This is a genomic window from Campylobacter sp. LH-2024 (genome assembly GCF_048270605.1).
GTDB lineage: Bacteria > Campylobacterota > Campylobacteria > Campylobacterales > Campylobacteraceae > Campylobacter_D > Campylobacter_D molothri.
In genome coordinates, this window is sequence record NZ_CP168139.1 from 1,324,957 (window position 1) to 1,382,627 (window position 57,671).

At 30.6% G+C, this 57,671-nt stretch carries 53 protein-coding genes, 7 tRNA genes, 3 rRNA genes, 3 pseudogenes and 1 riboswitch (2 of these 67 only partly in view); of the genes and pseudogenes, 19 read left to right on the plus strand and 47 right to left on the minus strand.

What is annotated here, in order from left to right:
- From ACD570_RS06740 to ACD570_RS06775, 8 genes and pseudogenes are all read right to left on the minus strand, one after another.
- Positions 1 to 264, minus strand: the 5' portion of a protein-coding gene (locus ACD570_RS06740; protein ID WP_337196604.1) for an L-rhamnose mutarotase. It extends 54 nt beyond the left edge of the window; the window shows 264 of its 318 coding nt (coding positions 1-264); the start codon lies at positions 262 to 264; its stop codon lies beyond the left edge, outside the window.
- On the minus strand, positions 265 to 1,035 hold the full coding sequence (locus ACD570_RS06745; protein WP_337196606.1) for an amidohydrolase family protein: 771 nt from the start codon (positions 1,033 to 1,035) through the stop codon (positions 265 to 267).
- Between the two features lies 1 nt (position 1,036).
- Positions 1,037 to 2,278 carry an L-fucose:H+ symporter permease gene (fucP, locus tag ACD570_RS06750; RefSeq protein WP_417904256.1) on the minus strand — a complete coding sequence of 414 codons (1,242 nt, stop codon included), beginning with the start codon at positions 2,276 to 2,278 and terminating at the stop codon, positions 1,037 to 1,039.
- Positions 2,279 to 2,294: 16 nt separating this feature from the next.
- Positions 2,295 to 3,084 (minus strand): annotated as a pseudogene (locus ACD570_RS06755) (SDR family oxidoreductase).
- 50 nt (positions 3,085 to 3,134) lie between these two features.
- Entirely contained in the window at positions 3,135 to 4,298 is a 1,164-nt protein-coding gene (locus ACD570_RS06760) for a UxaA family hydrolase (RefSeq protein ID WP_337207431.1), read from the minus strand.
- Between the two features lie 2 nt (positions 4,299 to 4,300).
- The gene (locus ACD570_RS06765; RefSeq protein WP_337207433.1) at positions 4,301 to 4,564 is read right to left on the minus strand and encodes a UxaA family hydrolase; all 264 of its coding nucleotides are present in this window, start codon (positions 4,562 to 4,564) and stop codon (positions 4,301 to 4,303) included.
- Positions 4,565 to 4,813: 249 nt separating this feature from the next.
- Entirely contained in the window at positions 4,814 to 4,972 is a 159-nt protein-coding gene (locus ACD570_RS06770) for a hypothetical protein (RefSeq protein ID WP_417904257.1), read from the minus strand.
- 11 nt (positions 4,973 to 4,983) lie between these two features.
- Positions 4,984 to 5,892 carry a dihydrodipicolinate synthase family protein gene (locus ACD570_RS06775; protein WP_417904258.1) on the minus strand — a complete coding sequence of 303 codons (909 nt, stop codon included), beginning with the start codon at positions 5,890 to 5,892 and terminating at the stop codon, positions 4,984 to 4,986.
- 226 nt (positions 5,893 to 6,118) lie between these two features.
- On the opposite strand from ACD570_RS06775, the gene ACD570_RS06780 reads away from it, so the two are divergent.
- Positions 6,119 to 6,886: an IclR family transcriptional regulator gene (locus ACD570_RS06780; protein WP_239820436.1), complete on the plus strand. Its 768-nt coding sequence runs from the start codon at positions 6,119 to 6,121 to the stop codon at positions 6,884 to 6,886.
- A 20-nt stretch (positions 6,887 to 6,906) separates the two neighbouring features.
- On the opposite strand, the gene rpoC is transcribed toward ACD570_RS06780, so the two are convergent.
- The 19 genes from rpoC to ACD570_RS06875 all read right to left on the minus strand — a co-directional run bounded on the left by rpoC (position 6,907) and on the right by ACD570_RS06875 (position 23,540).
- Entirely contained in the window at positions 6,907 to 11,460 is a 4,554-nt protein-coding gene (gene rpoC / locus ACD570_RS06785; protein WP_337198528.1) for a DNA-directed RNA polymerase subunit beta', read from the minus strand.
- The gene (rpoB, locus tag ACD570_RS06790; protein WP_417904259.1) at positions 11,453 to 15,580 is read right to left on the minus strand and encodes a DNA-directed RNA polymerase subunit beta; all 4,128 of its coding nucleotides are present in this window, start codon (positions 15,578 to 15,580) and stop codon (positions 11,453 to 11,455) included. Before rpoB ends, rpoC begins: the two co-directional genes overlap by 8 nt.
- 122 nt (positions 15,581 to 15,702) lie before the next feature.
- On the minus strand, positions 15,703 to 16,080 hold the full coding sequence (gene rplL, locus ACD570_RS06795) for a 50S ribosomal protein L7/L12 (RefSeq protein WP_239820433.1): 378 nt from the start codon (positions 16,078 to 16,080) through the stop codon (positions 15,703 to 15,705).
- Positions 16,081 to 16,092: 12 nt separating this feature from the next.
- Complete coding sequence (rplJ, locus tag ACD570_RS06800; protein ID WP_239820432.1) at positions 16,093 to 16,572, minus strand: 50S ribosomal protein L10; 480 nt, start codon at positions 16,570 to 16,572, stop codon at positions 16,093 to 16,095.
- A gap of 152 nt (positions 16,573 to 16,724) precedes the next feature.
- Positions 16,725 to 17,426, minus strand: coding sequence for a 50S ribosomal protein L1 (gene rplA, locus ACD570_RS06805; RefSeq protein WP_337207439.1), 702 nt, complete (start codon positions 17,424 to 17,426; stop codon positions 16,725 to 16,727).
- Between the two features lie 58 nt (positions 17,427 to 17,484).
- Positions 17,485 to 17,910, minus strand: coding sequence for a 50S ribosomal protein L11 (gene rplK / locus ACD570_RS06810; protein WP_066777288.1), 426 nt, complete (start codon positions 17,908 to 17,910; stop codon positions 17,485 to 17,487).
- Positions 17,911 to 17,931: 21 nt separating this feature from the next.
- Positions 17,932 to 18,465, minus strand: coding sequence for a transcription termination/antitermination protein NusG (nusG, locus tag ACD570_RS06815; protein WP_337202087.1), 534 nt, complete (start codon positions 18,463 to 18,465; stop codon positions 17,932 to 17,934).
- Positions 18,466 to 18,477: 12 nt separating this feature from the next.
- Positions 18,478 to 18,657: a preprotein translocase subunit SecE gene (gene secE, locus ACD570_RS06820; RefSeq protein WP_200280049.1), complete on the minus strand. Its 180-nt coding sequence runs from the start codon at positions 18,655 to 18,657 to the stop codon at positions 18,478 to 18,480.
- Positions 18,658 to 18,674: 17 nt separating this feature from the next.
- Positions 18,675 to 18,750, minus strand: a tRNA-Trp gene (locus ACD570_RS06825).
- A gap of 6 nt (positions 18,751 to 18,756) precedes the next feature.
- A complete protein-coding gene (rpmG, locus tag ACD570_RS06830) occupies positions 18,757 to 18,915 on the minus strand; it encodes a 50S ribosomal protein L33 (protein WP_137620925.1) in 159 nt (52 codons plus the stop codon).
- Between the two features lie 55 nt (positions 18,916 to 18,970).
- A complete protein-coding gene (gene tuf / locus ACD570_RS06835; protein ID WP_137622495.1) occupies positions 18,971 to 20,170 on the minus strand; it encodes an elongation factor Tu in 1,200 nt (399 codons plus the stop codon).
- A 71-nt stretch (positions 20,171 to 20,241) separates the two neighbouring features.
- Positions 20,242 to 20,316, minus strand: a tRNA-Thr gene (locus tag ACD570_RS06840).
- Between the two features lie 88 nt (positions 20,317 to 20,404).
- A tRNA-Gly gene (locus ACD570_RS06845) sits at positions 20,405 to 20,481 on the minus strand.
- A 6-nt stretch (positions 20,482 to 20,487) separates the two neighbouring features.
- A tRNA-Tyr gene (locus ACD570_RS06850) sits at positions 20,488 to 20,573 on the minus strand.
- 48 nt (positions 20,574 to 20,621) lie between these two features.
- Positions 20,622 to 20,697: transfer RNA gene (locus ACD570_RS06855), tRNA-Thr, on the minus strand.
- A 131-nt stretch (positions 20,698 to 20,828) separates the two neighbouring features.
- Entirely contained in the window at positions 20,829 to 21,566 is a 738-nt protein-coding gene (locus ACD570_RS06860) for an amino acid ABC transporter ATP-binding protein (RefSeq protein ID WP_239820430.1), read from the minus strand.
- Between the two features lies 1 nt (position 21,567).
- Positions 21,568 to 22,224, minus strand: a complete 657-nt coding sequence (locus ACD570_RS06865) for an amino acid ABC transporter permease (RefSeq protein WP_239820429.1) — start codon at positions 22,222 to 22,224, stop codon at positions 21,568 to 21,570.
- On the minus strand, positions 22,217 to 22,918 hold the full coding sequence (locus ACD570_RS06870; RefSeq protein WP_200280026.1) for an amino acid ABC transporter permease: 702 nt from the start codon (positions 22,916 to 22,918) through the stop codon (positions 22,217 to 22,219). Before ACD570_RS06870 ends, ACD570_RS06865 begins: the two co-directional genes overlap by 8 nt.
- 13 nt (positions 22,919 to 22,931) lie before the next feature.
- Positions 22,932 to 23,540 carry a Crp/Fnr family transcriptional regulator gene (locus tag ACD570_RS06875; RefSeq protein ID WP_337202085.1) on the minus strand — a complete coding sequence of 203 codons (609 nt, stop codon included), beginning with the start codon at positions 23,538 to 23,540 and terminating at the stop codon, positions 22,932 to 22,934.
- Positions 23,541 to 23,618: 78 nt separating this feature from the next.
- On the opposite strand from ACD570_RS06875, the gene ACD570_RS06880 reads away from it, so the two are divergent.
- On the plus strand, positions 23,619 to 24,005 hold the full coding sequence (locus ACD570_RS06880; protein ID WP_337202084.1) for a group III truncated hemoglobin: 387 nt from the start codon (positions 23,619 to 23,621) through the stop codon (positions 24,003 to 24,005).
- Here the strand turns inward: ACD570_RS06880 and recG are convergent.
- From recG to ACD570_RS06895, 3 genes are read right to left on the minus strand one after another with little or no spacing between them, the layout of a single operon-like run.
- Complete coding sequence (recG, locus tag ACD570_RS06885; RefSeq protein ID WP_337202083.1) at positions 24,002 to 25,828, minus strand: ATP-dependent DNA helicase RecG; 1,827 nt, start codon at positions 25,826 to 25,828, stop codon at positions 24,002 to 24,004. The two genes, ACD570_RS06880 and recG, sit on opposite strands and share 4 nt — an antisense overlap.
- Positions 25,818 to 27,038: a pitrilysin family protein gene (locus tag ACD570_RS06890; protein WP_337199337.1), complete on the minus strand. Its 1,221-nt coding sequence runs from the start codon at positions 27,036 to 27,038 to the stop codon at positions 25,818 to 25,820. Before ACD570_RS06890 ends, recG begins: the two co-directional genes overlap by 11 nt.
- The gene (locus ACD570_RS06895) at positions 27,038 to 28,084 is read right to left on the minus strand and encodes a dehypoxanthine futalosine cyclase (RefSeq protein ID WP_337207443.1); all 1,047 of its coding nucleotides are present in this window, start codon (positions 28,082 to 28,084) and stop codon (positions 27,038 to 27,040) included. The genes ACD570_RS06890 and ACD570_RS06895 overlap by 1 nt, the downstream gene beginning before the upstream one ends.
- A 76-nt stretch (positions 28,085 to 28,160) precedes the next feature.
- Between ACD570_RS06895 and ACD570_RS06900 the strand changes: the two genes are divergently transcribed.
- Positions 28,161 to 29,348, plus strand: coding sequence for an MFS transporter (locus ACD570_RS06900; protein ID WP_337199338.1), 1,188 nt, complete (start codon positions 28,161 to 28,163; stop codon positions 29,346 to 29,348).
- A 28-nt stretch (positions 29,349 to 29,376) separates the two neighbouring features.
- Here the strand turns inward: ACD570_RS06900 and nusA are convergent, their stop codons facing one another.
- Complete coding sequence (gene nusA / locus ACD570_RS06905) at positions 29,377 to 30,453, minus strand: transcription termination factor NusA (RefSeq protein ID WP_200280004.1); 1,077 nt, start codon at positions 30,451 to 30,453, stop codon at positions 29,377 to 29,379.
- Positions 30,454 to 30,580: 127 nt separating this feature from the next.
- On the opposite strand from nusA, the gene ACD570_RS06910 reads away from it, so the two are divergent.
- From ACD570_RS06910 to ACD570_RS06935, 6 genes are read left to right on the plus strand one after another with little or no spacing between them, the layout of a single operon-like run.
- Complete coding sequence (locus tag ACD570_RS06910; RefSeq protein ID WP_200280001.1) at positions 30,581 to 30,823, plus strand: HP0268 family nuclease; 243 nt, start codon at positions 30,581 to 30,583, stop codon at positions 30,821 to 30,823.
- A complete protein-coding gene (gene miaB / locus ACD570_RS06915) occupies positions 30,820 to 32,121 on the plus strand; it encodes a tRNA (N6-isopentenyl adenosine(37)-C2)-methylthiotransferase MiaB (RefSeq protein ID WP_337199340.1) in 1,302 nt (433 codons plus the stop codon). The genes ACD570_RS06910 and miaB overlap by 4 nt, the downstream gene beginning before the upstream one ends.
- Positions 32,105 to 32,734 (plus strand): lysophospholipid acyltransferase family protein, encoded by a 630-nt coding sequence (locus tag ACD570_RS06920; RefSeq protein WP_200279995.1) that lies wholly within the window; start codon positions 32,105 to 32,107, stop codon positions 32,732 to 32,734. Before miaB ends, ACD570_RS06920 begins: the two co-directional genes overlap by 17 nt.
- A 1-nt stretch (position 32,735) precedes the next feature.
- A complete protein-coding gene (locus ACD570_RS06925; RefSeq protein WP_337207446.1) occupies positions 32,736 to 33,665 on the plus strand; it encodes a clan AA aspartic protease in 930 nt (309 codons plus the stop codon).
- Complete coding sequence (locus ACD570_RS06930) at positions 33,662 to 34,192, plus strand: hypothetical protein (RefSeq protein WP_239820420.1); 531 nt, start codon at positions 33,662 to 33,664, stop codon at positions 34,190 to 34,192. Before ACD570_RS06925 ends, ACD570_RS06930 begins: the two co-directional genes overlap by 4 nt.
- On the plus strand, positions 34,182 to 34,700 hold the full coding sequence (locus ACD570_RS06935; RefSeq protein WP_337202077.1) for a hypothetical protein: 519 nt from the start codon (positions 34,182 to 34,184) through the stop codon (positions 34,698 to 34,700). Before ACD570_RS06930 ends, ACD570_RS06935 begins: the two co-directional genes overlap by 11 nt.
- Here ACD570_RS06935 and thiC read toward each other — a convergent pair.
- From thiC to rpe, 3 genes are all read right to left on the minus strand, one after another.
- On the minus strand, positions 34,692 to 35,984 hold the full coding sequence (gene thiC, locus ACD570_RS06940; protein WP_337199342.1) for a phosphomethylpyrimidine synthase ThiC: 1,293 nt from the start codon (positions 35,982 to 35,984) through the stop codon (positions 34,692 to 34,694). The genes ACD570_RS06935 and thiC overlap by 9 nt on opposite strands.
- Before the next feature lie 56 nt (positions 35,985 to 36,040).
- Positions 36,041 to 36,145: riboswitch (TPP riboswitch) on the minus strand.
- A gap of 4 nt (positions 36,146 to 36,149) precedes the next feature.
- Positions 36,150 to 36,920 carry a 3'-5' exonuclease gene (locus ACD570_RS06945; protein ID WP_200279980.1) on the minus strand — a complete coding sequence of 257 codons (771 nt, stop codon included), beginning with the start codon at positions 36,918 to 36,920 and terminating at the stop codon, positions 36,150 to 36,152.
- Positions 36,917 to 37,564, minus strand: a complete 648-nt coding sequence (rpe, locus tag ACD570_RS06950; RefSeq protein ID WP_417904260.1) for a ribulose-phosphate 3-epimerase — start codon at positions 37,562 to 37,564, stop codon at positions 36,917 to 36,919. Before rpe ends, ACD570_RS06945 begins: the two co-directional genes overlap by 4 nt.
- Positions 37,565 to 37,711: 147 nt before the next feature.
- Here rpe and rpmB point away from each other — a divergent pair, with 147 nt between their 5' ends.
- The 4 genes and pseudogenes from rpmB (at position 37,712) to ACD570_RS06970 (ending at position 39,393) form a co-directional block, all read left to right on the plus strand.
- Entirely contained in the window at positions 37,712 to 37,906 is a 195-nt protein-coding gene (rpmB, locus tag ACD570_RS06955; protein ID WP_200279974.1) for a 50S ribosomal protein L28, read from the plus strand.
- A 157-nt stretch (positions 37,907 to 38,063) separates the two neighbouring features.
- A complete protein-coding gene (locus ACD570_RS06960; protein WP_200279971.1) occupies positions 38,064 to 38,282 on the plus strand; it encodes a YdcH family protein in 219 nt (72 codons plus the stop codon).
- Positions 38,283 to 38,676: 394 nt separating this feature from the next.
- A pseudogene (locus tag ACD570_RS06965) lies at positions 38,677 to 38,973 on the plus strand (methyl-accepting chemotaxis protein); the annotation flags it as partial.
- A 123-nt stretch (positions 38,974 to 39,096) separates the two neighbouring features.
- Positions 39,097 to 39,393, plus strand: coding sequence for a CZB domain-containing protein (locus ACD570_RS06970; protein ID WP_417903769.1), 297 nt, complete (start codon positions 39,097 to 39,099; stop codon positions 39,391 to 39,393).
- Between the two features lie 17 nt (positions 39,394 to 39,410).
- Here the strand turns inward: ACD570_RS06970 and ACD570_RS06975 are convergent, their stop codons facing one another.
- The 4 genes from ACD570_RS06975 to acpP all read right to left on the minus strand — a co-directional run bounded on the left by ACD570_RS06975 (position 39,411) and on the right by acpP (position 42,492).
- Positions 39,411 to 39,998, minus strand: a complete 588-nt coding sequence (locus tag ACD570_RS06975; RefSeq protein WP_200279965.1) for an NUDIX hydrolase — start codon at positions 39,996 to 39,998, stop codon at positions 39,411 to 39,413.
- A 75-nt stretch (positions 39,999 to 40,073) separates the two neighbouring features.
- Positions 40,074 to 41,012: an acetyl-CoA carboxylase carboxyl transferase subunit alpha gene (gene accA / locus ACD570_RS06980; protein ID WP_200279962.1), complete on the minus strand. Its 939-nt coding sequence runs from the start codon at positions 41,010 to 41,012 to the stop codon at positions 40,074 to 40,076.
- Position 41,013: 1 nt separating this feature from the next.
- Complete coding sequence (locus tag ACD570_RS06985; protein ID WP_417904261.1) at positions 41,014 to 42,228, minus strand: beta-ketoacyl-ACP synthase II; 1,215 nt, start codon at positions 42,226 to 42,228, stop codon at positions 41,014 to 41,016.
- Positions 42,229 to 42,258: 30 nt separating this feature from the next.
- Complete coding sequence (acpP, locus tag ACD570_RS06990) at positions 42,259 to 42,492, minus strand: acyl carrier protein (protein WP_137620899.1); 234 nt, start codon at positions 42,490 to 42,492, stop codon at positions 42,259 to 42,261.
- A gap of 119 nt (positions 42,493 to 42,611) precedes the next feature.
- Here acpP and ACD570_RS06995 point away from each other — a divergent pair, with 119 nt between their 5' ends.
- The gene (locus ACD570_RS06995) at positions 42,612 to 43,277 is read left to right on the plus strand and encodes a TenA family protein (protein ID WP_337207454.1); all 666 of its coding nucleotides are present in this window, start codon (positions 42,612 to 42,614) and stop codon (positions 43,275 to 43,277) included.
- Positions 43,278 to 43,295: 18 nt separating this feature from the next.
- Here ACD570_RS06995 and ACD570_RS07000 read toward each other — a convergent pair whose 3' ends face one another.
- From ACD570_RS07000 to gpmI, 3 genes are all read right to left on the minus strand, one after another.
- Positions 43,296 to 43,703: a pyridoxamine 5'-phosphate oxidase family protein gene (locus ACD570_RS07000; RefSeq protein WP_200279953.1), complete on the minus strand. Its 408-nt coding sequence runs from the start codon at positions 43,701 to 43,703 to the stop codon at positions 43,296 to 43,298.
- A gap of 11 nt (positions 43,704 to 43,714) precedes the next feature.
- Positions 43,715 to 44,458, minus strand: a complete 744-nt coding sequence (gene fabG / locus ACD570_RS07005; protein WP_200279950.1) for a 3-oxoacyl-ACP reductase FabG — start codon at positions 44,456 to 44,458, stop codon at positions 43,715 to 43,717.
- Positions 44,459 to 44,546: 88 nt separating this feature from the next.
- The gene (gene gpmI, locus ACD570_RS07010) at positions 44,547 to 46,025 is read right to left on the minus strand and encodes a 2,3-bisphosphoglycerate-independent phosphoglycerate mutase (RefSeq protein ID WP_337204895.1); all 1,479 of its coding nucleotides are present in this window, start codon (positions 46,023 to 46,025) and stop codon (positions 44,547 to 44,549) included.
- Positions 46,026 to 46,102: 77 nt separating this feature from the next.
- Between gpmI and mraY the strand changes: the two genes are divergently transcribed.
- From mraY to ACD570_RS07030, 4 genes are all read left to right on the plus strand, one after another.
- Complete coding sequence (mraY, locus tag ACD570_RS07015; RefSeq protein ID WP_337199908.1) at positions 46,103 to 47,164, plus strand: phospho-N-acetylmuramoyl-pentapeptide-transferase; 1,062 nt, start codon at positions 46,103 to 46,105, stop codon at positions 47,162 to 47,164.
- Positions 47,164 to 48,372, plus strand: coding sequence for a UDP-N-acetylmuramoyl-L-alanine--D-glutamate ligase (gene murD, locus ACD570_RS07020; RefSeq protein WP_417904262.1), 1,209 nt, complete (start codon positions 47,164 to 47,166; stop codon positions 48,370 to 48,372). Before mraY ends, murD begins: the two co-directional genes overlap by 1 nt.
- 334 nt (positions 48,373 to 48,706) lie before the next feature.
- Positions 48,707 to 49,117 carry a hypothetical protein gene (locus ACD570_RS07025; RefSeq protein WP_417904263.1) on the plus strand — a complete coding sequence of 137 codons (411 nt, stop codon included), beginning with the start codon at positions 48,707 to 48,709 and terminating at the stop codon, positions 49,115 to 49,117.
- 110 nt (positions 49,118 to 49,227) lie between these two features.
- Positions 49,228 to 50,490 carry a Cj0814 family flagellar-dependent secreted protein gene (locus ACD570_RS07030; protein ID WP_417904264.1) on the plus strand — a complete coding sequence of 421 codons (1,263 nt, stop codon included), beginning with the start codon at positions 49,228 to 49,230 and terminating at the stop codon, positions 50,488 to 50,490.
- Between the two features lie 565 nt (positions 50,491 to 51,055).
- Here ACD570_RS07030 and rrf read toward each other — a convergent pair.
- The 5 genes from rrf to ACD570_RS07055 all read right to left on the minus strand — a co-directional run bounded on the left by rrf (position 51,056) and on the right by ACD570_RS07055 (position 56,429).
- Positions 51,056 to 51,171: ribosomal RNA gene (gene rrf / locus ACD570_RS07035) — 5S ribosomal RNA — on the minus strand.
- Positions 51,172 to 51,287: 116 nt separating this feature from the next.
- Positions 51,288 to 54,195 (minus strand): 23S ribosomal RNA (locus tag ACD570_RS07040).
- A 468-nt stretch (positions 54,196 to 54,663) separates the two neighbouring features.
- Positions 54,664 to 54,740: transfer RNA gene (locus tag ACD570_RS07045), tRNA-Ile, on the minus strand.
- Positions 54,741 to 54,746: 6 nt separating this feature from the next.
- Positions 54,747 to 54,822, minus strand: a tRNA-Ala gene (locus ACD570_RS07050).
- Positions 54,823 to 54,916: 94 nt separating this feature from the next.
- A 16S ribosomal RNA gene (locus ACD570_RS07055) occupies positions 54,917 to 56,429 on the minus strand.
- The 16S, 23S and 5S rRNA genes sit together here with 2 tRNA genes alongside, the layout of an rRNA operon.
- 567 nt (positions 56,430 to 56,996) lie before the next feature.
- Here ACD570_RS07055 and ACD570_RS07060 point away from each other — a divergent pair.
- Positions 56,997 to 57,272: pseudogene (locus ACD570_RS07060) on the plus strand (cysteine peptidase family C39 domain-containing protein); the annotation flags it as partial.
- Between the two features lie 17 nt (positions 57,273 to 57,289).
- Here ACD570_RS07060 and ACD570_RS07065 read toward each other — a convergent pair.
- A protein-coding gene (locus tag ACD570_RS07065) for a Cj0814 family flagellar-dependent secreted protein (RefSeq protein WP_417904265.1) crosses the window boundary here: on the minus strand, positions 57,290 to 57,671 show its end. 908 nt of this gene lie beyond the right edge of the window; the window shows 382 of its 1,290 coding nt (coding positions 909-1,290); its start codon lies off the right edge, out of view — the gene reads right to left on this strand; the stop codon is at positions 57,290 to 57,292.

Below are 57,671 nucleotides of genomic sequence, written 5' to 3' on the forward strand. Positions count from 1 at the left end.
TAAAGATATTTGACAAGGATCTGTTACTTTCCACCATTTTTGTGTATTTTCATCCTTTGCCATTTTAGCCATATCTGCCTCAAAATCAGTTCCTAAATATTCAAAATACGCAAACAAATATTCTCCAAAAAAATAAATAGAATAATTTTTTATATTACACTCTTTAATCATTTCACAAACCCCTTTATAGGGATTTTTATGAAGATCTTTATATTCTTGGATTTTCTCCTTTTTAACTTTTATAATTTGACCATATCTTTGCATTTAACCTCCTTTGTAAAGTTCTAAAGCATTTTTATAGAAAATTGCATCTAAATACTTAAAAGTCTCACTCTTTAAAATCAAATTTACCCATTCATTTGGATTTAATTTTGATACTGGATAATTACTTCCAAATAAAAATTTATCTTCGCTAAAATTTTCTTTCAAAAATAAAAAAAGCTCAAAAATAAATTCTTGAGAAGTTTGTATTGAAAAACTATCTGGTGATGAAAGTTTAATATAGAGATTTGGAAATTTTTTCAATCTTTTTAAATCTTTTTTATAATCACAAAAACAACTAATTTCAGGATTACCCATATGATCTAAAACCACTTTCAAATTTAAATTTTCTTCTAAAAATTTCTCCAAAAATCCTAATTCTCTATTTTTTAAACAAATTTCAAGAACTATTTGTGCTTTTTCTAAAATTTTCACAATTTCTTTAAAATCGGATTCAAATAGCCTTTTAGCACCTTTTTGACTTATATGCATAACCTCTCGAAAAGCACAAATTTCTTCTTTGTATTTTAAATCTGCTAAACAAAGTTTAAGCCCATAAAGCTTTTTTAATTTTAAAGCAAACAAATTTTCTTTATCTTTATTATCGCTATTTGTTTCAACATACATAGCACCAAGAAGCTTAAAGTCTTTATATTCTTTTCTTGCTTTATTAAAGTCAAAATTTTGATTTAATTCTTTATATGAATTAACCCAAGAAATAGGAAATTCTTGCAAATTCCAAAGATGTAAATGAGCATCAAATATCTTTTGCATTTTAAGCCTTTATTCTAGAACCAAAAAATCCATACCAAGCAACATATAAAAATAAAGGTGCCATTGCTAAATATCCCATACTTGTACCATAATGATCATTGATCAAACCAACAACACTAGGCATAATAGCTCCTCCAACTACACTCATTACAAGTAAAGATCCTCCTAATTTAACTTGATTAAAAGGCAAATTTTTCGTTGCTATAGCAAAAATTGTTGGAAAAGAAATAGACATGAAGAAAAATACAGCTATAAGTAAAATTATGCTTAAAAAACCATAAGCAAAATAAAGCCCTATACATAAAATTGCATTTATTAAAGAATATATACCTAAAATATTTTCTCCTTTAATTTTTTTCATTAAAGGTGTAGAAATAATACGTCCTATCATAAATGCTATTAAAGCTATTGAAAAATAATAAGCACCTTGTTCATCTTTTAAATTTCTATTATGCTCAACTATATAATTAATAAAAAATGCCCCAGCAGCAACTTGATTTGCTATATATAAAAATTGTGCTAAAAGTCCTAAATTAAAATGTCTATGACTAAAAACTTTTATAGGTTTTGAATTATCTTTTTGTTCATAATGATTATCCAAAGACAAATCTTCTGGAATTTTATTTAAAGCAAAAGCAATTAAAATCAAAATCACAATAATAGCAATACCCACATATACAAGCTGAACATTACCCATATTTTCGACCAATGCAGCTTCAACTTGTTCTTTACTTGCACCTTTTCCTTGTTTGGTAATAGATAAAAACAAAGCTCCACCTATAATAGGCCCTAAAAACTGCCCAAAACCATTAAAACTTTGAGCAGCATTGATTCTAAAACTTGCATTTTTTTCATCACCAAGTTTTACCATATAAGGATTTGCACTCGCCTCTAAAGATCCTATGCCACAAGCTAAAATAAAAAATGCAAACAAAAATAAATAAAAAGAAGTTAAATTTGTAGCTGGTATAATCATCAATGATCCTATGGCATATAATGCCAATCCAAACATAATACCTACTTTATAAGAATATTTATTGGCTATATAACCTGCAGGCAAAGCAATTATAAAATAAGCACCAAAATAAGCCAGTTGTAAAAATCCGCTTTCATGCTGAGTGATATGAAGATGATTTTGGAAATTTTTATTCATTACGTCTATAAGTCCATAGCTTACACCCCATAAAAAGAAAAGTGAAGTTACTAAAATTATTGCAATTTTAATATTTTTTGAGTCAGTCATTTTATATCCTTATCTATTAGTCTTCGTTCCAATTTAAGGCTCTATCTAAATGAACATAACCTCCATCTGGAATTAAAATTTGTCCTGTAGTATGTGAAGCTAAAGGACTTAAAGTAAAAACAGCAGTATTTGCAATTTCTTCTACGGTAGTAAAGCGATGTCCCAAAGGAATAGCTTTTGCAATTTTTTTATATTGTTCTTCAGGATTGGGAAAATTTTGTAACCATTTTTTATAAAGTGGAGTCATTACTTCAGCTGGAGCAATAGCATTTACTCTAACATTATCTTTAGCAAAAGCACAAGCCCACTCTCTCGTAAATCCAATTTGAGCAGCTTTAGCTGATGCATAAGCACTGGTCTTGCCTTGACCTGTAATACCTGTTTTTACTCACTATATTTAAAATACTTCCTTGCTCCTTTTTGATATAAGGTAAACACTCTTTAGTCATTGCATAATAGTGAAAAAGATTGTTTTCATAAGATTTGATCAAATCTTGAACACTTGTATTTTCAATATGTAAATTATCATTTGATCCCGCATTATTAACAAGAGCATAAATGTTATCGTATTTATTTATAACTTCATTAACTAGTTGAGTTATTTGTTCATAGTTTTTTAAATCAATTTCATAAAAAGCATAATTTGGACATAATCTTCTTAACTCGCTATCATGTTCTTTTGGCATACTTCTTGAAAAAATTACAGCAATTCCACCCTCTTGAGCCCATAATTTAGCTATTGCATAGCCAATGCCTTTGGCGCCCCCTGTTATAATACAAACTTTATTTTTAATTTTTAAATCCATTTTTTCTCCTTTTTGTTAATCAAAAAATCATGCCAAAAAATAATATTTTATTAGCAAGTTGTAGCGAGCCTCCAAACAGAAAAATCATTTTGTTCATTAATTTCTGCTTTTACCAATTCTCCATTAGAAATTCGTATAATTAAATTTATTAATTCATCCCGCACCTCTTCTTTAGTTCTTGTGCCATCTATAATATCCCCTGCATTAACATCAATAGCATCATTCATATTGTTATAGCAAAAAGTATTTGAACTCATTTTAATTGTAGGAGTAATCGCAGATCCTGTAGGTGTTCCACGACCCGTAGTAAAGACACAAATATTTGCCCCTCCTGCTACCATAGCACTTAATTGCTCAATATCATTCCCTGGAGTATTCATAAAAGTAAGTCCTTTGGAAACTACAGGTTTTGCATAATCAATCACATCCATTAAAGTTCGAGTTCCTGCTTTATAAACACAACCTAAAGATTTTTCCTCTATAGTGCTTAATCCACCTGCTATATTTCCCGGACTTGGATTTGCCCCTCTGATATCAGAATGAAAAGACTTAACTAAATTTTCATAACCTAATATTTTCTCATATACTTTTTTTGCTATTTCATTATTTTTAGCTCTTTTTGCAAGTATAGCTTCACATCCTATCAGCTCAGTTGTCTCAGCTAAAATTACAGCACCACCTTGATCAATAATAAAGTCACTTAAACTACCTAAAGCAGGATTAGCACTAAGTCCGCTATAACTATCACTTCCTCCACATTCTGTTCCTAAAATTAAGTCGCTAAAATCACCTTCACTTTTTTGCAATTTTAAAGAAGCACTAAGCATATCATTAACTATTTTTACACCTTTATCTATCGTATTTTTACTACCGCCACATTCTTGTATTACCAAATATTCAACTTTTTTATAAGGCGTTGCTTCTTTAATTTTTTCAGCTACTATTTTAGCTTGTATTACTTCACAACCAAGTCCAACAATTAAAACTCCAAAAACATTAGCATTTGTACCATGACCTATTAAAACATCTCTAGTTTGCAAAGCATCAAATTCAAGTTGAGAACAACCATGCTGATGATTAATATAAACCGATCCTTGGCATTGTTTAGCTATATTTTCACACACTTTATTGGCACAATGCACGCTAGGTATAACAATAACTTTATTTCTCAATCCTAATCTACCGTCTTCTCTTCTATAACCCATAATTTTCATTTTTACTCCTTATCACCACGTCCTCGAATGCCAGATATATTATGAACATGCACCCATTCTCCAGTTTTAATATCACAATTTGCACTCGCAATAACCTCTGCATATTTAATAATTGCTTCATTGGCTTTAATATCTTTAAGTGCAAATTTATGTCCACTAGCAATATCATTTTTCAGCCTTATATTTGCTACTTCTTCTCCTTTTTTAAAACTACGCAAAGCAGTAGCCACATTATCTTTCTCACTCACTATAATAAAACTTTTCATAAATTTATCTCCTTATATGTATTTTAGATCATTTTATTTGCTTTTTAAATTGCATCATTAATATAAGAATAATTATTATGGGACAATTTTATTTCTCTTAAAAAAATATATCTGATAAGTTCAGAAAAAATTCTGTAAAAATAACAATAAAAAAAGCTAAAATAATTCTAAACTCATAAATAGAATGAAAATTGATAGCATTTCTCGAAGAAAAATTAGAAAAAATAGTCATAAACTCATTCATGTTACTTAAATTAAAGCTATATATAACTCTGTATTTATTACAGTTGCCACAATAACCAAAATACTAAAACTCACAAACAAGTATTCTTTTTTATATCTTGTCAAGTTAATATCAGTAAGCATTATTTCACCTAATATACCTTCAAAAAAACTTTTTATATTCATTCTATCTCTTTTTATAATTTTACATTTACTTCTTGCTCTATGGTTTTAATTAATTCTTTTGCCTTATCAAAGCATTTATCTAATTTCTCTTTAGTAAGAGACGATAAGGGATGTATAGTTGTATTCGCAAATTCAAAACCTCTAGCTTTTAATAATAAGGCAAAACCCATAGGAAAAGAGATACTCATTCCAAATCTTATAGCCTTTAAAAGACTTTTTTGTATTAATAACGCTCTTTCATATTTTTTTTCATTCATTGCATGATAAATTTCACTCATAAGTTCTGGAAAAATACCTCCTATACTTGTCATAGAACCCTTAGCTCCTAAAAATAAAGCTTCTGTATAAATTTCTTCTCTTCCTACAAAAACATCAAAATTTCGAGGTGCTATATCTAAAATATGATTTAAAAGCAAGGCATCTCCGCTACTGTCTTTAATACCTGCTATATTCTTGAATTTTGAAATTTTTTCTATAAAATTTAAATTTAAAGCAGGAGCAAAAAGCGGTATATTATAAATATACAAAGGAAGTTTAACTTTTAAAGCTAAATTTTTCACATATTCTAAAAGTGTTTCTTCATCAAATTTATAATAATAAGGCATAGCAACTAAAAGCGCATCAAGACCTATTTTATAAGCCTCATCTGCTAAAATCATTGTATCTTGATAAATATTTGAAGTAATGCCTGTGATAATAGGTACCCTACCCTTAGACGCATCCTTACTAAGTTTCATTAGTCTAATCTGATCTTTAATATTTAAAGCTTGAGAATCTCCTGCGCTACCATTACAAAATAATCCATCTAAACCTTTATTAATTCCAAATTCACAATAACGAATAAATTCTCTTTTATTAATCATTCCGTCGTTGGAATAAGGTGTAAGTAAAGCTGGCAATGTTCCCTTTAAAATTCCCATTTTATCTCCTTATATTTTTTGTATATACAAAAATTTATTTATATGCAAAAAATATAACAAATTATCTTTAAAAAATCAAGAATTAAAAAATATAATTTTTTATGCCAACTTTTTCAAATAAGCTTTTTTCATAAAATTCGAGTATAAAAAAATGTTTCGTGTTACCAAAAGTAAAAAATATGATAAAATTTTATAAATAAAATGCAATCATTAAAAGGATAATTTTATGCATCAACCTACCCTTAGAGTTATAAAAACTTTGGAATTAATTGCCAACTCAAAAGAACAACTCACATTAAGTCTAATAGCTAAAAAAATAAATATTCCAGTAGGAACACTCTCGCCTATTTTGCAAACTTTGCAAAAACAAAAATATATAAAATGCAATCCTATTAATAAAAGTTATTCTCTAGATTTTAAAATTTTAGAGTTAAGCTATAATATGAAATATAAAAATAGCATCTTTGAACTCATTAAAAAACATATGAAAAATATTAGAGATTTAACAAATTTAACTTGTCAAATGGGTATTTTAAAAGAAAATAATGTCCTTTATTTAGAAAAATTAGATGCTAATGACCATATACAACTAAAATCTTTTATAGGTACTTCATATCCAGCCTATGCAACTTCTTTAGGCAAAGCTTTATTATCAAATAAAACAAAAAATGAATTAATAATGCTTTATCCTAAAAACTTTGAAAAAATAACTCAAAATACCTTAAAAAATATAGATGAATTATACGAACAAATAAAAGAAATTAAAAAAGAAAAAATAGCTTTAGAAAGCGGAGAAATGAATTCTCAAATTGAATGTATGGCTATAAATATAGAACATAATCAGAAAATAATTGCTGCAATAAGTATATCTTATCCTATTTTTTATTCAAATAAAGAATTTAGAGAAAAAAATAAAAAAATATTAATCGAAGAAAAAGGTAAAATAGAAAAAGCAATTAATTTATTTTTTGCAGATTTAGAAAATATCTATTAAAATAGCCAAAAAAGGCTATTTTAATTATTTTCTTTTAACTTAAATTTTTCCTCGCTGTAAAGACCAGTTCCTACAGGAATCATTCTACCTAAAATAACATTTTCTTTTAAATCTTCTAAATAATCAAATTTACCTGCTATACTAGCCTCAGTTAAGACTTTAGTTGTTTCTTGGAAAGATGCTGCAGAAATCACACTATCACTTCCAATTGCAGCTCTTGTAACACCTAAAAGAACAGGTTCAGCAATAGCTGGCTCTCCACCCATTCTCATAATTCTTTCATTTTCTTCTCTAAATTTACGTCTAGATATCAAATCACCTTCTATAAATTTAGTATGTCCACTATCAACAACCTTTACTTGTCTTAACATTTGAGAAACAATAACTTCAATATGTTTATCTGAAATCACAACCCCTTGTCCTCTATAAACTTGCTGAATTTCAGAAATTAAATAATAATGTAAAGCCTTTTCACCTAAAATTTTAAGTATATCATGACTTGAAACCACGCCATCGGTTAATTTTTCTCCAGCATGTATAAATTCACCATCTCTCACTTGTATATGTTTTGATTTGTCAATTAAATATTCAACACTTGTGCCATCTTCTGCTTGAATTACTATTCTTTCTTTTGATCGCAATGGCTTATCAAAACGAACTACACCATCAATTTCAGCAATAACGGCAGCATTTTTTGGCTTTCTTGCTTCAAATAACTCAGAAACTCTTGGAAGACCGCCAGTAATATCTTTAGATTTTGCGGCAGCCTTTGGAATTTTAGCTAAAATATCAGCTTGAGAAACTTTATCACCATCATGCACAAAAATAACTGTTTTTGGTTCTAATTGATAGCGCACTGCCTTATTACCTTTTCCAGCAATCACTAAAGTTGGTCTGACACCACTTGGTAGATATTCATTAATCACTAAAGAACGTTTGCCGGTCGCCTCATCAATTTGTTCATCAGCACTATAACCTGCTTCAATATCTTCAAAACTTATAGTTCCATCAATTTCAGCAATAACAGTATTATTATAAGCATCCCATTCTGCAACAACAAGACTTTCTTTTTTTGGAGCACTTGCTATAATAATGTTAGAGTCTTCAATAAGGGCACCATCATTGAATTCAATTTTTGATTCTCTTGGGATATAGTGTCTTTTTGCCTCTCTTCCATTTTCATCAGCAATTACAACAAAGAAGCCTTTTTCTTTGACTATATCGCCTTTTTTAACATTTTTAACCCTATCAAGACCATCACCCTTAAGAATATAAAATTTTAAAGTGCCTTTCTCGCCTGCTTTTATATTTTGTACAACTGGATCACCATCTTTGACTAAAATTTCACTTGCAAACGGAATACGATTAGGAATATTCCATCCTTCTTTAATAACCTCAACAATGCTTTCATTTTCATCGACTTCAGCACCATTTTGATAAGGAAGGTATAATTTACCATCTATATTTCCACTAACTCCTGCTAATTCATTTGCTTTTGCAAGATCATATTTTCTAAGCGTATACTTAATTTCTTGCTTTTTATCTTTAATAGAAACAATTACATCTTCATGGATGTTTTCTATACTGATTACACCTTTAAATGGAGCTTTTATTCTTGGCTCTACTAGTAAAATAGCTGCATTTCTACGATTTGCAACTATCATTTTTCCTTCTTTATTTTTATAAGTTTTTAAATTATAAAATCTTATAAAACCTTCTTTTTGAGCACTTACTTGTCTATCTTGTAAATCTGTACTTGCAGTTCCACCACTATGGAAAGTTCTTAACGTAAGCTGAGTTCCAGGCTCTCCAATAGATTGAGCCGAAATAATACCAACAGCTTCACCTGGTTTAACAAGTTTTCCTTCGCCAAGATTTACACCGTAACATTTAGCACAAATTCCTTTTTTAGCCTTACAAGTAATTGGAGTTCGAATATTTACACTTTTAATACCATTTTCACTAAATATTTTTGCTTTTTCTTCATCGATTAAAGTGCCTTCTGTAAAAAGTACAGAATTTGTAATAGGATCAATTACATCTTCTGCTAAAACTCTTCCTAAAACTCTTTCTTCCAATGTTTCTATTATAGAACTATCTGCAGTAATTTCATTGATTTCAACTCCTTCGTGCGTACCACAATCCTCCATGGTAATTTTCACATTTTGTGCTACATCAATTAGTTTTCTTGTTAAATAACCAGCATTTGCTGTTTTAAGGGCTGTATCTGCAAGACCTTTTCTAGCACCATGGGTAGATATAAAATACTCAAGTACGTTTAAACCTTCGCGGAAATTTGAAATAATAGGAGTTTCAATAATAGAACCATCTGGCTTAGTCATAAGTCCTCTCATTGCAGCAAGTTGAGAAATTTGTGCTGCACTACCTCTAGCACCAGAATCAGCCATCATATAAATAGAATTGAAACCATCCTTATCTTTTTCAACTAACTTCATCATTTCTTTTGAAAGGAGATTATTTGTACTTTTCCAAATATCAATAATTTTATTATACCTTTCTCCAGAAGTTATCAAGCCAAGATTGTAAGAATTTTGAATTTCTCTAACTTGCTTTTTAGCTAAATCAATAGCTTTTTGTTTATCATCAGGAACAATAATATCTGCTATAGAAATAGAAACACCGGCTTTTGTGGCATATTCAAAACCTAAATTTTTAAGTCTATCTAAAAAGTTAGCCGTGATTTCCAATCCTCCTTGTTTATATACATAATCAACAAGTGCAGCTATATCTTTTTTCTTTAAAACTTTATTCCAATTAGCTTCAGGGACAAAATCAGGCAAAATAGATTTTATAATAAGTCTTCCAGCCGTTGTTGTAATTTTTCTACCATCAACAACAGTTTGTATGCTTGCATGAATATCCAAACATTTGCTTTCAAGCGCCATCATCACTTCATCGATACCTGTGCAAATTTTATGAGAACCTTTTGCCTCTGCTTTTTCTAAAGAAAGATAGTATATTCCCAAAACCATATCCTGCGAAGGAACAGTTACTGATTTACCACTTGCTGGCAAAAGAATATTCATTGAAGAAAGCATAAGTACTTTACATTCTGCAATTGCTTCTTGAGAAAGTGGAACATGAACTGCCATTTGATCCCCATCAAAGTCTGCATTAAAAGCAGCGCACACTAAAGGATGCAATTGTATTGCTTTACCTTCAACCAAAACAGGGTGAAAAGCCTGAATAGAAAGTTTATGTAAAGTAGGTGCACGGTTTAACATAACAGGATGACCTTTTACAACTTCTTCTAAACATTCCCAAACTTCATTGGTTTTGTTTTCTATCATTTTTTTTGCTTGTTTAACCGTTGTTGCATAACCTTTTTCTTCAAGTTTAGCCAACAAATGTGGTTTAAAAAGTTCTAAAGCCATTTTCTTAGGTAAACCACATTGATCCATTCTTAATTTTGGACCAACAACAATAACACTACGCCCTGAAAAATCAACTCTTTTTCCAAGTAAATTTTGTCTAAAACGCCCTTGTTTACCTTTAATAATTTCACTTAAAGATTTCAAAGGACGCTTATTAGCTCCTTTCACTGCATTAGCACGACGACCGTTATCAAATAAGGCATCCACAGCTTCTTGAAGCATTCTTTTTTCATTTCTTATGATTATTTCTGGCGCATCAAGTTCCATAAGCTTTTTAAGGCGAGTATTTCTATTGATAACACGACGATATAAATCATTTACATCAGAAACTGCAAATTTTCCTCCATCTAAAGCAACCAAAGGACGTAAATCCGGTGGTAATACTGGTAAATTAGTTATCATCATCCATTCTGGACGATTTGGAACTGCATTTTCGCTATCAACATCAGTATTAGAATTCGAATTTAGAAAATTTTCAACCACTTTTAAACGTTTAATAATAGTTTTTTTCTTTGCTTCTGAATTGGTTGCAGCCATCTCTTCTTTTAATTGATTTAAAAGAGCTACAAGATCTAAATTAGCCAATAGGTCTCGAACAACTTCTCCACCCATTCTCGCTTTAAAACCACTACTTTCATAACGTTGCATTAAATTTTGATATTGCTCTTCATTTAAAACATCACAATATTCAACTTTTTTAGTATTTTCATTATCATAATATGCATCGCCAGCATTTTCAACAATGTAAGCTTCATAATAAAGCACACGCTCAAGATCTTTCATTTTTACACCCAAAAGTGTGCCTATACGACTTGGTAAAGAATTTACATACCAAATATGCGCTACTGGAGTTACAAGTTCAATATGTCCCATTCTTGAACGACGAACTTTGGAATTAGCTACCTCAACTCCACATTTTTCACATTTTACACCTTTAAAGCGCATTTTTTTATATTTGCCACAAAGACACTCATAGTCACGGATAGGACCAAAAATTTTAGCACAAAAAAGACCATCTCTTTCAGGTTTTAAAGTTCTATAATTAATCGTTTCTGGCTTTTTTACTTCTCCATAAGACCAAGATTTTATTTTTTCAGGACTAGCAAGCCTTAGTTGAAAAGCTTCAAAATCTCTAGGTCTAGCATCTTCTTTTACTTCTATGACTTTAAATTTACTCATTGTCCTCATCCTTATCAAAAATCTCAACATCTAATGCAAGTGATTTAAGTTCATTAGTTAAAACAAAAAATGTTTCAGGTATTCCCGTTGCTGGAACATTTTCTCCTTTAGTTATTGCTTTATAAGCATTAAATCTACCTTCTACATCATCTGACTTAATAGTTAGCATTTCTCTTAAAGTATGCGCTGCTCCATAAGCTTCAAGTGCCCAAACTTCCATTTCTCCAAATCTTTGACCCCCAAAAAGCGCTTTACCACCAACTGGCTGCTGGGTTACAAGACTATAAGGACCTGTGCTTCTTGCATGAACTTTTTCATCAACTAAATGGTGAAGTTTTAGCATATACATACATCCTACATGGACACGCTCTGCAATCTTTTCACCAGTTCTTCCATCATAAAGCTCTGTCTTTCCATCCATATCAATTTTTGCTAATTCAAATAATTTTTTAAATTCCTCTATGCTAACACCTTCAAAAACTGGGGTTGCAAATTTAACCCCTTTACTCCAATCTCTAGCGTAATTTAAAAGCTCTTCATCACTTAATTTTTTAATAAATTCTTTTTCATTCGCGAGTCTTGGAATAGAACAAATTTCAAGCATTTTTACTCTTAACTCTTTAATAAAATCTTTTTGTTTTCTATCAAAAATTTCTTGAATTTGCTCTCCAAGTCTTAAGCCAACAAGTCCCAAATGGCTTTCTAAAATTTGACCTATATTCATACGACTTGGAACCCCTAAAGGATTGAGTGCAATATCTACACTTTTTCCATTTGCAAGATAAGGCATATCAACCTCTGGAATTATAGTAGAAACAATACCCTTATTTCCGTGGCGTCCTGCCATTTTATCACCTACTTTTAACTTTCGTTTTGTAGCAATATAAACTTTTACAAGCTTAACCACCCCGCTTGGTAAAATATCATCTTTTTCTAAAATTTCAAGCTTTTCATCATGTTCAGCTTTTAGTTTTTTCTTTTCATTTTGGAAATGATTTTTCAAATCTTCATATTGTTTTTGAACTTCCTTTGAATAAGCTTTAATAATAGTAGTAAGAGTAAAACGATTAATTTTTTCTAAATCACTTAGGTCAGCTTTTTCGCCTTTTTTATAATTTTTATCACCAATTTTTTGACTGCTAGTCAAAGTTGATTTAGATAACAAAGCGCAAACTCTAAGCATTTCTTCTCTGTCCATCATCAAAAGTCTATCATGATGTTCTTTTTCCAAAGACATTTTTTCTTTATCATATGCTTTCAGAGCTCTTTCATCTTTTTCATAGCCTTTTTTTGTAAATATTTTCACATCTACAACCACACCTTCTAAAGAAGCGGTAGCATATAAAGATTTATTGACAACATGACCTGCTTTTTCACCAAAAATAGCTCTTAAAAGTCTCTCTTCTGGAGTTGGTTTAACTTCACCTTTTGGAGAAACTTTTCCAACTAAAATCATACCAGGTTTAATATGGGTTCCTATTTTTGCAATTCCACTTTCATCCAAATGTGCAACATCTTCTTCTTTAACATTTGGTATATCTTTGGTAATTTCTTCTATACCATCTTTTAACTCTCTAGCCTCGATTTCTTTTTCATAGATATGGACACTTGTAAATGTATCTTCACGAATGATTCTTTCACTAACTACAATAGCATCTTCATAGTTGTAACCATTCCAAGGCATAAAAGCAATTAGTGCATTTTTTCCAATAGCCAATTCTCCTTGATCCATTGAAGGGCCATCGGCAATAATTTGTCCTGCTTTAACCGCTTCTCCTTTTTTAACAATAGGATGCTGAATATAATTTGTATTTTGGTTGGTACGTAAATTTTTCTCCATAATATAGTGATCAATAAAAGGACCTTTTTCATCTTCGCCCAAGATAAAAATACTTTTATTATCTACTTTTTCTACTATACCTCCTCGTTTAGCCTTAACAGCTTCCCAAGCATCACGCGCAATCGTACTCTCCATTCCCGTACCTACAATAGGAGCATTTGAAGTTAAGAGAGGAACTGCTTGACGTTGCATATTAGAACCCATTAAGGCTCTATTAGCATCATCATGCTCTAAGAAAGGAATTAAAGAAGCTGCAACACCAACAACCATACCTGAGCAAAGATCGATAAGTTGAACTTCTTCTCTTTTGGCAAGTATAGTTTCTCCATCTTGTCTCGCCTCAACAAATTCCTCAATAATATTACCCTTAGCATCCACTTTAGTTGATGCAGGTGCAATAAACAAACCCTCCTCTTGCGTAGCAGTTAAATAAACAATTTCATCTGTAACTTTTCCATTAACAACTTTTTTATAAGGAGCTTCAACAAAACCAAGCTCATTCACTTTAGCATAAGTTGAAAGAGTATTGATCAGACCAATATTTTGTCCTTCCGGAGTTTCTACGGGACAAATTCTACCATAATGAGTTGCATGGACATCACGAACTTCAAAACCCGCTCTTTCTTTTACAAGCCCTCCTTCTCCAAGTGCAGATAAACGACGTTTATGAGTGATTTCGCTCAGTGGATTTGTTTGATCCATAAATTGAGAAAGTTGTCCACCTGTAAAAAACTCGATAATCGTTGTAGTAATCATCTTAGGATTAATTAAATCATAAGGCATAACTTTATCTATATCAGAATTTAAAGAAGTAAATTTATCTCGGATAGCTTTTTGCATTTTTGCCAATCCTAAATGAAGTTCATTAGCTAAAAGCTCGCCTATAGATCTAATACGGCGATTTCCTAAATGATCTCTATCATCAATATGACCTTTGCCATTTTTAACCTTAATCAAATATTTTGCAGTTTTAATAATATCTTCATTAGTTAAAACAGTCACATACTCAGGAACATCAAGACCTAATTTATGATTCATTTTCATACGACCAACTTTAGTTAAATCATATCTTTCTGGATTAAAAAATAAATCATTGACAAAAGTCTTTGCTGCATCTTTAACCACTGGTTCACCTGGTCTCATAACCTTATAAATTCTTATTGCAGCTAGATCATTTTCATCTTCAATATTTTCAGTTTGTTTTAATAATTTTAAAGTTTCATTATCTTGTATAAATGAATTAATAATAGCAGTATCTACTCCATTTGCTAAATCATTTGCGATTTCAAAACTTTTTTGTTCTTTTATTTTTGTAAGCTTACTTTCATCAATAAGCGTCAAAGAATCAAAAAGCATTTCGCCACTATTTTTATCAAAAATAGGATTCGCTAAATAACGATTTAATAAAACTTCTATTGGATATTCTATCCATTTTAATCCGTCTTTAATCAATTGTTCAGCTTTCTTCTTTGTTAATCTTTTTCCTGCTTGATGAACAATCTTACCTTTTTCATCCTTGATATCATATTCTATTCTATCCATAAAATCATTAGGATTAAATTCTGTCAAAAATCTATCTTTTTTAACATGAATTGTTTGAATAGGGTAAAATAGTTTTATAATATCTTGTTTTTTATATCCTAGGGCTCTAAAAAGCATAGTTATAGGTACTTTTCTTCTTTTATTAATTCTTACGTAAAGTACATCTTTAGCATCATATTCAAAATATAACCAAGAACCACGATCTGGAATAATTTGCGCTGTATAAACAAGTTTATTAGCTACTGTTGAACTTTCTTCCTCTTTAAAAATAACACCAGGACTTCTATGAAGTTGATTAACAACGACTCTTTCCACCCCATTAATGATAAAAGATACACGATCTGTCATTAATGGAATTTCTCTGATATAAATTTCTTGCTCTTTAATGTCTTTTATACCGACTTTCTCACCTATTTTTTCATCTCTCTCATGTAAAGTAAGACGGATTTTCATTTTTAAATTTACAGAGTAAGTTAAACCTCTTTCCATACATTCACGAATAGTATATTTTGGTTTACCTATTTCGCTATTTACATATTCTAAACTTAATCTATTTTGCGGATCATGTATTGGAAAAATTGATTTAAAAACTTTTTCTATACCACTTTCACCGTTATTAAAATTTAAAAAATAATCAAAACTTGCTTTTTGCAATTGTAAAAGATTTGGAATTTCTATTTGTTTTAAAATATTGGAGAAATCTACTCTTAAACGATTTCTTAATTTATTATCTAACATTTGCATATACCTCATGGTAAATTTTGTAAATTTAAAAAAGAAGACCTAAAACTAGGTAAAAACAAAAAAAGAAGACTTGTTAAAAACAAATCTTCTTAAACTAAATCCAATTAAAAAAATAATTATTTAAGCTCTACTTTAGCACCAGCTTCTTCAAGTTGTTTTTTGGCTTCTTCTGCTTCAGCTTTAGCTACACCTTCTTTCAAAGTTGAAGGAGTTTGCTCTACAGCATCCTTAGCTTCTTTAAGCCCAAGACCTGTTAAAGCTCTAACAATTTTAATTACTTCAATCTTTTTAGCACCACCATCAGTTAAAACGATATCAAATTCTGTTTTTTCCTCAGCGGCTGAAGTACTACCACCTGCTACCGCTCCTCCAGCTACCATTACCGGAGCAGCTGATACACCAAATTTTTCTTCAAATTCTTTCACAAGCTCAGAAAGCTCAAGAACACTTAAATTTGAAATATATTCTAATACATCTTCTTTTGAAATTGCCATTTTAAATCCTTTTTATTCAGTTTCTTTTTTATTTTTTAGCGCATTTAAACCAATAGTAAAGTTGGCAATTGGCGCTTTCCAAACTTGCAAAAGCATAGCAAGCAACTCATTACGTGAAGGCATTTTAGCTAAAGCTTTAACTTTAGCAACATCTGCAACTTCGCCATCAACAAAAGCAGTTTTAATTTGAAATTTATCATTATTTTCTTCAAATTTAGCAGCTACTTTTGAAACACTAAGTTGATCTTCTCCCCAAAGATAAATATTTGTATCTTTAAGAACTAGACCTGTTTTTCCGGAATTATTAAGAGCAATGTTAGCCAAAGTATTTTTAATAATTTGAACTTTTACATTATTTTCTCTTGCATTATTTCTAAGTTCTTCCAATTTCTTAGTAGATAAACCCTTATAATCACAAACTATAATGGCTTCACTAACTTTGAAATTTTCTTCAAGCTTAGCAATAACTTCAACTTTTTCACTTCTAGTCACATTTTCTCCTTTCCGATTGAGATTTCAAGTAGAGAGGAAATTTTTCCAATTAAGCTTACGCCTCGACTATCTTCAATCTAAAATAAACATTTCAAAAAATATTAAATTTTCTCAAATGTTTATTTCTTAAGAATAAAGAGTTTTTTAACTCTTTATTTCATATCAAGTAATTCTTGAATTTCAAGTTTTACTGATGGACTCATAGTTAAAGATAAAGTGGCATTTTTAATATATCTACCTTTTGCTGCAGCTGGTTTATGCTTATTAATAGCTTTTATAAAAGTTGAGATATTATCCCATAATTGCTCTTTAGAAAAACTTACTTTTCCAAGTCCTGCGTGGATATTTCCCTGCTTATCAACTCTAAAATTTACTTGTCCACTTTTAGCATTATTTACAGCTTGTGCAACATCCATTGTTACTGTTCCAGTTTTTGGATTTGGCATCAAACCTTTAGGGCCTAAAATTCTACCTACTTTACCCACTAAGCCCATTAAATTTGGAGTTGCAATTAATACGTCAAAATTCATATTTCCTTTTTGAATTTCTTCAACCAAATCATCACTTCCAACAATATCTGCTCCAGCATTTTTAGCTTCATCTGCCTTGGCATCTTTTGCAATGACAGCTACACGAACTTTTTTACCTGTACCAGCAGGAAGTACAACAGATCCTCTTACCATTTGATCAGCATGTCTTGGATCAACATTTAATTTTAAAGCGATTTCAACAGTTTCATCAAATTTTGCTGATTTTAATTCCTTAACTGTTTCTATTGCTTCCTTAAGACTGTAAATTTTATTTGAATCAATTTTTTCTAATAAATCTTTTAATCTTTTTACCATTTTAGCCATTTTTATACTCTCCGCATTTTAAAGTGCTACCGCTTTTTACTTTAAGCGGTCAAAAGAATTAATCAACGATTTCAACACCCATAGAACGAGCTGAACCGGCAATAATTTTTGCTGCTTGCTCTCTATCTTTAGTATTCAAATCTGCAATTTTTTTATCAACAATTTCCAAAACTTGAGCACGAGTTAATTTTCCAACTTTATTTTTTAAAGGATTATCTGTGCCCTTAGAAATACCAGCTGCTTTTTTGATTAAATCTGTAGCTGGTGGTTGCTTTGTAATAAAAGTAAAACTTTTATCTGCATAAACTGTGATAACAACAGGAATGTTAAAACCTGCCATATCCTTTGTTCTTTCATTAAAAGCTTTACAAAATTCCATAATATTAACGCCTTGCTGACCTAAAGCAGGACCGACTGGTGGCGACGGATTTGCTTTAGTGGCAGCAATTTGTAATTTAATTTCGCCTACAACTTTTTTAGCCATAACAATTCTCCTTAAATAAATTTAAATTATTTTTTCAACTTGAGAATACAAGATCTCTACCGGAGTTGAACGTCCAAAAATAGAAACATTTAATTTCAGCAAACCTCTAACCATATCATATTCTTCTACAATAGCAGTAAAATTCGCAAACGGGCCTTCGGTAATTCTTACATTTTCTCCTTCTTCAAAAGAAATTTTTGGTTTAGGAGCTGCACGATTATGAACTTTTTCTAAAATTAAATTAATATCTTTTTCTGTCAAAGGGGTTGGTTTCTTAGACTCCCCAATAAAACGTCCAACTTTAGGAAGAGACTGAATTTTATGCCAAAGTTCCGTATTAAGATCAAGATGTGCAAATACATATCCTGAATACAAACTTCTTTCACTAATCTTTTCTTTTCCATTTTTAAATTCGATAACATCCTCTGTTGGAACAACTATTTCTTTTAATCTATCTTCAATGCCATTATCTTTAACCAAATTTTCAATAGCTCTTTTTACAGCCATTTCACTACCAGCATAAGTTTGAATTGCATACCATTTATAAGTACTCATCACTATCTCCTATTATATAACTAAAGAAACAATAGATGACATAATCCAATCTACTAATGCCAAAAATACTGAAATAACCGCAACTACTATAAAAACAGTAATATAAGCATTTCGAACTTGTTCTTTTAAAGGAAAAATTACTTTCCTTAGTTCAGCCTTTGATAATTTAAAATAAGTTATTAATTTTTCCATTTATATAAACCTTAATATGGCAGGGCAAGAGGGATTCGAACCCCCAACCTGCGGATTTGGAATCCGACGCTCTACCTTTAGAGCTATTGCCCTAAGAGCTTAACTTTTTAATTTTACTTCTTTGTGAAGTGTATGTTTTTTCAATCTTGGACAATATTTTTTTAATTCTAACTTTTCAGTTGTATTTTTACTATTTTTATAAGTGCTGTAATTAATATCACCACATTCTTCACATTTTAAACCAATTTTAATTCTCATTTTTTTCCCTTAAAAAACAAAAGTCAAGTATCAAAACTTGACTTTTTAGAATATTTTATTTAATTATTTTAGAAACAACACCAGAACCAACTGTTTTACCGCCTTCACGGATAGCAAAGCGCGTTCCTTCTTCAAGAGCTACTGGAGCTATTAGGCTTACTGTAATTCTTACGTTTTCACCTGGCATAACCATTTCAACGCCATCTGCTAATTTAATAGAACCTGTAACATCCGTTGTTCTTACATAAAATTGAGGTCTATAATTATTAAAGAATGGAGTATGTCTACCACCTTCGTCTTTATTTAAAATATAAACTTCAGCTTCAAAATCAGTATGAGGAGTAATTGATTTTGGTTTTGCAAGAACCATTCCACGAATAACTTCTTCTTTTTTAGTACCACGAAGAAGAACACCTACGTTATCTCCAGCTTCACCTTGATCCATTTCTTTTCTAAACATTTCAACACCAGTAACAGTCGTAGTTTGTGTATCTTTAATACCAACAATTTCAATAGTATCACCTACTTTAACTACACCTTTTTCAATTCTTCCAGTAACAACTGTACCACGACCAGAAATTGAGAAAACATCTTCAATTGGCATCAAGAAATCTTTTTCAGTATCACGAGTTGGAGTTGGAATATAGCTATCAACTGCTGCCATTAGATCTAGCACTTTTTTAGACCACTCACCATCTTGACCAGCTTTAGCTTCTTCAAGGGCTTTTAATGCAGAACCAGAAATAATTGGAGTATCATCTCCTGGGAAATCATAAGAGCTTAATAATTCTCTAATTTCCATTTCGACTAATTCTAAAAGTTCAGCATCATCAACCATATCTGCTTTATTCATAAAAACAACTATATATGGAACACCTACTTGACGAGAAAGTAGAATATGCTCTCTAGTTTGAGGCATTGGGCCATCTGCTGCAGAAACAACAAGAATTGCACCATCCATTTGCGCAGCACCTGTAATCATATTTTTAACATAGTCAGCGTGTCCTGGGCAATCAACGTGTGCATAATGTCGATTTTCTGTTTCATATTCAATATGAGAAGTAGCAATAGTAATACCACGTTCTTTTTCTTCAGGAGCATTATCAATATTGTCATAATCTTTAAGCTCTGCCAAACCTCTTCTTGAAAGAACAGCAGAAATAGCGGCTGTCAAAGTAGTTTTACCATGGTCAACGTGACCAATAGTACCTATATTTACGTGTGGCTTATTACGTGAAAATTTTTCTTTAGCCATTTTTTTCCTCCAATATAAAAATAAATGTAAGCAAAACCGAGTCTATATTTATAATCTTTTCAATAAAATAATGGAGCTCATAGCGGGAATTGAACCCGCGACCTCTCCCTTACCAAGGGAGTGCTCTACCTCTGAGCCATACGAGCGCTCAGAAAACCAATATAATACAGACAACTGAAAAAAATATGGGAATATACTGTAGTTATAGTTAAAATACAGCTCCCAGTTAAACATTGGAGCGGGAAACGGGACTCGAACCCGCGACCCTCAGCTTGGAAGGCTGATGCTCTAGCCAACTGAGCTACTCCCGCAAAGCATGGTGGTGAGTCGTGGATTCGAACCACGGAAGGCGAAAGCCAGCAGATTTACAGTCTGCCCTCGTTGGCCACTTGAGTAACTCACCATTATCACCATATAAAATATCTGGTCAAACACTGTCACAAAAATAAAATGGAGCTGGTTAAGGGACTTGAACCCCCGACCTGCTGCTTACAAGGCAGCTGCTCTACCAACTGAGCTAAACCAGCAAGTTTCGGTTTTAAAAATTCTCAAAATCAAATTTTTAAAAAAACGAAATTATATATTAAAAAAAATATTTTGTCAAGAAAATATTTATAATTTAACCAAATATTTATTAGTGGAAAATGTTATCATAAAATTATTTATGATAATCAAACAAATTTAAAAATTTTTTTGCCCTTTCGCTTTTAGGGTTTTCAAAAAAATTATGTGGATTATTTTCCTCAATTATTTCACCATTATCCATAAAAACTATCTTATCGGCAACAGCTTTAGCAAAACCCATCTCATGTGTAACAATCAACATTGTCATACCATCTTTAGCTAAATTTAACATAACCTCTAATACTTCGCGAACAATTTCAGGATCAAGCGCTGCTGTTACTTCGTCAAAAAGCATAAGTTCTGGATTCATGCAAAGACTTCTTACAATAGCAATTCTTTGTTTTTGCCCTCCACTTAATTCTCTGGGAAAAGCATCTATCTTATGAATTAGTCCTACTTTTTCAAGCCATATCTTAGCTTCTTTTAAAACTTCTTCTTTAGATCTTTTTTGCACCTTTAAAGGTCCTAAAAGTATATTATCTTTAACGCTTAAATGTTCAAATAGTTCATAGGATTGAAATACCATACCTACTTTTTGACGTACCCTTGTCCAATCTTTAAAATTTTTGTCAATAACATCATGACCAATTTGTATTACTCCATCTGCAATCTCTTCTAAACCATTGATACATCTTAAAAAAGTTGATTTTCCGCACCCACTCGGACCTAAAATCACAACAACTTCTTTTTGTTTTACCTCTAAATTAATATTTTTTAAAACATGATGGGTTCCATAATATTTTTGCAAATTTTTTACTTTTAAAATACTCATTTTAACTCCATTTTTTTTCTAATTTTCTAGAATATAAAGTGATAGGGTAACAAATTATAAAAAAAATAAAAAAAATAAAACCATAAATAATAAAAGGAGCCAAATCATTTTTATTGTTAAATTCAATAATTTGCTGTCCTACCTTTACAAGTTCTACACTACCGATTAAATAAGCAAAAGTTGTGCTTTTAATCATACGTGTAAGCAAATTCATACTCACAGGAGTAAGGCGACGAAAAGCTTGTGGAATAATGATATAAAAATACGCTTGAAATTTATTTAAACCTAAACTTTTAGCACTTTCATATTGGTGCTTGGGAATACTTTGCAATGAAGATCTAACCAAATCCATCATTTCAAAACTTCCCCAAATACTAAATACAATAATAGCTGAAACCGTACTACTTAAATTAACTCCTAGCCATCTTGAAAAACCAAAATATACAATAAAAAGCCAAACTAAAAGGGGCATAATTCTCACAAATTCTAAAATAAAGCGGCACAAAATATAGATATAACGATTTTTAAAACTCATCAAAATACCTAGAATAAGCCCAAAAAAAGAGGTAATTATAATGCTAATAATAGAAATTTCAAGTGTAATAAATAAGCCTTGCCAAAGACGACTTAAAGTATCTAAATTTAATAAACTAAGCATTTGAAAGCCTTTTTTCTACAAAAAATAATATCAAAGAGATTGGCAGGATAATGCATAAATACCCCATAAACAAAAGAAACAAAAGCTCATCTGTTTTATAGGTTAAAGAATTTAGGTCTTTCATAGCTGTAACCAAATCAGGCAAGGCTATAATGCTTACCACTGAGGTTTCTTTGATAAGAAAAATAATATTTGCACTAATACTCGATATGGAAATAGCAAGTATTTGAGGCAAAATAACATAACGGAAATTTCCTAATTTTGTAAAACCTAAAGAAAGCCCTGCTTCAAATTGCTGCTTTCTAATAGCTTCAAATCCGGATCTAAAACTCTCAGCCATATAAGATCCTCCTAAAAAACTAAGACCAAAAATTGCACAAGCAAAAGCTGGACGCAAAGTTTCATCAACACTTAAACAAATTAAATTTAAAGGAGGAATTTGTTCTAAATGAATATCAAATTTAGGTAAAGCATAGTAAAGAAAAAAAAGTTGTATCAATAAAGGTGTATTGCGAGATAATTCTATATAAATTTTACAAATTTGTTCTATAAATTTGATCCTAAAATAACTCATTAAGATGCAAAATAATCCTATGATTATAGAAAACACAATACCAAAAAAACTTAATTTTAAGGTAAGCCAAGCAGCTGCTATAAATACATTTAAATGATTAATTATAAAATTTAAATCCATATCCTTATTATCCTTAATTTTGCCAAACTTCATCTAAGAGTATTTTTTTATTTATAATTTCAATTTTACCTTTTTTTATGTCAATTAATTTAGCCAACTTTAACTCTTTTAATACCCTAGATAAAGATTGTACTCTTACATTTAAATCTATTGCAATTTGTTTTTGGAGAATTGTATCTAATTTTTTTTCATTTTCCAAAATATATTTTAGTAATTTTGTTTTCAAATCTAAAGAATTTTGCAATATTTTTTTCTCTAAAATTTTTATTTTATTTAATAGAGAGCTAATTAATATTAAGTTAAATTCATTGTTTTTATTGCATAAATTTTCAAACTCAATAAAATTAATTTCTAATACTTTACCCTCTTCTTCACAAATAGCACTTGCTGGGTAATTGATTTTTTTAAAAGCTGGCATTTCTGCAATAAAATCAAAGGGTTTAAAATAATGCAAAGTAATTTCTTTATTCATCTTGGCATGCTTATAAACTCGTATTTTTCCTTGTAATAAAATAAAAAAATGTTTTGCCTCCTCTCCCTCGTAAAATAAAATATTATTTTTTCTTATTTTTCTTATTCTTCCTATTTTATATAAATATTTTAAAAAATTTTCATCCTTCATTTTTAACCTATGTTAAATAAAATTTTGCTATTTTTTGTTATATTAACCTTATAAGATTAATATCGGAGAAGATTATTTATGAAATCAAACACCATCACTCAAGAAAATATAAAAATGCTTATGGAAATATTTTATGAAAAAATAAGAAGGGATGAAAAATTAGGGCCTATTTTTAATAATGCCATAGGAACAAGCAATCAACAATGGGAAGAGCATAAAATAAAAATAGGAAATTTTTGGTCAGGCATTCTTTTAGGTCAAGGCAGTTACAATGGACAACCTTTAAAAAAACATCTTGATTTACCTCATTTTCCTGAAGAATTTTTCGAAATTTGGTTAAAACTTTTTGAGGAAAGTTTAAGCAAAATCTATAATGAAGAAATAAAAAGTATAATTTTACAACGTGCGCAAATGATAGCTTCTCATTTTAAAAACATACTTTATCGAAATAAGGAATCTCGTTAATCGATGATATTCTTATTTTTTAAATCCTCTTTTGCCTGTTTTAAAATCTCTTCATCTTTTGAAAAATCAAAAAAAATAAACTCATTTCCATGCTGAAACAAACCATCTAGCAAATCTCCGCTTAAGCGATTTTTAAGATCAAGTTCTGCGATTTTAAAACCATCTAAAGTATTTGCAAATTCTTTCAAGCGCGTAGGAATTTCCTTAAGTTTTGTATAAAGATAACACGTACTTTTAATTCCAATTCTTCCAACTCTTCCTCGAAGTTGATGCAAAGTAGCTAGTCCTAAACGTTCTGCTCCAACTATTATAATAGTACTTAATCTTGGCAAAGAAATTCCAACCTCTACAACAGTAGTACTTAGTAAAATATTTCCTTCATCTCGAAAACGCTTTAAAATTTCATCCTTTTGTTTATCTTTTCCATGAGTTATAAAAACTTTTTCATAATGGCTTTGCCAATATTCACTAGCTTGCTCCAAAGAAAGATAAGGAATTTTATCACTTGGATTAACCAAAGGATAAATGATGATAATTTGATGATTTTGCGCAATCTCTTCTTTTATCTTTTCATTTAATCGTGAAAAATCTTCATTTTGTATGCAAAAAGTAGAAATATCTTTTTTAAAAGGCATTTGCTTAACAAAACTAAATTGTAAAAATTCTGATTGTATCATGCTTAAAGTTCTTGGAATAGGTGTTGCTGAAAATTGTATAAAGTGTGGTGCAAAATCTTTTTTATTTAAAGTATAAATTTTTTGCCTTTGGGCTGAACCGAAACGATGTTGCTCATCAATCATCACTAAAACAGCTTCATGATTTTCCAAATGTATTAAAGCGTGAGTGCCTATAATCAAATTAGCTCTTTGTAATTTTTGAGCTAAATCTTTTTCCTTTTTACCCCCTTTAATAAATAAAATATTAACAAAATCGGGCAAAAGTTTCTTTGCCTCTTCATAAAGCTGATTTGCAAGTATACTAGTTGGCGCCATCAAAATTGCTTGTTTTGGATAAACCATTAGAGCAGCCCCTAATAAAATCAAGGTTTTTCCGCATCCAACATCACCCATGATAACCCGTCTTTTAGCTTCGCTTGAATTTAAGTCTTGCTCTATATCCTTTAAAGCTTTAAGTTGATCTTGAGTAGGTAAAAAAGGGAGCTGATTGAGCCAATTATTGATATTGAAAATATCAATTTTATAAGATTTATAATGAGTTTTTTTTGCCTTTAATCGTCTTAGAAAATTAAAAATTTCAATATATTTTAAATCATTTAAAAAAAGATTTAAATTTTGAAACATAGCAAAACTTCTTTCATCATAAGCGTGTAAATTTAAAATAAAATTTATATATTTATCATCTATTCCACTTTCTTTTAAATTTTCAAAAGTAAGATATTTTTTCATAAATTCTTGAATTTTTGAATCTCTAATACCTTGAATTTGATATTTTGGAACAAAATTTTCAAAAGAATTTAAAATTTTAGGATTATTAAATTGCCAAAAATGATTAAAAAAGGTCAGTTTAGCATTAAAAATAATTTCTTTACCTATTTTTAAAACTTTATGATGCCAGGGTCTTGGATGAAAAAAAACAAAAGAAATGTTTTTATTCCATTCTTTGCAAAATCCTGTGCCAAAAAGTTGATTTTTATTATAATTTATACTTTTTAAAACAATTTTTTGAGTACAAATTTCATTTTCTCTAGGAAATTTACTTGGATTTAAATTTTCAATCTTTTTGGGCAAAATAAGTGCTAAATCAATAGCACTTTTTATTCTTAACTTTTTAAAAAGTTCAAAATCATTTTCTTTAATTTTCATTTTGAATACTAGCAAAACTGATATTTAATATCTCTTTATGCTTCTTAATATAAGCATTAATTTCATCAAGTTTTACTTCTTGTATCAAATTTAATTCTTTTTTATAATACCCTTGCTCTAATCCTTGATAATACTCATTAAAGGCTATAGCTAAGCGTTTAGAAAGACTTTCATAACGCAAAGGAGAGGAACCTATAAGAAAATTTTTAGCTTGAATAAGTTCATTTTCATTAATGCCATATTGCAAAAAATTATCAAAGAGCTCTTTAATAATTTTTTTTGCCTCGGTAGCGCTTTCATTCTTAGTTTGCAAATATCCAAAAATTCTCGAAAAAGATAATCTTATATCTAGCATAGCATAAGCTGAATAAGCCAATCCTCTTTTTACGCGAATTTCCTCCATAATTCTTGATCCAAATCCACCTTGCCCCAAAACAAATAAAGCGATTTTAGCTAGATGAATATCTTTATCATTAAAACTCAAATGCAACGGAGTAGCAAAATAAATATAAGCTTGTTCACTTTCTTTTCGAACTAAAACTTTATCTTTATTTTTTTTACAAAACTCATATTTTTTATTTTTATTTACTTCTCCTTTATGAAGCTTTTCAAGTAGACTATTTAAAAAATCTTTCGCTTCTTTTTCTTCAATATTTCCACCTATAACACACACTAAATTATTTAAATGAATATTTTTTTTATAGTAATGATGTAATGATTCTAAAGTAATACTTTCTATGCTTTTTTCATCTCCATCGTTAGGACTTTGAAATTCTAAATATTCAAAAACTTCAGAATTGAGTAAATTTTTTGCTAAATAATCAAAGTCACTTTTTTTACTTGCCAATTCACCCAAAGTATTAATTTTTATTTTTTTTAAAATTTTCTCTTCTATTCTAGGTTTTAACAATAATCGCTCAATTTGATGCATGGCAAATTTAAAATGTTCATTTAAACAAGAAAGATTAATTTCTAAACTTTCAAAACCACTACTTGCCTCTAAACTAATGGCTCTAAATTCTAATTCTTTAAAAAATTGATCATCAACTCCCTCGTTTAAAATACGAGAAAACATTTTTGCAAGTCCAGCAATTTCATCATAACTTCGTCCACAATTTTGAAAAACAAGTTTTAAAACAACGATAGGTAAATCTTGATTTTTTTCAAAAATAAAAGGAATTTTTATTCCTTGATTCTCTAAATATTGCATTAAAATTTCTCCAAAATTTCATAAGCTGTATTACGTTTTGCAGGGTTTTCGCCTAAACTTCTAATCAATCGTATCATTTCATCTTGATTCATCCTATAGCTTGCACCCGCAGCACTTACTACATTTTCTTCCATCATAGTTGACCCCAAATCATTAGCACCAAATTTTAAGGCAAGTTGTCCTATTAAAGAACCTTGCGTCACCCAAGAACTTTGCAAATTTTTAAAATTATCTAAATAAAGTCTTGAAAGAGCTAGAAGTCTAAGATATTTATTAGAACTTTGCTTCATAATTTCAGGATGTTTTTGAATTAAAAGTGTATTTTCACTTTGAAAACTCCATAAAATGAAAGCTCGAAATCCACCCGTTTCATCTTGAAGCGTTCTTAAGTGATCTAAATGATCTATAATTTCCTCATCGTTTTCAACTGTTCCAAACATCATAGTAGCTGTGCTTTTCATGCCAATTTTATGAGCTTGGCGATGCACCTCTAGCCAAGTTTTAGTATCACATTTATTTGGCGCTATAATATCACGTACTCTATCACTTAAAACCTCAGCACCTGCACCAGGTATGGAAAACAAACCCTTTTGTTGTAATCTTTGCAAAACTTCTGCTATAGAAATTTTAGATGCTTTAGCAATATAAGCAATTTCAACCGCAGAAAAGCCATGAATTGTTATATTAGGATAATGCTCTTTAATCCAAGAAACAAGTTCCTCATACCATTCAATTTTAAGTTTTGGATGCACTCCACCTTGAAAAAGAATTTGAGTTCCACCTATAGCCTCTAATTCTTCTATTTTTTTACCAATTTCTTCAAAACTTAAAATATAAGCATCATCTTCTTTATGATGACGATAAAATGCACAAAAAGAACAATCAATACAGCAAACATTAGTATAATTTATATTTCTATCAACAACAAAAGTAGTAATTTTTTCAGGATGAAGTTCTATTTTTTTTTGATAAGCCATTTTTCCAATCTCAACCAAACTAGCATTTTTTAATATATCTAAAGCTTCTATTTTATTTAGTCTTTTCAAATTATTTATCCTTGCATACATTATTTTTTGAAAATATTATAGCATTTAAAATATAAATTGTGCTATAATTTCATTTATGAATTACTTTGATTTATTAAAAAACAATAAGACGATTAGAATTCTGGCTTCGGTTCAATTTATAGTTTATTTTGGTGCTTGGTTTGCACAAACAGGTGTTTTTACGCTGCTAGTGAATCTTAATGCTCCCACTTGGGCAACCTCAACAAGCGCTATGCTTGCCTTTCTACCTGGGGTTTTACTCGCTCCTATTAGCGGAGTTATAATTGAAAGAAATAAACCTAAAAAACTTTTATTAAGCATGATAAGTATTGAATTTATTTCTATTTTTTGCCTCAGCTTCGTAACAAATCTTAGCATGCTTTGGCTTTTATTTATTCTAATTTTTATTAGATTATGCGTTGCTTCTATTTACTTTCAAACCGAAATGAGTCTTCTTGCAAAAATTTTAAATACTCAAGAATTAAAACTTGCCAATGAAATGCATAGTATTATTTGGGCAGTTTCTTACACAGCAGGAATGGCTACTTCTGGTATTTTTATTGATATTTTTGGAATTAAAACAGCTTTTTTATTTGATTGTTTTCTTATCATAATTGGCTTTTCATTTTTAACTCACTTAAAGATTCCAAATATTAAACAAAAAATTCAAAGTAATTTTTATTTGATGATTAAAGAAGGATTTAATTATATTTTAAAAAATAAAATAATTATCCATCTGATATTATTTCACTCTTTTATAGGTTTTACAGCTTATGAAACTTTAGTAACCTTGCTTGCTCAACATGAATATAAAGAAGTTTTATCTACTGCTTTGGTAATTGGTTTTTTAAATGCTGTGCGTGCTTGCTCTTTAACATTAGGGCCTATTATTTTAAGTAAATTAGTAAATAATAAAACTTTATTTTTTTTATACTTAGGCCAAGGATGTGGAATTATACTATGGGCTTTAACTCAATTTAATTTTTATATCTCTTTTTTAGGACTAATTGCTGCAGGTTTCTTTACTTCTTCACTTTGGGCTTATACTTATACCATGATACAAAAAAACTGTGATAAATCTTATTATGGAAGAGTGATCGCTTATACTGATATGGTCTATCTTAGTTTTAGCGCCATTATTTCTCAACTTATGGGATTTTTATTTGAATTAAGTTTAAGTTTAAAAGTGATTACTTTTCTTCTTGGAACTTTATTTATTTTTGCAGCTTTTTATTGGAAATGGTTTGAAAAAAAATATCTGTAAATTTAGAAAATTTACAGATTAATTTGCTTTAAATTTTAAATAAATCTTGCAAATTCTTTAAAGCTTCTTCATTGCTTAAAGAATGATTTTTTAATTCACAAAGCTCAATTTCATAACCACTTAACATACTTGCAAGGCGTATATTAATGCCACTTTTTCCTATAGCTTTACTTTTTTGCTCACTATTTAAACTTACAATAGCTTTTTTATCTTCAATCTTGACAGAATTTACTATAGCAGGCGCTAAAGTTCTTGCGATTAAAATCTCAGGTTCGTTGCTAAATTCAATACAATCAATATTTTCATTGTGCAATTCCTTACTTACTGCATTAATTCTAACTCCTTTAACTCCAACTGTAGCTCCAACCGGATCTATATTTATACCATTAGATTTAAGTATAATCTTCGCCCTTTCTCCTGGAATTCTAGCACATCCAACAATATGAACATATCCATCTTTAATTTCTGGAACTTCAGCCTCTAACAAACATTCTAAAAATTTAGGACTTGTTCGACTTAATTCCATCTTAATACCTTTATCAGTATAAACACGCTTTATAACTGCTTTAACAACATCTCCTATCTTAAATTTTTCACCCTTAATACGATTTTTTCTTGGCAAAAAAGCTCTTAATTCATCAATTTCTATAAAAGTATTTTCATCATTATCAATACGAACAACATTGCCAAATACTATTTTTCCAATTTTGTTTTTATATTTTTCAAAAATAGTTTGTTCTAATAATTTTTGGATATGATATTCTAATTCTTTATGTAATATATTAACTGCTGTTCTTCCTAAATTTTCTAAAGAACATTCATAAGTAAGCTCATCTCCAATTTCAACATCAGGAGCTTCAGCTTTTGCTTTGCTAAGAGCAATAAAACTCTCTTTACTTTCCTCCAATCTTGGATCATTATCTGCCACAACGGTAATTTTTTGATAAAGATTTAATTTTTTTCTATCTACAAAAAAATCATATTGTTGACCATAGATTCTTTTAGCAGTATTTGTCAAGGCTAAAATAACCTTTTCCTTAACACTTTCTAATTCTAAGTTTTTTTCATTCGCAATGCTTTCTATAATATCTGCGATTTTTTCCATTATTATTAATACCTTAATTTTGGGATTTTAAATTTAAAAAGTAGATTAAAAGTATACCTTTAATAAGTTTAATTAAAAGTAAAATTTGATAAAATTATAAATTTAAAAGATGCTTTAAGGATATAACATGGATTTAAAATTAGCAAGAAATTTAATTGATGAAAAACCAAAAAATATAAGCCTTGGCAAAATTGAAGAGGCTGTAATAAAAGATGGACAAAAGTTTTTCTATTTTGACAAGGAGAATTCTCACAAAGATCTTATTGCCCTAGTAGAGTATTTTGAAAAAAAAGGTTTAAGTGTTTATCATAGAACTATTAAATATGGTTTAGATGATAATGATTTTATGTATGAGGTGCATATTCTTTGAGCGCTAAAAAACTTTTTATTCAAACTTTAGGTTGTGCGATGAATGTCAGAGATTCTGAACATATGATCGCAGAACTTACACAAAAAGAAAATTACTCTCTAACGCAAGATATAAAAGAAGCAGATTTAATACTTATTAACACTTGCTCTGTTCGAGAAAAGCCGGTACATAAGCTTTTTTCTGAGGTAGGAGGATTTGAAAAAATAAAAAAGAAAAATGCTAAAATAGGAGTATGTGGCTGTACCGCTTCTCATTTAGGTAATGAAATTTTTCGTCGTGCTCCTTATGTTGATTTTGTTTTAGGCGCAAGAAATATTTCTAAAATTACTCAAGCTATTAATACTCCAAAGTTTATTAGCGTTGATATTGACTATGATGAAAGTGAATTTGCTTTTGCTGATTTTAGAAATAGTATTTACAAATCTTATATTAATATCTCTATAGGATGTGATAAACATTGCACTTATTGCATAGTTCCTCACACTAGAGGTGATGAAATTTCCATACCTTTTGAAATTATATATAATGAGGCAATTAAAGCTGTCAAAAAAGGAGCGAAAGAAATTTTTTTACTTGGACAAAATGTAAATAATTACGGTAAAAGATTTCGAAATAATCATAAAAAAATGGATTTTTCAGATCTATTAGAAGAACTTAGCACTATAGAAGGTTTAGAACGAATTCGTTTTACTAGTCCTCATCCATTGCATATGGACGATAAATTTTTAGAAGTTTTTTCAAAAAATCCTAAAATTTGCAAATCTATGCATATGCCTTTACAAAGCGGTTCTACTGAAATTTTAAAAGCAATGAAACGCGGTTATACAAAAGAATGGTATCTCAATAGAGCTTTAAAACTTAGAGAATTATGTCCAAATGTAAGCATTTCTACAGACATTATCGTTGCATTTCCTGGAGAAAGTGAAAAAGATTTTGAAGATACTATGGATGTTTTAGAAAAAATTCGATTTGAGCAAATGTTTTCTTTTAAATATTCAAAACGTCCTTTAACTAAAGCAGCTACTATGCCAAATCAAATTGATTCTGAAATAGCGTCTCAAAGACTTTCTATTTTACAAAATCGCCACAATGAAATTTTAGATGAAATTGTTGAAAAACAAAATAATAAGGAATTTGAAGTTTTATTTGAAGAATTAAGACCTAATCATTCAATAGCAGGAAGAACAGATAATAACTTTTTGGTTCAAGTTGAGCATAGTGAAGAGCTTTTGGGGCAAATCAAAAAAGTAAAGATCAAAAATGCAAAACGTATGGTTTTATATGGGGAACTCGTTTAAAACCACATTAATAACATATCTGGTATTTATTTTACAATGGTTAATTTTCTTAAGTTGTAAAAAAATATATAAAGGAAATAAAATTGATAAAGCGCCCCATGTCATACTTTTTTGGCATGGACGCTTGGCATTAATGCCATTTGCTTTTAGATATTTTAGGCAAAAAAATAAAAAAGCCTATGTTATGATTTCTCATCATAGAGATGGAGAAATGATTGCTAGAATTATTAAACTATTTCATCTAAATACAATTAGAGGAAGCACCTCAAAAGGCGCTAGTACAGCTTTAAGATCTGCTTTTAAAGTTTTAGATGAAAAAGACGATATTGTTATCACTCCGGATGGACCACGTGGTCCTTATCGTAGTATTGCAGATGGAGCTATATTGCTTGCTCAGAAAAAAAATGTTAAAATAAGACTATTAAATTACGAGGCAAAGCGTTTTTGGAAATTTAAAAGTTGGGATAAGATGATCCTTCCTAAACCTTTTACAACATTGATTTATCGATTAAGTGAGCCTTTAGATATTTCAAATTTGGATAAAGATGAAGCTAAAAAAAAATTATTGGCTTGTTTTAAACATATTGAAGAATTAGACAGTTTTAAGGAATGAAATGTTATTTGTACTTAAAAAAATCTTACCTCAAATTTTTATTGGTATTATTTTAGAAGATAAAAAAAATGTCCTTAAAGCAGCTATATATAGAAACAAAAAATTAATAAGTAGTAGTGAAAAAACCTTTGAAAAAAGTGAAGATTTACTAGAATACGTTAAAACCTTAAGTAAAAAATTTTTATTTTTTCATACTGCACTTTTTTTAAATGCCAAAGAACAAGGTCTTATCCCAAGCACAAAAAATGAAGACTTGGAAAAATTTAATGTAGGTAAGATAAGTTTAAAATACATAACCCTTAACAATGCTTTAATCTATGCAGCAACTGAGCATGTAGAATATTTTCATGAAATTTTTGAAGATTATAATGGTCTAGATTTTTTATATTCTCCTTTTGCATTGCTTTATTTTAATATTTCAAAACAAAATAAATATGATGATAAAATAACTCTATATGCTTATCAATGCAAACAAATATTAACCATTATGGTTTGTAAAAATCTTGAAATTTTATATGGAGAATTAATTTTTTTAGATCAAGAATCCGATAATAATGAATCATTGAGTGAAGAATTTGATGAAAATATTTTCAATAATGAATTAAATTTTGAGAATTTGGATGAAAATTTTGAGAATTTATCACAAGAAAAAAATGATTCAAAAGAAGATGAATTCTTAAATTTTGATAATCTAAGCCAATTTAATAATGATATAGAAATTGCACATTGTATTATCTCTAGCATTGAAAAGTTTTATAATGACGAAAAATACTCTGGCAATTTTATCAATAATATACATGTATTAAGTGAACAAGAACTCAGCATAGAAGCTACTGAATTTTTAGAAAATGAAACTTTTTTAGAAATCACCACTCGACAAATAAATACCTTTGATCTTATGTTTGAGCTTATGCGCAAGGAAACCCTATGACTTATAGTTTTATTAAACCTAGAAAAAAACCTATTTTAACTTTATTTATTAAAATTTGGGCCGCTCTTTTTATTTTTGGGATTATCTTTATTTTTTTTATGTATTTTTTATATTTAACAAAAATTGCATTTGTTTCTCATTCTATCAAAGCACAAAAAGAAGAAGTTGTTAAAATGCAAAAAGAAATTAAAAATAACGAAAATTTATACCAACTTCTCTTAAACAAAAGCAAAATTGCTAATAATATCAAAGACCAAAATGAAATTGCAAAAAAAAGCTTAAAAAATCTATTTGATATTGTTGTGCAAACAGGATCTATAACACTCGAAAGTGTAGATCAAGAAAAAGATTCTTTACAACTTATCGGAGTAACTCCGACTATGGAAATGTTTAGTCTTCTTCTAGAAACTCCTTTAAAAAGTATTTTTGATCAAAGCAATACTACCTATTACCGCTTAAGCAATGGATGGTATCGCTTTGTAAGTATAAGTAAAAAAAATACTGGAGGTTGCTGTGATGAAAGATAAAAGCCTTGAAGAATTAAATATAGTAAGAATTCTCATTCTTGCCTTGAGTTTTATTAGTATCTGCACAGCTTTAATTTTATTTTTATTATTACCGGTGTTAAAAGATTATGAGCAAATAAATTTAAGAGAAAATTCTCAAATTGGAACGGTTAATTCTTTTAAAATTGATTTAAAATCTAGTGAAGATAAAGTTACACATTTGCAAAATATAAATAAAAAAAATTTAGATCAATTTCAACAAAAATTTGATGAAAAAAAATTTAATCAATTCCTAAAATATTATTTTAAGAATATTAAAATAACCAATATAAAATTACAATCCCAAGAAGAATATTTATATAAAAAATTAAAAATTGAAGGTTTAATGGATAATCCTAAAAATTTTTACAACTTTATTGACGCTTTAAAGGATTATGATAATTTAATTAAGATTAGTGATCCTATTGTATTAAAAGCAACACCGAAAGGCATTGCTATAAATTTTTCTATAGAAATTTACTCAGATTAAGCTTACATCTTCACCTTTTAGAGCTTGATTCATTGTATTCATCGCGCACATTTTTCCACACATAGAACAAGAATTTAAATCATCTGGGCGACGTTCGTTAAACATTTTTTTAGCCTTCTCTCCATCAATGGCAAACTTAAACATTTTTTCCCAATCTATATTTTGTCTTGCTTTACTCATATCATCATCTCTTGCTCTTTCTTTTGGCAATTTGGCAATATCACCTGCATGAGCTGCAATTTTAGTTGCAACTATTCCATCTCTAACATCATCTAAATTTGGAAGTCTTAAGTGTTCAGCCGGCGTTACATAGCAAAGTATATCGGCACCATTAGCAGCTGCTACAGCTCCTCCGATCGCTCCACTAATATGATCATATCCTGCACCAATATCTGTAACCAAAGGTCCTAAAACATAAAAAGGTGCTCCTTTGCAAAGACGTTTTTCAAGTTGCATATTGGCTTCAATTTCATTTATTGCCATATGTCCAGGACCCTCTATCATCACTTGAACTCCAGCTTCCCAAGCCCTTTGCGTTAGTAAGGATAATTCTATAAGTTCCGCAATTTGCGATGCATCGGTTGAATCGTGTGTAGAACCTGGACGTAAAGCATCGCCTAAAGATAAAGTTACATCATATTTTAAACAAATTTCTAATAAATCATCATAATATTCAAAAAAAGGATTTTCAGCCTCTTTCATTATCATCCAAGCATAAAGCACAGATCCTCCTCTTGAAACTATATTTGTAAGTCTTTTTCCTTCTTTAAAAACCCTAACAGCACGTGAATTTATTCCAGCGTGTATAGTCATAAAATCTACACCACTTTTTGCATGATGATAAACTACATCTAAAAAATCTTTAGCTTTAATTTGTTTTAGATCTTTTTCTAAAAATCCTACTGCATCATAAACAGGAACCGTGCCTATCATTGCTCTTGAAAAAGCAATAAGTTCATCTCTAAAATGACTTGTTTTTCCATAATTACTTAAATCCATAATGGCTTCAATCTCAAATTTATGAGCAAGTTCTACTTTTTTCATCTCTTCACTATAATCGATACAATCATTTGAAACACCTAAATTAACATTTACTTTGGTGCGAAGTCCAAATCCTATACCGTTTGGATCAAGACTTTTATGATTAATATTAGCAGGAATAATGATCTTACCACAAGCAATATTTTCAAGTAAAAAATCTTGACTGACTTGCTCTTTTTGGGCGACAATTTGCATTTCTTTGGTGAAAATACCTTCTTTTGCGTAAAGCATTTGGGTTTTCATATTTTATCCTTAAAAAATTTTTGGATAAATGAAGGGTGAGTATAAAAATTTTAAAGCGTTTAATAATAAAATCTTCCCGACGCTGGCATTATCCAGATCCGGTTCGGTCTAAGCTTTTAGCTTACTCTCAGCCTGTTTCACAAGCTCCCGTCATTTATTGTATTATTATATCGCAATTTTACGTTGAGTACGAGAAAATTTTATAAATTTTATTAGTTCTTCTGTAGTTTGAATATGATATGGAAGCTTTGATAGGCAATATTTAAAAATTTCAGCTGCCGCTAAAGCATCACTTAAAGCTCTATGATGAATACTTTCTATCCCTAATAATTCTTTCAAAACATCGAGTTTATATTTGGGACTTTGTATACAACATTGTGCAAATTCTATAGTGCAAATATGACGATTAAGTAAAATTCCTAAACCACATTCACATAAAGCTTTTGAAATAAAGCCGTAATCAAAGCGAACATTATGCGCCACAAAAATACTATCTTTTAAAAAAAGCTTAAAATCTCTTAAAACTTGTTTTAAATTTGGAGCATTTTTAACCATATCAAAACTAATTCCTGTTAATTCTGTAATATTTTCCGGTATTTGATCAACTTTTATTAAACTATTAAAGCGATCCAATTCTTTAGAATTTTTAATTTTTACAGCTCCAATTTCTAAAATTTGTCCATGCTTAATACCGCCGGTGCTTTCTATATCTACTACGCAAAAAATTTCTTCCTTAATTTTAGTAGTACGCGTTTTCAAGCTTAAATGATTATCATGATTTAAATAAAAACCCAAACCCAAAAGTTCAAAAGTTTCTAAATCAAGTTGATAATCTTGGAGTTCATCAACTTTGCAAAATTGCTCGATTACCCATTTATAAGGTTTACTCTGCTTACTTAAAACAGAAATAATCTGTTCAACTTGCTGAGAACTCAAAATTCCAACTTTAATGATGAAATAGAAGTTTTATAATCATTGGAAGAAAAGATATAACTTCCAGCAACTAAAATATCTGCCCCAGCTTGTTCTAACTCACTTGCATTTAAACCATTGATACCGCCATCAACCTCGATAAAAACTTTAGCATTTTTATGATCAATAATCTCTCTTAATGCTTTAATTTTTTCATAGGTAAAATTTAAAAAACTTTGTCCGCCAAATCCAGGATTTACACTCATCAAAAGAATCATATCCACAAAATCAATTATATGTTTAATAGAATCTATAGGAGTATGAGGGTTTAAAACTATTGCTGGATGAATTCCAAAAGATCGTATGTATTCACACATTCTTATGGGGTGTTTTTCTATTTCTACATGAAAAGAAATAAACTTAGGTTTTAGCGGAATAAACAAATCTGTAAATTTTTTAACATCCTCTACCATTAAATGTATATCTAAAGGAAGATTGCTGATGGTAGAAATTTTTTCTATTACACAAGGTCCAAAAGTAAAATTAGGCACAAAGTAACCATCCATTACATCAATATGCAAAAGATCAGCTCCTGCCTCTTGTATGGCTTTAATTTCTTTTTCTAGATTTAAAAAATTAGCAGCTAATAAACTTGGAGCAACATACATTAAAAAAACCTTACTTAATCAAGAATAATTTTTTAGAAAAATATTCTATCTTTTTATAAATAAAAATAGTATAAATATTTGAATATTTTAAGTTTAAATTTGTTAGAATTCATATTTAAAAATTATCCCAAATAATAAGGAACTAAAATGGCAAGAATATGTCAAATCACAGGCAAAGGGCCAATGGTAGGCAATAATGTTAGCCATGCTAATAACAAAACAAAAAGACGTTTTTTACCTAATCTTAGAACAGTTCGAGTAACTTTAGAGGATGGTACTACTAGAAAAATGAAAGTTGCTGCGTCTACTTTAAGAACCTTAAAAAAACAAAATTCTAAATAATATTTTGAGGATTTATCCTCAAAAACTATACTAAAAATTTCTAAAATTATACATAATTAACTTGCTTATATTTTTAATATTTTTTAAGTAAAAATATTAACTTACTTAGATATAATTAATTTATAATAACTAAACTTTACGACAAGAGGAGAAATTTATGTTACACGAATATCGCGATCTTATTTCAGATCTTAAAGGCAAAGATGCTCATTTTGATAAATTATTTGAACGCCACAATGAGCTTGATGATCAGATTAAAAATGCAGAAAAAAGTCAAATTTCAACTCTTAGCGATACTGAAATTTCGAATCTTAAAAAAGAAAAACTTCATGTTAAAGATGAATTAAAAAAATATTTAGAAAATTATAAAAAATAAAGGTGGAACTATGTTTAGCAAAAAAACTAATTATGAAAATTTTCAAAAATTAGAAGAAGAAAATAAAAATCTTTCAAATCAAATTCAAAAAATAAAAGCTGAAAATTTAGAATTAAAAAATAAAATTTCAAGTTTAGAACAAGAAGCTTTAGAATCTAAATTAAAAACCGATCTTTTAAATGTATTATTAAATGGTATTTTAAAAAATATCACTATAGTTCAAAGTGATATGCTTGAAAATGTTGATAAAGCTGAAATTATATCTAATTACTCTAAAACTTCACTTGTAGAAATGGATGAATTAAGCCATATTGCAGATTCAATTAATGCTTCTTTAAGCAATATTACTGAATCTGCCAATAAAACACGTGATACTGCTGGAACTTTACATCGTAGCGTTGATGAAATTACTAATGTGATTAATCTAATCAAAGATGTATCCGATCAAACTAATCTTTTAGCACTTAATGCAGCTATAGAAGCTGCACGCGCAGGAGAACATGGACGTGGATTTGCTGTTGTGGCAGATGAAGTTAGAAAATTAGCAGAAAAAACACAAAAAGCAACTACAGAAGTAGAAATGAATATTAATCTTTTAAAACAAAATGCTAATGAAATGTATAGTCAAAGCGAACAAGTAGAAAAAATTTCTCTTGATTCTAGTGCTCATATTGTAAATTTTTCAGAGAAATTTTCTCATCTTGTAACCGAAGCACACTCTACAAATTCTAATGCTGTTAATATTGCTTCTGAAGCATTTATATCTCTAGCTAAATTAGATCATATTGCTTTTAAGCTAAACGGATATAGAGAAATTTTTACAAAAACTGGAAAAAGACTAGCAGATCATACAAGTTGTCGTCTTGGAAAATGGCTAGCTGGAACAGGAAAGGAAAGATTTGGCTCTAGCAAAAGCTTTTTAAAAATTGCAGAACCACATGAAAAAGTACATGAAAATATGAATAGTGCTATTGATATAGCTGCCACAGAAGATGTTAGCTTAAATTTAACTCAACATAAAATTATAGAAAGATGTCAAACAGCTGAGAATGCTTCTTTAAACTTATTTGATGTCTTTAAAGAAATGCTTCACGAAAGCACAAAAAAATAATCCTTTTTACCTTTCTTTTAAAGGTAAAAATCTTTTTTTTCTTTTAGAAACCATAAATAAGAAAAATCTAATAAAGGGTTGCAAATAATATTTTGTGAGAATTTTTCATATTCTTCAATTTTTACAAAAATAACTTCAATTTGCTCTCCATCTATTCCTCCGCCATCAGAAATCCTATCATTTTCATTTATAGCAGCAAAATAGAGACTTTGCTTACTTACCCCGGATCCAAAACCAGTATAAAAATCCTTAATTTTTTCAAGTTTTTTAGGACAATATCCTACTTCTTCTATGCATTCTTCTTTAGCTATTTGTTCTAAAGATAAATTCTTATCTATCAAACCGGAGCAAAGCTCTATAGTATATCCTATTTCTTGATTTTGATAATTTTTATGATGGATTTGATGATACCAAAGAGGTATTCTAAATTGTCGAACAAAAACAAAACTTTTAAATTCTTGATGATACAAAAGCACCGAAACACTATCTTTTACTTCTATAAAATCCCAAGTGCAATATCTATTATTACTTTCATAAGTGAAACGTTTAGGTTTAATATATTCAGAATAATCAAATGATATTTCTTTTAAATTTTTAAATGCCATTAAAAAACCTTTGATATAAAATAATTTTTTATTAATAATATCGCGGGTATTTTAAACTAAGATAAAATAATATAATTAAGTTTCTAAAAAAGCTCCAAGCTTCAATATTTTTTGCATACGATTAGCAACAAGTTCATTTGGATTTATTATATTTAATTCATCTAAAACTTTCTTTACATAATCAGCAATAGCAATAGCGGCTCCTTCTTTATCTCTATGTGCTCCATTAATAGGTTCTTCTATAACATCATCAATCAAACCTTGTTCTTTTAAATCATCCGCTGTAACTTTCATTGCTTTAGTTGCTACTTCAATTTTACTTGGATCATTCCAAAGTATTGCTGCACAACCTTCAGGAGAAATAACAGAAAAAACAGAATTTTTCATCATTGCAAGTTTATCAGCAACTCCTATAGCTAAAGCTCCACCACTACCACCTTCTCCAATTACTATAGCTATAGTAGGAGTTTTTAAATCACTAAATTCATAAAGATTTTTAGCAATAGCTTCACTTTGTCCACGTTCTTCAGCACCAATACCAGGATAGGCACCAGGAGTATCAATTAAAAACAAAATTGGAATTTGAAATTTCTCTGCAAGTTTTGCAATCCTTAAAGCTTTTCGATAACCTTCAGGATGTGGCATTCCAAAATTTCTTGCTATTTTATCTTTAGTTCCTCTACCTTTTTGTTCACCAATGACAATTATTTTTTTATTACCTAAATACCCCATAAAACAAACAATAGCAGGGTCATCTCTAAAGGCACGATCCCCATGAATTTCATGTGCATCTTGTAATATAAGATCAATATAATCAAGAGCATAGGGTCTATCAGGATGACGAGCAAGTTGTAAGCGACCATAATCATTTAAATTTTTATAAGTTTTTACAATTTCTTTTTCAAGATTTTTTTTTAAAATAGCAATAGCGTCAAAATCTCCTTTGATCTGAGCATTAGATATATCTTCGTCAAGCTGCTGAATATTTTTTTCAAATTCTAAATATGAAGCCATATTAATCTACTTTTTTGAAAATAACACAACCATTTGTACCGCCAAAACCAAAAGAATTACTCATTACTACTTTTAAATCAACTTTTTTAGCAAAATTTGGAACATAATTTAAATCACATTCTTCATCTTTTACAATTTGATTTATAGTTGGTGGAACAATACCATCTCTTAAGGCCATAATACTTATAACCGCTTCGATTGCTCCAGCGGCACCTAAACAATGTCCTGTTTGTCCTTTTGTAGAGCTAATCAATGGAATATTAGAACCAAAAAGCTCTTTGATAGCAGCGGTTTCATTTTTATCATTAACCGGAGTTGAAGTACCATGTGCATTAATATAATCAACCTTAGGATTTCCAGCCATATTTAAAGCTTTTTTCATAGCTCTTAAAGGACCATCTAAAGTTGGAGCAGTTATATGATGCGCATCAGCACTTTCACCAAAACCTATTAGTTCTGCATAAATAGTAGCTCCTCTTTTTTTAGCTTCTTTATAGTCCTCAAAAACCAAAGCACCTGCACCCTCTCCCATAACAAAACCATCCCTTTCTTTATCAAAAGGTCTTGAAGCACGTTCTGGATCATGGTTTCTAGTTGATAAAGCTTTCATAGAAGCAAAACCACCTATCCCTACTGGGCAGATAGCAGCTTCAGCACCTATAACAAGCATTTTATTTGCAGTACCTAAAGCTATACTTTTATAAGCTTCAGCAATAGCATGTGTTCCAGCAGCACAAGCAGTTACACAAGAAATATTCGGTCCTTTAAGCCCATGTTCGATTGAAATCAAGCCACCTAACATATTAACCAAAGCTGAAGGAATAAAGAATGGAGAAATCTTTCGCGGTCCTCGTTCAGAACAAATAATTGAATTTTTTTCTATATTAGGTAAACCTCCTATACCAGCAGCTGATACTACGCCGAATTCTTCTTGGTTAAAATTATCATCCAAATTAGCATCTTTCATTGCTTCCCTAGCAGCTTTTATACCTAACTGAATAAAACGATCTACTTTCTTTACTTCTTTAGGATCTATAACATCTAAAGGGTTAAAATCAGTGATTTCTGCTGCTATTTGAACTGGAAAATCTGTTGTATCAAAAAGAGTAATTTTTTTTACTCCACTTTTACCCTCACAAATAGCTTTAAAAGAACTCTCTTTGTCTAAACCCAAGGCATTAACCATCCCAATACCTGTAACCACGACTCTTTTCAAGAATAGACTCCTTGCAAAGTTAAATAAAAATTATTTTTTAAGATTATCAATATAATTTACAACATCTTCAATTTTAATAAGTTTTTCAGCATCACTATCTGGAATTTCAACTTCAAATTTTTCTTCTAAAGCCATAATTAATTCTACGACATCTAAAGAATCTGCACCTAAATCTTCAATAATTTTAGATTCCATTTTAACTGTATCTGCATCAATACTTAATTGTTCTACTACTACCGCTTTTACATCATCAAATGTTGCCATTTATAAACTCCTTAAAATATAAAAATTAAAAATAAAGCGTATTTTACTATAAAAAACTTAAAATATTTATAGTTTTTGATTATACTTTAAAAAAAATTAAATCAACCAAGGATGAAAAAATGCTTTTTCAAAAACTTATCAAAGAAAATTTAAAAATTTGGAATGCATACATACAGCATAATTTTGTAAAACAACTTGAAAATGAAACTTTAAGCAAGGAACAATTTCTTTTTTACTTAAAACAAGATTATATATATCTTATTAATTATTCAAAATGTTATGCGCGCCTCGCTTTAAATGCAAATACAGTAGAAGAACTGCGTTTTGCTATTAAATTTCAAAATTACACTTTAGAAGGAGAATTAGAACTTCATAAAAGTATCTTCAATCTAGGTATTGATATAAATAATTTTAGCGAAAAAGATGAAAGTCTTATTAATATTGCTTATTCACGTTATATATTAAGCGTTGGAGAAAATGGAGATTTCTTAGATATGCTAATTGCTCTTAGTGCTTGTGCAATAGGCTATGGATATATAGGAAATGCAATTTATAAAAATATTTCACAAGAAAAATTACAAAATCATCCCTACAAAGAATGGATTTTAACTTATTCAAGTCAAGAATTTCAAACAACGGTAAAAGAATTTGAAGATTTTGTTAATTCTTATAGTAATCAAATTTCTGAAAAAAAATTTAAAAGACTTAATTCAATTTTCCGCAATGTTGTTCGTTTAGAAATTGCTTTTTGGGAGCATTCTTTAACAATGCAAACAAATATTTAAACCTAAATAAGATTTTTCTTATTTTAAGGTTTTAAATTCTCCATTATTAAATTGCATTCTAGCACTTAAATTATTAAGATAAAAAACTTCAAATTTTGAATTTTCTGGAGTATTATATAAATTTTTTAAGTAAGGATATTTTTCAAACATCATTTTTTTAACTTCTAAATTAGGTTCGAAAATTGCATTGGCCCTAAGTCTTAAAAAAGTTCCATCCTTAGAACAAGAACAAAATTCAATCCCATTATAGTTTTTTATATGCTTATAGAGCCCTTTGGTATTTGAAGTGCAAAAATAAATTTTATCTTTAAATAAAAGAGGACTCTGTATAGGTCGAACTCTAGGATTTCCACAAGTACCTAGAGTTGCCAAAAAAGCTGGCGGATTATTATCCAAAAATTGCATTATTTCTTCTAAATTCATCACAAATCCTTTAATTACATATACAAGCCACCATTAACCTTAAGTACATCTCCTGTAATATAAGAAGAATAGTCACTTAATAAAAATGCTACACAATAAGCTACCTCTTCAGGCTCAGCAAAGCGTTTAAATGGGATACTATCTTGATACATTTTCTTAATATCTTCACTTAATACTTCGGTCATATCGCTTTTGATAAATCCTGGAGTTATGCAATTAAATCGTAAATTTCTACTTGCTCCCTCTTTAGCAAAAGATTTCGTCATAGCTATCATTCCACCTTTACTTGCTGAATAATTTACTTGTCCAGCATTCCCCATTTCTCCAACTATAGAAGCAATATTAACTACAGCACCAAAACGCTTTTTGCTCATTATTTTTAAAGCTTCTCTACATCCTAAAAATGCCGAATTTAAATTCGCATCTACAACAGAACTAAAGTCATCTAATTTCATTCTTAAAGCCAATTTATCATTGGTAATGCCTGCATTATTCACAAGGTAGCTAAGTTCTTGATCACTTTCAATAATCGTTTTTATACCATTTTCAAATTCATCTTCTTTGCTTGCATCAAATTTAATTACTGCTGCATTACCACCTTTTGCAATAATTTCATCCTTTAAAGCATCAGCTAATTCTGGTTTTGAACGGTAATTAATCCAAACTTTAAGTCCAAAACTAGCTAAAGTTTTTGCGATAGAAGCGCCTATTCCTTTGCTTGCTCCTGTTATTAAAACATTTTTTCCGCTAAATTTCATAATCTTATCCTTGAATTAAAAATTAATCTTTTAAAAATTTTGTTAGTCTTAGAATTTTAACAAATTTAAAAAGAAAAAAGCAAATCAATTAAAATAAAGCCTCATTCATTTCTTTTGGAATTTTTAATCCTAAAATTTTTAAAACACTTGCAGCTATATTACTAAGCCCCATATTATTTTTAATTTTTCTTACTCCATTTGCCTCTACAAATACAAAAACATCAAAGGTTGTATGATTGGTAAGCAGATTACCTTCTTCATCTTGCATAGCTTCACAATTTCCATGATCGCTTGTAACAATGAAAGCATAATTATTTTTTCTAGCATATTCAATTACTTCACCTAAACAAACATCTACAGCTTCTACAGCTTCAATAGCTGCATTAAAATTCCCAGTATGCCCTACCATATCTCCATTAGCAAAATTAACAACGATAAAATCTTCACCCTGATTGATTCCTTTCTTTACAACTTCACATACCTCAAAAGCACTCATTTGAGGTTTTTCATCGTAAGTTTTAACTTTAGGACTTGGAATTAAAACTCTTGTTTCATTTTCCAATAATTCTTCTTTACCACCATTAAAGAAAAAAGTAACATGGGCATATTTTTCTGTTTCTGCTGTATGAAGTTGAGTTAATCCTGCTTTAGAAACTATTTCAGGTAAAGTATTGTGAATTTTTTCTTTTTGAAAAATTACAGGAATATTAAAATTATCGTCATAGACACTCATAGTTAATAAATTTTTAAAGATTTTATCTCGTTTAAACTCTTTAAAATCTTTAAAATTTAGTGCTTCAACAAGCTGTTTCATTCTGTCATTTCTAAAATTAATAAAAATCAATCCATCATCTTCATCAATTCCTTTATAATCTTTATGTTTAATCGCCTTTATAAATTCATCCGTAACTTGTTCTTGATAACTCTGCTTTATATATTTTATAAAATTATCAGTACTTTGACTTTTACCTATTAAACATTGATAATATTCTTCAATTCTATCCCAGCGTTTATCCCTATCCATTGCATAAAAACGTCCACACAGAGTTGCAAAACAAATTTCTAACTTATGACAATATTCTTGCAAATTTTCAATAAAACCTATAGCACTTTTTGGATCCACATCTCGTCCATCAGTGATTGCATGAGCAAAAACCTCATTGCCATTTTTAGCGCAAATTTCAAGCAAAGCATTAAAATGCGTGTCCATAGAATGCACTCCACCATTACTATAAAGACCTATAATATGGATTCTTCTACATTTTTCTAATAAACTTTTTAAATTGAAATTGTTTTTAAGTTGATCATTTTTAATAGCTTGGTTAATTCGTACTAAATTTTGATAAATAATCTGTCCACTACCTATACACATATGACCTACTTCGCTATTGCCCATTTGACCTTCGGGTAAACCTACCGCCAAGCCACTGGTTTTCAATAAAGAATAAGGCACCTCTTTAAAAAGCTTTTCATAAGTGGGTTTTTTTGCCATCTCAAAAGCATTAAAATTTTTATCTTTATTAAAACCTATTCCATCTGTAATCACTAAAATGCATTTTTGTTTCATTATTATAAACTTTATAAGAATTTTTTTGGTTACATTTTAATAAAATTAAGCTTTCAAAAACCAAAAAAAGGTTCAATTTGTATTATCTTTCTGATTTAAGCAATTATGCTTTTTTTACTTATATTAGTGTGCGTGCTGGTTTTGCATTTTTTATTGCTTTATGTTTGTCTTTATTTTTAATGCCTAAATTTATAGCTTGGGCAAAAATTAAAAATGCTAATCAGCCTATTTATGAACATGCCCCTGAAAATCATAAAGTAAAATCACATACTCCAACTATGGGTGGCCTTGTATTTATATTTTCTGCCCTCTTAGCAAGTTTATTGTGCATAAGATATGAAAATATTTTCGCTATAAGCGCTTTACTTTGTCTTACTCTTTTTTGTCTTATTGGTCTTATTGATGATCTGGGTAAGGTTTTAAAAAAAAATAATCACTCAGGACTTAGTCCAAAAATGAAACTTTTAGCTCAAATTGGTGCTAGTTTAATTTGTGTTTTACCTTTATATTTTAGTCCTCAATTTAATACCGAATTTTATATTCCATTTTATAAGTATCCTCTTTTTAATATGGAAATTTTTGCACTTTTCTTTTGGATTTTAGTCTTGATCTCAAGTTCTAATGCTGTAAATTTAACCGATGGACTTGATGGCTTAGCAACTGTACCTAGTATTTTCTCTTTATCAACTTTAGGCATTCTTCTGTATTTAAGCGGAAATTTTAACTATAGCGAATACTTGCTTCTACCAAAAATTCAAGGTTTAGGCGAAGTCAGTATTATTTGTGCTGCGCTCATTGGTGCTTTAATGGGATTTCTATGGTATAACTGTTACCCCGCCCAAGTTTTTATGGGAGATAGTGGAAGTTTGGCAATTGGAGGATTTATAGGATTTTTAGCCATAATCAGCAAAAATGAAGTTTTACTCTTGCTTATAGGTTTTGTCTTTGTTCTTGAGACTATTTCAGTTATTTTACAAGTGGGAAGCTTTAAAATTTTTAACAAAAGAGTCTTTAAAATGGCACCTATTCATCATCATTTTGAAAAAGTAGGATGGGTGGAAAATAAAATCATAGTACGCTTTTGGATGATCGCTTTTCTTACAAATTTGCTCGCACTTGCATCTATAAAGTTACGCTGATGAAAATTTCTCTTTTTGGATATGGAAAAACAACACAGGCTATAGCAAAAAATCTTGCTAATAAATTTGGTGTTTTTAATATTTATGATGATCATTTCAAAAACACAGCTCAAGACAAATTAGGTAATTATCTTTTAAACCCTAAAGATTTTGATCAAAATTCAAGCGATCTTGAAATTCCAAGTCCAGGTTTTCCGCCAAACCATGCATTAATAAAAAAAGCAAAAAATTTACAAAGCGAATATGACTTTTTTTATGATGCTATGCCAAGATCTGTTTGGATTAGTGGTACAAACGGAAAAACAACAACCACGCAAATGACAACGCATTTATTATCACATGTAGATGCCATAATGGGTGGAAATATCGGCATTCCTTTAGCTGAACTTGATACTCATGCTAAACTTTGGGTGCTTGAAACTTCGTCTTTCACTCTTCATTATACTCACATTGCCAAACCCGAAATTTACGTTCTTTTGCCTATAAGTGTTGATCATCTTTCGTGGCATGGAAATTTTGAAAATTATGTCAAAGACAAACTGAGTGTTTTAGAAAGAATGAATGAATGTGATATAGCAATTTTACCAAAAATTTATGAGAATACCCCTACTAAAGCGTATATTATTTCTTATGAAGATGAAAAAGATTTAGCAAATAAATTTGGTATTAATATAGATAAAATTTCTTTTAAAAGTCCTTTTTTACTAGATGCTGTTATGGCTTTAGCTATAGAAAAAATTTTATTAGATACTTTAAGTTATGATTTTTTAAATCAATTTACCCTTGAAGAAAACAAACTTGAAGAATTATTTGATGCCCAAGGAAGACTTTGGGTAAATGACACAAAAGCAACCAATGAAAGTGCTGTTATGGCGGCACTAAATCGATACAAGGATAAAAAAATCCATTTAATTATCGGTGGAGATGATAAGGGTGTGGATTTAAGTGCTTTATTTAATTTTATGAAAAAATTTGACATTACACTTTATGCTATAGGTATAAGCACGAAAAAAATGCTTAATTACGCCGAAAATGTTGATATAAAAATAATCAAATGTGAAATATTAAGCAAAGCTGTAGAAGAAATTTCAAAAGTTCTTCAAAAAAATGAAGTCGCTCTTTTAAGTCCCGCTTGTGCCAGCCTAGATCAATTTAGTTCTTATATAGAACGCGGAAAAACTTTTAAAGAATGTATCAATAAAATTTAATTTTAATATTTTTATTATATTAATAAAAGCCGAAAAATAACAAACCGATGAAAATTTTCAAGCAAAGATAAAAAATTTCCAAACCCCTATGCAAACAGAAAACAAAAACAAAGAAAACTTATAAAAATAATATAAAAAACAATTTTAAAGCTTGGTGATAAAAAATTAATTACTAAAATAATATTACAAATTTATATATGATTAAAATAAAAATTTTTAAAACACTAAAATTCATTATAAATATTTTCAAACCCTTAAAAATTGAGACTTTAAAAAAATTTAGTTTAACAATCTAAAATAAATATATTACATTTTAAAACAAGGAGCTAAACTATTGAGTGTTGTAGCTTTAAGTGCTTTATTGTCAAGTTCTGCTTTTGCAGAAGATATTCTTGCTAAAGTCAGTAATGGAGTAATTAGTGATAATAGTGCAGGTGTTAAAGTTCTTAACCTTGATGAGATAAAAGAGGTTAAGGGTGGGTATTATTTTAAAAGAGCCCCAAATTTTGATTATGGCACAGGCATTAGAAGTTATGCTTATATTGTAACTGATGCAGATAATAGTCAGTTGCAAATAAGTTCAAATAGCACTGTTCTTGCTAAATACCGCTATGTAAATAATCAAAAAGAATATTATTTGCAAAGCTATAACAATGGAACTTTAGGGACAATTTTTCCTAATTATTCTACAAGTTGGGGACAATATGCTATGGATATCATGAGAGATTTCAAAAGCAAATATTAATTCTCACTCTCCCTGTTCCACTTATCCAAAGCGGAACACTTCTTGCTTATATTTATTTATAAGATATTTAGATTTGAAGGCAGAACAATTCTAAAATCAAAGGAATAAATATGAGTATCTTTAGCATCAATGATAACTCAAACTATAATTCTATACTTTCACAAGCAAAAGCCAATAAAGAAAGTAAAGAAAATTCTAAAATAAGTTTTGCTAATGCTTTTTTAAAACAAAATGCCACTAAGTTAAATGAAATTCAAAGTGCAAATTCACAAACTCTAGCAAGAAGTGAAGTATTAAATTCTACTAATACAACAAATACTAGCAATAATACTAATTTTAGTATAAGTAGTAAAACAAATTCTCCTAATTATAATATATCAAGTGAATTTAAAAACTCTATTTATACTCTAAAATATAAACAAGCAGATATAAGTAATAATACAGCCTATGGTTATAGTGTAGATAAAGATGGCTATATGGGAAGTGATTTTAATAAAGCTGCAGGATTGCCAAAAGATTTTAAGATACATAAATCTACTTTGGATGAGATAGAGAGAGTAGCTGAAAATAACTTTTATAATGCAAAAATAAAAGAATATCTAGGTGTGGATAAATATTATGATAATATAGATATGGCAAATACTATTAAACAATACTATAATCAATTTAATCAAATTATAAATCATACTTTTAACGATACCAATAAAACAAGTTTTAGCAAAGCGGATTTAGAACAATTGCCTAAAGGACTAAATTATGGTCGTAATGATAATCAAGAAAAAGTTGTAAAAAATATATTCAATGCAGAACAATTTCACGAAGCACAAGCGATTAAATATTCTACTATGAATTTGGGTATGAACCTTGTAAAACTTGACTTTTCTCCACAAAGTATGGAGCAAGGTCCTTCGCTAGAAGGTGGTTTCAATCCTGATATGTCAGTTTATCCACAAAATGAAGATGGAAGTTATTCTAAAGAAGCTTTATTTGTGAGTTTTTTAAAGTCTACAGGTGTGTCACTAAGAGAAGGTAGTGCTACTTTAAATCCTAGAATAGAAAGTTATCAAGCAACTATGGCTAAAGAAAGCTTTGATGGATCATTAGCTTCCTTAGATGACATCATGACAGGTAAGGTTGATTTTGCAAGTTTATTAAAAGGCTATGCACAAGATGGTTGGCTTGACGCAGATATTTATGCAATGGAAAAAGGAATTAAATGGCAAAATCACATAGGTTATGGTGGAGCTTGGTTTGATAATCAGTTTAATCAAGCAAAAGCTAATGGCTGGAAAGCAAGCAGTGAAAGTATAAATTCTTTTGTAAATAATATAATGGATAGACTTAATAATCTTATAGGACAAACTAGGGTTTAGGTTAAATTTTAAAAACTATTTTTTACAAACACCTATCTTATTAAATCATTAAATAAACTAAAATCCTAAACTAAAAACTCCTATATACAATCAATTCACAAACTAAAACAACAAAAGCTAAAACATACAAAGTATTCAAATAAAAAAATAAAAGGCTAATTTAACAAGATCCATAAAACTCATTTTTTAATAAGACTAACCCTAAAAAGCTTAACTATACAAGACTAACTTAACGATAACAACCAAGAAAAACAAAAACTAATCAAACATTAGCTAAAGAAACAAGATAAAGCTACACAAGCAAATACAAACCTTAAACTAAATTCTTTTATTAAATAACCAAATCAAAGATATAAAAAATAAAGATTAAACTAAATCAATCAAACATTAGTTAAAAACTATAATCTAAATTAAGACACAAATAAAAACCTTAAACCAATTAATAACTTAAAAAGTAAAATAAATCTATATAAATAACTAAGCAAACTAACATTAACTAAACTTATTATATTAAAAAGAATAAAAGATTAAATAAAGATTATAATTAAGAAGTAGAATAATAACAAGTCCGCAATGAGCTACTTTCCCCTGCCAGTAAGGCGTAGTATCATCACCCACGATGTGCTTAGCTTCTTGGTTCGGGATGGAGCAAGGCGTTTCCACATCTGTATAATCACGGACATTGTTATTTAAATATTCTTATTAAAAATACTTAAAAAACAATGTTAAAAGCAAGTTAAAAACTTTACTCTTTCTTTTTAAGGTAAAAACCTTAACAAGGAAGTGATGCTTATTAAAAAGATAAGCCAAACGCTCTATTAGTACTGGTCAGCTAAAAGACTTTCATCCATTACACACCCAGCCTATCAAACTAGTAGTCTTCTAGAGAGCTTAGAGAAGATTCATCTTAGAGTTGGCTTCACGCTTAGATGCTTTCAGCGTTTATCCTTTCCAAACTTAGCTACGCTGCGATGCTCTTGGCAGAACAACAGCTACACCAGTGGTTTGTTCAACCCGGTCCTCTCGTACTAGGGTCAAATCTCTTCAATCTTCTTACGCCCACGGCAGATAGGGACCGAACTGTCTCACGACGTTCTGAACCCAGCTCGCGTACCGCTTTAAATGGCGAACAGCCATACCCTTGGGACCTGCTCCAGCCCCAGGATGCGATGAGCCGACATCGAGGTGCCAAACCTCCCCGTCGATGTGAGCTCTTGGGGGAGATCAGCCTGTTATCCCCGGGGTACCTTTTATCCTTTGAGCGATGGCCCTTCCACACAGAACCACCGGATCACTAAGACCGACTTTCGTCTCTGCTTGACTTGTATGTCTTGCAGTTAAGCTGGCTTATACCTTTATACTCTACAAACGATTTCCAACCGTTTTGAGCCAACCTTTGTAAGCCTCCGTTATTATTTGGGAGGCGACCGCCCCAGTCAAACTACCCACCAGACATTGTCCCACTTGAGGATAACTCAAGCTGGTTAATACCCAAATAAGAAAGAGTGGTATCTCAACAATGGCTCATATACAACTGGCGTCATATACTCAAAGCCTCCCACCTATCCTGCACATTCTTATCCAAATAGCAGTGTCAAGCTGTAGTAAAGGTCCACGGGGTCTTTCCGTCTTGCCGCGGGTAGGAGGAATTTTCACCTCCACTACAATTTCACTGGATCCCTCTTTGAGACAGCTCCCATCTCGTTACGCCATTCATGCAGGTCGGTATTTAACCGACAAGGAATTTCGCTACCTTAGGACCGTTATAGTTACGGCCGCCGTTTACTCGGGCTTCGATCAAGAGCTTCGCTAATGCTAACCCATCAATTAACCTTTCGAGCACCGGGCAGGCGTCACACCCTATACATCCTCTTACGAGTTAGCAGAGTGCTGTGTTTTTGGTAAACAGTCGGGAGGGACTCTTTGTTGTAAGTTTCTTCGCTTTCGGAGTAAATCCTAGTACGAAGCGAACCACACCTTATACCGAAGATACGGTGCTATTTTGCAGAGTTCCTTAAAGAGAGTTCTTCCACGCGCCTTAGAATACTCATCCCACCCACCTGTGTCGGTTTACGGTACGGGCAACATTAGCTAAACTTAGAAACTTTTCTTGGCTCGACGGCATCAGCAATTCTTCTATCCATCCGAAGACTTCAAAAAGCCTGTCAGTTCTCGGAGTATTCTTATACGGATTTGCCTGTATAAGCTCCTACAACCTTCGACTAGCACTTCCATCCGCTAGCTTGCTTAGCCCTAAGCGTCCTTCCATCGCACACTAATGTTGGTATTGGAATATTAACCAATTTGCCATCACCTACCCCTTTCGGACTCGGCTTAGGACCCGACTAACCCTACGATGACGAGCATCGCGTAGGAAACCTTGGGTTTACGGCGTTAATGATTCTCACATTAATTATCGCTACTCATGCCTGCATGCTCACTTCTATTCGCTCCAGCACTCCTTACCGGTATACCTTCGACGCAAATAGAACGCTCTCCTACCACTTGACAAAGTCAAGTCTACAGCTTCGGTACTTACTTTAGCCCCGTTATATTTTCCGCGCAAAATCACTAGACCAGTGAGCTATTACGCTTTCTTTAAAGGATGGCTGCTTCTAAGCCAACCTCCTGGTTGTTTAAGTAACTTCACATCGTTTTCCACTTAAGTAAGATTTAGGGACCTTAGCTGGTAGTCTGGGTTGTTTCCCTCTTGACGACGGATTTTATCACTCGCCGCCTGACTGCTGTGATTACATATAAGGTATTCGGAGTTTGATAGGGTTTGGTACATTGGTGTATGCCCTAGCCCATTCAGTGCTCTACCCCCTTATACTACGACACAACGCTATACCTAAATATATTTCGGAGAGAACCAGCTATCACGAAGTTTGATTGGCCTTTCACCCCTATCCACAAGTCATCCCGGGGCTTTTCAACGCCTATGGGTTCAGTCCTCCACTAGTTCTTACACTAGCTTCAACTTGCTCATGGATAGATCACTTCGTTTCGGGTCTGCAGCATCTGACTAAGCGCCCTATTCAGACTCGCTTTCGCTACGGCTTCGCGTGTGCTTAACCTTGCCAGACACCACAACTCGCAGGCTCATTATGCAAAAGGCAGTCCATCACCCTGGTTTGCACCATAGGGCTCTGAATGATTGTAAGCAAATGGTTTCAGGTTCTATTTCACTCTGATCACCTCAGTTCTTTTCACCTTTCCCTCACGGTACTTGTGCACTATCGATCTGGTATTAGTATTTAGGGTTGGATCGTGGTCGACCCAGCTTCAGACAAAATTCCACGTGTTTCGCCCTACTCAGGATACTGCTAGCTAAAGTTTGGTTTTCGCATACGGGACTATCACCCTCTATGGCTATACTTTCCAGAATGTTCTGCTAACCTCACTTATTGCACATTGCAGTCCTACAACCCCCAATGCAAGCATTGGGTTTGCCCTCTTACGCTTTCGCTCGCCGCTACTGACGTAATCTCTATTGATTTCTTTTCCTGAGGGTACTAAGATGTTTCAATTCCCCTCGTTCGCTCCTATATTAGGTAATGTATATCTCTATACATTGGGTTGCCCCATTCGGAAATCTACGGATCAAAGCTTCTTGACAGCTCCCCGTAGCTTATCGCAGTCTAGTACGTCCTTCATCGCCTTTACCAGTCAAGGCATCCACCATTCGCTCTTAGTAGCTTACCTTTTTACCTTTTTTAGTTGATTCTAAAACGCATCACTTCCTTGTTAAAGTTTTTATAATAAGACTTCTTTAATATCTGTCTTAAGACGGAAAGCATTTAAACACTTATATTAAGCAACAATATAAGCTGTGAAGTTTAAAACTTATTCTTTAAAAAAGAAATAAAGAAAGAAAATTAAATATATTTTTTAATTTTTTATTTAAATATTTATTTATGATAAAAAATAATTAATAAAGCACTAAAAACATTAATTTTAAATTCTTTTTAGTTTTTTAAAGAAAAAGACAGTGAAGTTTTATTCTTTAACAAGTTCAGTAAAATTGTTTTTAAAACTTGCTTGTGACTCTTAACATTGGTAAGTAAAAGAACATTTAGGTTTAAAACCTAAAATAAACATATAAAATATTATTTTAGTTTTTAAATCAATTTATATACTTATTTTAGGTTTTAATTTCAAATCTTAATTTAATGGTGGGCCTAACAAGACTTGAACTTGTGACCTCACCCTTATCAGGGGTGCACTCTAACCAGCTGAGCTATAGGCCCTTATCATGGTGGAGAATAGCGGGATCGAACCGCTGACCTCCTGCGTGCAAAGCAGGCGCTCTCCCAGCTGAGCTAATTCCCCATAAATTAGCTTTTCATCAATCTTTGAAATCTAAACAAGGACGATTGAGTTTATATGAAGTAATAGTTGTGAGACTTATTACTTTGTACTCTAGAAAGGAGGTGATCCAACCGCAGGTTCTCCTACGGTTACCTTGTTACGACTTCACCCCAGTCGCTGATTCCACTGTGGACGGTAACTAGTTTAGTATTCCGGCTTCGAGTGAAATCAACTCCCATGGTGTGACGGGCGGTGAGTACAAGACCCGGGAACGTATTCACCGTAGCATGGCTGATCTACGATTACTAGCGATTCCGGCTTCATGCTCTCGAGTTGCAGAGAACAATCCGAACTGGGACATATTTTATAGATTTGCTCCACCTCGCGGTATTGCGTCTCATTGTATATGCCATTGTAGCACGTGTGTCGCCCTGGACATAAGGGCCATGATGACTTGACGTCGTCCACACCTTCCTCCTCCTTACGAAGGCAGTCTATTTAGAGTGCTCACCCGAAGTGTTAGCAACTAAATACGTGGGTTGCGCTCGTTGCGGGACTTAACCCAACATCTCACGACACGAGCTGACGACAGCCGTGCAGCACCTGTCTCTAAGTTCTAGCAAGCTAGCACCCTCATATCTCTATAAGGTTCTTAGGATATCAAGCCCAGGTAAGGTTCTTCGCGTATCTTCGAATTAAACCACATGCTCCACCGCTTGTGCGGGTCCCCGTCTATTCCTTTGAGTTTTAATCTTGCGACCGTACTCCCCAGGCGGTACACTTAATGCGTTAGCTGCATTACTGAGATGACTAGCACCCCAACAACTAGTGTACATCGTTTAGGGCGTGGACTACCAGGGTATCTAATCCTGTTTGCTCCCCACGCTTTCGCGCCTTAGCGTCAGTTAAGTTCCAGCAGATCGCCTTCGCAATGGGTATTCTTGGTGATATCTACGGATTTTACCCCTACACCACCAATTCCATCTGCCTCTCCCTCACTCTAGATTACCAGTTTCCCAAGCAGTTTAATGGTTAAGCCATTAGATTTCACAAGAGACTTGATAATCCGCCTACGCGCCCTTTACGCCCAGTGATTCCGAGTAACGCTTGCACCCTCCGTATTACCGCGGCTGCTGGCACGGAGTTAGCCGGTGCTTATTCCTTAGGTACCGTCAGAATTCTTCCCTAAGAAAAGGAGTTTACGCTCCGAAAAGTGTCATCCTCCACGCGGCGTTGCTGCGTCAGGGTTTCTTCCATTGCGCAATATTCCCTACTGCTGCCTCCCGTAGGAGTCTGGACCGTGTCTCAGTTCCAGTGTGACTGATCATCCTCTCAGACCAGTTAAGCGTCATAGCCTTGGTAAGCCATTACCTTACCAACTAGCTGATACTATATAGTCTCATCCTACACCGAAAAACTTTCCCTATTCAACTTATGTTAAGTAGGAGTATGGGGTATTAGCAGTCGTTTCCAACTGTTGTCCCCCAGTGTAGGGCAGATTAACTATACCTTACTCACCCGTGCGCCACTAATCCACTTCTAGCAAGCTAAAAGCTTCATCGTTCGACTTGCATGTATTAGGCACGCCGCCAGCGTTCACTCTGAGCCAGGATCAAACTCTCCATAAAAATTATAGAAAAGTTTAATCTTTTTCTTCAAAGAAAAAGTATTTAATATATTTTAGATTAATAAAGAAAACTTTATTAACCCTAATAATTAATATAAATTTTGATTTATTATTGATTATAAAATAATAAATCTATTAATCTGGCTCAATCGATCACTTATTTAGATTTCAAAGATTGACTATAAGATTTGAATAACAATATTAAATTAAAAGAACAAAAACAAAAAATCTTTTTAAATCATTAAAAAATAAAATACTTTTTAATTTTTTAAATTAAAACATTTATAATGATTATATGAGAAGTTTTATTTTTAATAATAACTTTAAAATAAAAAATATTTTAATAATTATAAATTAAAGCAAAGCTTTAATTAAAAATTAAAACTATAATTTATTCTAAAATATTTATGAAACTTCTTTTAAGATTTTAAGCCCTTCTAAAAAAGGAAATGAAAGTATAACTAATTAAGCTTAAAGGGGGTTTAAAGTGTCAATAAGTTTGGAAGAAATTTTGAATTGTTTATTTATTTTTTTGAAAAACTATATTTTATTTTAAATAAATTAAAGAAAACTTGCAGGAATTCCTATTTTAGTAAAGATTGAAGATGATACACGTTTTCCACATTTTGTAGTGATTATAAATCATAAAGGTAATTATTTACAAATACTTGATCCAAGTTATGGAGAATATATCAGTTCTAAAAGAGAATTTTATAGTGTTTGGGATAGATACAATAAAGGTGGATTTGCTTTAGTTGTTAATCCTAAAAAACAACTCAAAGATTACAAACTCAATCTACCCAAATCTTTAAATTTTGAAATAGAACATTTTGGATTTTATTAAAATCCTTAATTAAAAGCCTAAACCCTAGTTTGTCCCAAAAGATTATTAAGTCTATCCATTATAGAATTAACATAAGAATCTATACTTTGGCTACTTGCTTTCCAGCCATTAGCTTTTGCTTGATTAAGCTCTCTTTCAAACCAAGCTCCACCACCATAACCTATGTGATTTTGCCATTTAATTCCTTTTTCCATTGCATAAATATCTGCGTCAAGCCAGCCATCTTGTGCATAGCCTTTTAATAAACTTGCAAAATCTACCTTGCCTGTCATGATGTCATCTAAGGAAGCTAATGATCCATCAAAGCTTTCTTTAGCCATAGCTTCTTTGAAAGATTTAACTATAGGATTCATTGTGGTATTGCCACCTTTTAAAACATCAGCACCCGTTGATTTTAAA

Excerpts from the sequence above, each read along its gene's own strand:
- ACD570_RS06860 (WP_239820430.1), bottom strand. The coding sequence starts at position 21,566 with ATGAGTATTTTAAAAGTAAAAAATTTGCAAAAATATTATGGAACCCAT.
- ACD570_RS06920 (WP_200279995.1), top strand. The coding sequence starts at position 32,105 with ATGGGGAACTCGTTTAAAACCACATTAATAACATATCTGGTATTTATT.
- gpmI (WP_337204895.1), bottom strand. The coding sequence starts at position 46,025 with ATGAAACAAAAATGCATTTTAGTGATTACAGATGGAATAGGTTTTAAT.
- ACD570_RS06935 (WP_337202077.1), top strand. The coding sequence starts at position 34,182 with ATGAAAGATAAAAGCCTTGAAGAATTAAATATAGTAAGAATTCTCATT.
- rpmG (WP_137620925.1), bottom strand. The coding sequence starts at position 18,915 with ATGAGAATTAAAATTGGTTTAAAATGTGAAGAATGTGGTGATATTAAT.
- fabG (WP_200279950.1), bottom strand. The coding sequence starts at position 44,458 with ATGAAATTTAGCGGAAAAAATGTTTTAATAACAGGAGCAAGCAAAGGA.
- recG (WP_337202083.1), bottom strand. The coding sequence starts at position 25,828 with ATGAAAATTAAAGAAAATGATTTTGAACTTTTTAAAAAGTTAAGAATA.
- ACD570_RS06760 (WP_337207431.1), bottom strand. The coding sequence starts at position 4,298 with ATGAAAATTATGGGTTATAGAAGAGAAGACGGTAGATTAGGATTGAGA.
- ACD570_RS06910 (WP_200280001.1), top strand. The coding sequence starts at position 30,581 with ATGGATTTAAAATTAGCAAGAAATTTAATTGATGAAAAACCAAAAAAT.
- ACD570_RS06925 (WP_337207446.1), top strand. The coding sequence starts at position 32,736 with ATGTTATTTGTACTTAAAAAAATCTTACCTCAAATTTTTATTGGTATT.
- acpP (WP_137620899.1), bottom strand. The coding sequence starts at position 42,492 with ATGGCAACATTTGATGATGTAAAAGCGGTAGTAGTAGAACAATTAAGT.
- ACD570_RS06770 (WP_417904257.1), bottom strand. The coding sequence starts at position 4,972 with ATGAATATAAAAAGTTTTTTTGAAGGTATATTAGGTGAAATAATGCTT.
- ACD570_RS07030 (WP_417904264.1), top strand. The coding sequence starts at position 49,228 with ATGAGTATCTTTAGCATCAATGATAACTCAAACTATAATTCTATACTT.
- ACD570_RS06865 (WP_239820429.1), bottom strand. The coding sequence starts at position 22,224 with ATGCTTAGTTTATTAAATTTAGATACTTTAAGTCGTCTTTGGCAAGGC.
- rpmB (WP_200279974.1), top strand. The coding sequence starts at position 37,712 with ATGGCAAGAATATGTCAAATCACAGGCAAAGGGCCAATGGTAGGCAAT.
- murD (WP_417904262.1), top strand. The coding sequence starts at position 47,164 with ATGAAAATTTCTCTTTTTGGATATGGAAAAACAACACAGGCTATAGCA.
- ACD570_RS06975 (WP_200279965.1), bottom strand. The coding sequence starts at position 39,998 with ATGGCATTTAAAAATTTAAAAGAAATATCATTTGATTATTCTGAATAT.
- ACD570_RS06780 (WP_239820436.1), top strand. The coding sequence starts at position 6,119 with ATGCATCAACCTACCCTTAGAGTTATAAAAACTTTGGAATTAATTGCC.
- ACD570_RS06960 (WP_200279971.1), top strand. The coding sequence starts at position 38,064 with ATGTTACACGAATATCGCGATCTTATTTCAGATCTTAAAGGCAAAGAT.
- tuf (WP_137622495.1), bottom strand. The coding sequence starts at position 20,170 with ATGGCTAAAGAAAAATTTTCACGTAATAAGCCACACGTAAATATAGGT.
- thiC (WP_337199342.1), bottom strand. The coding sequence starts at position 35,984 with ATGAAAACCCAAATGCTTTACGCAAAAGAAGGTATTTTCACCAAAGAA.
- rpe (WP_417904260.1), bottom strand. The coding sequence starts at position 37,564 with ATGTATGTTGCTCCAAGTTTATTAGCTGCTAATTTTTTAAATCTAGAA.
- ACD570_RS06880 (WP_337202084.1), top strand. The coding sequence starts at position 23,619 with ATGAAATCAAACACCATCACTCAAGAAAATATAAAAATGCTTATGGAA.
- ACD570_RS06870 (WP_200280026.1), bottom strand. The coding sequence starts at position 22,918 with ATGGATTTAAATTTTATAATTAATCATTTAAATGTATTTATAGCAGCT.
- accA (WP_200279962.1), bottom strand. The coding sequence starts at position 41,012 with ATGGCTTCATATTTAGAATTTGAAAAAAATATTCAGCAGCTTGACGAA.
- rplL (WP_239820433.1), bottom strand. The coding sequence starts at position 16,080 with ATGGCAATTTCAAAAGAAGATGTATTAGAATATATTTCAAATTTAAGT.
- nusA (WP_200280004.1), bottom strand. The coding sequence starts at position 30,453 with ATGGAAAAAATCGCAGATATTATAGAAAGCATTGCGAATGAAAAAAAC.
- ACD570_RS06995 (WP_337207454.1), top strand. The coding sequence starts at position 42,612 with ATGCTTTTTCAAAAACTTATCAAAGAAAATTTAAAAATTTGGAATGCA.
- nusG (WP_337202087.1), bottom strand. The coding sequence starts at position 18,465 with ATGAGTACTTATAAATGGTATGCAATTCAAACTTATGCTGGTAGTGAA.
- ACD570_RS06765 (WP_337207433.1), bottom strand. The coding sequence starts at position 4,564 with ATGAAAAGTTTTATTATAGTGAGTGAGAAAGATAATGTGGCTACTGCT.
- rplA (WP_337207439.1), bottom strand. The coding sequence starts at position 17,426 with ATGGCTAAAATGGTAAAAAGATTAAAAGATTTATTAGAAAAAATTGAT.
- ACD570_RS06745 (WP_337196606.1), bottom strand. The coding sequence starts at position 1,035 with ATGCAAAAGATATTTGATGCTCATTTACATCTTTGGAATTTGCAAGAA.
- rpoB (WP_417904259.1), bottom strand. The coding sequence starts at position 15,580 with ATGTTAGATAATAAATTAAGAAATCGTTTAAGAGTAGATTTCTCCAAT.
- fucP (WP_417904256.1), bottom strand. The coding sequence starts at position 2,278 with ATGACTGACTCAAAAAATATTAAAATTGCAATAATTTTAGTAACTTCA.
- ACD570_RS06875 (WP_337202085.1), bottom strand. The coding sequence starts at position 23,540 with ATGAAGGATGAAAATTTTTTAAAATATTTATATAAAATAGGAAGAATA.
- ACD570_RS06930 (WP_239820420.1), top strand. The coding sequence starts at position 33,662 with ATGACTTATAGTTTTATTAAACCTAGAAAAAAACCTATTTTAACTTTA.
- ACD570_RS06890 (WP_337199337.1), bottom strand. The coding sequence starts at position 27,038 with ATGCAATATTTAGAGAATCAAGGAATAAAAATTCCTTTTATTTTTGAA.
- rpoC (WP_337198528.1), bottom strand. The coding sequence starts at position 11,460 with ATGAGTAAATTTAAAGTCATAGAAGTAAAAGAAGATGCTAGACCTAGA.
- ACD570_RS06900 (WP_337199338.1), top strand. The coding sequence starts at position 28,161 with ATGAATTACTTTGATTTATTAAAAAACAATAAGACGATTAGAATTCTG.
- rplK (WP_066777288.1), bottom strand. The coding sequence starts at position 17,910 with ATGGCTAAAAAAGTTGTAGGCGAAATTAAATTACAAATTGCTGCCACT.
- ACD570_RS06775 (WP_417904258.1), bottom strand. The coding sequence starts at position 5,892 with ATGGGAATTTTAAAGGGAACATTGCCAGCTTTACTTACACCTTATTCC.
- secE (WP_200280049.1), bottom strand. The coding sequence starts at position 18,657 with ATGGAAAAATTAATAACTTATTTTAAATTATCAAAGGCTGAACTAAGG.